The sequence below is a fragment of the Arthrobacter alpinus genome (assembly GCF_001445575.1).
GTDB lineage: Bacteria > Actinomycetota > Actinomycetes > Actinomycetales > Micrococcaceae > Specibacter > Specibacter alpinus_C.
This window is the reverse complement of the sequence record NZ_CP013200.1, coordinates 2,765,929-2,822,960: the sequence shown is the minus strand read 5'-3', so window position 1 is coordinate 2,822,960 and position 57,032 is coordinate 2,765,929. Positions and strand designations below refer to the sequence as shown.

The window sequence follows — 57,032 nt, the reverse complement described above, 5'->3', positions numbered from 1 at the left end:
GACCCAGTGCAGGTCCACATCAGCTGACTTCCTGCTGGATCCGGTTCTGGTTCACGCGCAGCACCCGCGACGGGCGCGGACCGCTGGCAGTGCGTTTCTTGTAGGGGCTTACTGCATCGAGGAGGAACTGTTGCTGCGCCGTCGTTTTGAGTTTCCGGCGGGAGTTACTGCCGGAGACCTGGTCGCGTTCCCCAATACGGCAGGCTATCTCATGCACATTGTGGAAAGTGCCTCACATCAATTGCCGCTGGCCGCCAATGTCCTGTGGGACGGTGGCGGTTGGGTGCTAGACGACATCGACCAGATGTAGCGGGGCCTCGCCCTGGGAGATCCGACGCAACTGTTCTACCGTCAGCTCGGTCGCGAGACGAATGAACTCAGCGGTATTGCCGGCCATGTGGGGAGTGATAAGGCAACCGGGCGCATCCCACAAGGGGTGATCGGCAGACAGCGGTTCCGGGTCGGTGACATCCAGGGCAGCCCGCAGCCGCCCCGAACTCAGCTCCGCCAGAAGAGCCTCCGTGTCCACCACGGGTCCCCGCCCAATATTGACCAGCAGGGCCCCGTCTTTCATGCGTGCCAGGAAGTTTGCATCCACCAAGTGGGCTGTTGAACGATCGTGTGGGAGTGTCACCACCACCACATCCGCGTGGGGAAGCAGATCCGGCAGCTCCGCCGTCCCATGGATCTGGAGACCGTTATCGAGGACTCGTGCGCGGCTGGCAACGGGAACCAAGGCGGCGGGGCGAAAGGGCTCCAGTCGCAAAAAGAGTTCCTTGCCCACCCCGCCATATCCCAGAATGAGAACCACAGAACCATGCACTGAGCTCGTCCACAGCGGCACCCAGTCATGACGGCGCTGCTGTATGGCCGCCGTCGGCAGCTCACGCAGTGCCGCGAGGATCAGCGCCACGCCATGCTCGGCCGTGGCATCTTCCACGGCACCGCGCGAATTACTCAGCGTCACGCCAGCTGGCATGTGTGCCAGGATCCAATCGGAGCCAATGGAGAGCAAGTGCACGTGGCGCAAACCCGGAATGCTCGCCACCCGCGCTCGGCGCTCAAATTCGCGCGGGCGTTCCGTGACCAGCACATCGGCAGCCGGTGCATCCGCCAAGCTGTCATTGATGTGCCAGACGATTGCTTCAATCCCCGGGCTTTGGATCGCTTGCGCAAACTGGGCAGTGGGGACGAGGACGCGAAGTGTCAAAGTTCTTCCGTTCTGTAGCAATCAGAGGCCTTCAGGATAGTTCAGGCTCGACGCCGATCCCGCCGTGGATTCCCGTGTCAGCATCGGGTGTGAGCATCCCCTCTGGTCCACCCACGGCGGGCTGCGCCACGTCAGCTTGGTGGGAGGGCTCGGTACTTCTTAGCTGCAGGGTGTTGCCTATGGGCGGGGTGAGCCCGCCGCAAACCAGGCGTCAATGACTGCCCTGACAATCTCGGCCGAGCGGTCGGCGGCATCATCCACATGCGTCACGAAGTCCGTTTCGGCAGCTGGGCCGCAGAGATCAGAGATCCCGCGGATGGCCAGGAACGGGGAGTTGTATGCGTAGGCAATCTGCGCGATGGCCGACGATTCCATGTCCGTGGACAGGGCGCCTTCAAACAAGCCCTTAATGACTACCGCGCGGCTCTGGTCAACAAACGAGTAGCTGGAGACGATGAGTCCGTGATGGACGGTCTTGACCAGTTTGGCTGTAGCTGTCCCGGCTGTGTCTGCGCTGCCCTGGGTGCTACCCATGCCAACACGGCTGACGGCTGCCAAGGCATCCGGGACCGGGTAGGACACCGGCATCCCGGGAACCTGTCCCAGCTGATACCCAAAGGCGCGGGCGTCCGCGTCGGCGTTAATGGTGTCGGTTCCGATGACAACATCACCGACCTTAACGTTCTCGCCCAGTCCACCGGCAGAGCCGGCGCTGATCACCAGAGGAGGGGACGCGCCGTCGTTCTTCTGCTGGGTCAACAGCAGCGCAGAGGTGGCCGCGCCAGATGCGTTAACCAGACCAATGCCGCCGTGCACCAGCAGGATGTTGCGGCCGTTGATGACGCTGGCGCGGTGGATGGAATTACCCACCTGTTCCGGATTGGCCACCGACTGGGCCAGCTGCAGGAACGGAGCCAGTTCCTCTTCCATGGCCACGATGACAATGACCTCGGCGGAATTGCTAGCGTTCACAGGCGAGGAGTTCACAGAGGAAGTGCTCACGCGGTGACCTGCGCCCACTCATCACGCTGTGCGAGGAAGGTCCGGGCTACGTCCTGCGCGCCGCTGAGGGAGTGATTCTCGCCCCAGCCGCACTGGATTTCGTTGGCAGCGGGGACTTCAGTAGCTTCCAAAACATCCTTGAGTGTGGCATCGATCAGCTCCATCACGGCCGGAAGATCCGGCTCGCCCGCAAGGATCAGGTAGTACCCCGTCTGGCAGCCCATGGGAGAGAAATCGATGACGGAATCCGAGTGGTTGCGTGAACATTCGGCAAAGAGGTGCTCGAGCGAGTGAACGGATTTCATATCCAGGTGGGCCACGTTGGGCTGGGTGAAGCGGACGTCGTACTTGGTCAGGACGTCACCGTGCGGCAGCGCCTTGCGGTCGGCAACCCGGACATACGGTGCAACGACGGTGCGGTGGTCAAGGTTGAACGACTCGACGTTCATGCGTGAAGTATTCATGGGGTACTTTCCTCCGTGGGTGTCGAAGCCGGGCTGCCTCGGGCCCGATTTAAGGCCACATTCATCTTAGCCGGTGGGCGTGCCCTTAGACGTGGACTCACGCCGCGCTGGGCTGTATGGGTACGGCAACGGCATCAAGGCACAGCGGGAAACGAACTCTGGCACCGGGATAGCCGCCCACGACGGGGTGATCGGCAAGGAAAAACTCGGGCAGTCCGGACTGCGGCATCTGAATGGACCCGGTCATGGTGCCTTCACTGGCTGGTTCATGATCGCGGCGCCGTTCTAGGGAGGCGCTTGCTAGCCATATCCCCATGCGGTTCGACGACGGCACAACCCTCCAGGCCTGGGTGCTGAACGAGTCCAGCGCCGCTCTCGTAAACCAGTCGCCGCGGGGAACGGGCACAGGGTGGAACACCGTGATCTCCGGAAGCGTTTGCGGGAGCGTCTCCGGATGGCCCTCGGTATGCCCCGTGGTGGCCGCAGAACCGTTGTTGTCCTGTGATGGACGACGGCGGTTCTTGCGTTAATCCCTTCTCCGCTGGCTGTGCTTTGTGCGTGGGCTGGGGACGGGGCGAGGTGCGATGGTTTGGACGTTCTCTAAAACACCGATCAACACCTTCTCTAAAGCACTTTCACACCACACTTATTAGAAGTTACTTTCTAGTAAGTATTGCGGTTGTATATCGGTGGGTTTAGGCTTGTTGTATGAGTATTCGGGAGGTGTTCCCCGGGGACCGGGATGGTGAAGCCGCACAGGATGCGGCGTCGCTGCTGGCTGGGATTACTCTTCCTTCTATTGAACCTTTTGGGTCTGACAATGCTGAGCTGGTGGGGTTGCCGGCACTGGCCTTGTACCCGCTCCCGGAACCGGGGTCGGAACTGGGGCTGGTTGTGGAGTCACCGTCGGTGCTGTCTGTTGCTGAGGGGGTTCGTGATGCTGGGGTTGCGGCGTTGGCGGAGTTGAAGCGTCTTGAGGATGCTGTGGCGGGGTGTAAGGCACGGTTGGTGGCCAGGGTTGTCGGGGCGGCTGCGGTTGAGGCATCTGTGCGGGCTTTAGATGGGTTTCAGCGTGGGGTTGCCTCGGCGGGGTTGGCTACAGAGGTCGCGTTCGCGTTGGGGATTCCTGAGCCGAGCGCGGCGTCGTTGCTGGAGCACAGTGTGGTGTTGCTGAGTGAACGTCCCGCGGTGTTGGATGCTCTGGAAGCGGGAGAGCTTTCCTGGCGGCATGCGGTGAGTATTAATGATGAGATCGCGACTTTAGGGTCTATGGGTAGTGCCACGGCCGCCGATGTGGCGGTGTTGGAAGCGCGGTTGTTGTTTCTCGCGCCGGGGACCACAGCGTTTTCGTTTCTGGGTAAGGCTCGTCGCGCGCGGGAGAAGATGTTTCCGGAGAGTATCCCGGTCCGGGTCAAGGAAGCGTTCGCGAAGCGGAAGTTGGTGTGTTCGCTGGGTGCTGATGGGATGGCGTGGTTGGGGTTGCACATGCCGGCGGTGAGTGCCTCCGGGATTTATACGCGGTGTACTCGATTGGCGCGGGCGATTAAAGCTGATGGGGTCCGTGCTCAAGCTGCCGCTGATGCTGCTGGGACGGGTCAGGATTGTCGTGAGCATAGGACACTGGCGCAGTTACGGGCCGATGTTGCCGCGATCCTGCTACTGGGCCAAAACCTTCCGGAATCTGCCACACAGTTACTCAACGACGCCGAAGCTACCCTGCCCACCAACAACCCGGCCAACCCAGAAACCAACCCCGGAACCAGTACGGGGTCTGGTACGGGGTCTGGCACGAGCGCCGGAACCGGCCGGAGTAGCGGCGCAGATCAGCAAACAGGCGCTAGTTCTCGTCCCACTGGTGGCAATGGTACTGGGATTGATACCACTACTGGTGCCGACAAGGATGCAGGTGCTGGGTCCGGGTCTGGTGTTGATGGTGGTGGTGTTGGTGGCAGTGCTCTTGACCTGGACGACGTTCCTGTCTGGGCCACAAGACCAACTCCTACCAGCAGTACCTCACCCAGTGGTGCTTCACCCGGTGGTGTTGCGGCTGGGGAGTCGTGTCTAGCGGGGCTGGTGGTGAGGGGACACCACTGCCCACCACCAGCCCTGCCGCCCCCGCAACCGATCCCACCGCAGGAATAGTTTCCGCGGATGCTGCCACCGCCCTCTATTTCACCAGCGATGCTGATCCTGCTGATCCTGTGGATTCAGATGGTCGAAACCTTATTGACCCGGCTGACCTTATTGACCAGGGTGATGCTGTTGATGTGGTCGGGTTGGTGGGGGATGGTTCTGGGTTGGTGGGTGATGTGGTGGATGGGTTGGTCGAGGATCCGCAGGCGGATTATGAGCGGCAGTTAGTGGAGTTGGCGGCTCATGGTGTGTTGGTTGATCCGCCGCTGCCGGATGCGTTGGTGTTGGTCAAGGTCCCGTTCTTGGGGTTGTTGGGGATCACGGATGAACCAGCAGAGTTGGTGGGGCCTCAGAGTGGTCCTGTTCCGGAGGACGTGGCGAGGAAGTTGTTGAAGAATTGTTCTTCGTTCTTGCGGGTCTTGACTGATCCGATCACGGGGGAGGCGTTGCCGTTGGAGCCGCAACGCTATATTTTGCGGGCGGCGGAACGAGCGGTCTTGCAGGGCCTTGCTGGGTGTTGTTATGTACCGAATTGTCCTCATCCGGTGTTGGATACGGAATTGGATCATTTACGGGCTTTTGAATTTGGTGGGGCCTCGGTGATGGCGAATCTCCGTCCGGCGTGTAAACGCCATCACCTGATGAAGCACTTCAAGGATGATAAGAACCGGCATGGCCGCCGGCGGTGTATCGATGAGCCTGAACGGCACGGGATCAATCTCCGTGGCTGGACACCGCAAGCTACCCCGGATGGGCGGATCGGTTGGATTACCCCTGGTGGCAGGTACCGGCCACCACTGAATACCGAACCCGAGCGGCCTGAGTACCCCAAATGGCTCAAAAACCTCATCAACAAAACCACCAAGACCACCAAAAAATCAGCAAGCTAAACCACCCAGACCAAACCACCCAAATCGATCGCCGGATTGTCACCCACGCCATTCGTTGTCACGCGTCTTAGGGGATTGGCCGCCGCTTCCCGCCTGTCGTATGCTGAGAAAAGAACGCCGCCGTAGCCATGAGCAGATGCATTCAGCCCATGCATGCAAGCAGCACCAATCCTCGGTGAACAACTTTTTAGGCTGGCTGGCGGCTGGGTAGGATCACGAACGGGACGGCCCGTTTGCTCGCTTGATTCGGGGACGACCTCGTAGAACAGGTTCAAACCCATGATTGCACCAGCCATACGCTCAATTTTCACCCCTATCGCGATCGCCCGCATTGTTGTCGGCTGGGTAGCTGTCGCAGCCCTGAGGTTCATGGGCCCCCTCCTAACTCCGCCGGTTCCCACGCCAGCGCTTGTCACCGCGCTGCTTGCAATCGTCGCGGTCATCCTTGTTTGTGCTTTCGGGGTGGTTCACGAAGCCGAGCATCTCGCCCGTCGCCTCGGCGACCCCTATGGTTCACTTGTCCTGACACTCTCGATTGTGCTGATCGAAGTGGTCCTGATCTCCGCGGTCATGCTGGGCCCAGGCGAGCACGCCACCATAGCGCGCGACTCCGTCATGGCCGTTTCCATGATCATCCTCAACGCTGTCATCGGCCTCTCGCTACTGATCGGAGGGTTCAGACACGGCAGCCTGCAACACAACCGAACGGGCACCTCCGCCTATCTCGGCATGATCATCGTGCTCACCTCGATGGCTTTTGCACTCCCGGCCTTGATTGGTCATGACGGATCGTATGGAACTGGCCAGCAAATCCCCGTTATCGTGCTCGCCCTCGGTCTGTATGCCTTCTTCCTTGTCCGTCAGATGGGCGTTCAGGCCAGCGACTTCACTGAAATCGATCCCCGCCTGTTTACCCCCAAGCTCGGCGCCACATCACGAACCAAAACCAAGATCGACGGCGCCCCCTCCATCAGTGCTGCCTCCCCATCGGGTGCGGTTTCCACACCAGCGATGCCCATCGCGGACATCCTTGCCAAGCACCGCACCGAGATTATTCTGCGCATGGTTTTGTTGGTTGTCACGGTGCTGCCCATCGTGCTGCTCTCCCACGATATGGCCACCCTTTTGGACGACGGGCTTGGCCGCGCAGGTGCCCCCGTTGCCCTTTCGGGGCTCTTGATCGCCATGATCGTTTTCCTCCCGGAATCCATCACCTCGGTGCGCGCAGCACTGGGTGGCGAAGCACAGCGAGTCAACAACCTTTGCCACGGCGCCCTCGTCTCCACTGTGGGTTTAACCATCCCGGCGGTGCTCATAATCGGGATGATGACGGGCCAAGATGTGGTCCTCGCGGAGTCGCCAGCCAACCTGCTGCTACTCGGTATCACACTCCTGCTCTCGGTCAACACCTTTGCCGCCAAGAAGGTAACGGCCATGCACGGAGCAACTCACCTGGCGGTATTCGCCATCTACGGACTCGTCATCTTCTCCTGACCGTGGCCCAGGGCGTGAACCAGAGCGTGGACGTGGACCTCGCCCTGCATCAGGCCCTGAGTTTCGACGGCGGCCACCCGGCAGAAACGCTGTCGAAGGAAACGGTGAGTAACACTGTATTGGAATTCTGACAGTAACGTTATTGACTGATTCTTATGTCTATCAATAACAGGGCCGCCGATATCTCTGAGCTGCTGAAGCAGCAAGCGGCCTTGATGCGCGTGGGGGACAAGCTGCCCTCCGTCAGGGCGCTATCCAAGACCCATGGCGCTAGTCCCGTGACCATCACTGAGGCGATCAGCACACTCTCAAGACTAGGGGTTGTGCGTGCAGAGCCAGGCCGTGGCACCTTTGTTGCCGGCCGGGGGCAGAGCGAGAATTCATCCCACCCGGACTACCTCTCGCCAGGTCAGGATAACCAGGAGCAGAAGTTCGTAGCTGGCCGAAGCCTGCCAGCCGAGCCCGATTACGCCTGGCAATCCTCCACTTTGGGCCGGTCCCGTGTTGACGCGGGCCGTGCGGGGCGGCTGGATTCACACAGTACAGCCGGCCATGTGCAGTTGTCGTGGGGTTATCTGGCACCGGAACTGCAGCCCTTCGATGAGTTGCGCACCTTGGGGGTCCGCTGCGCTAGAAGCCATCGGGCCTGGACGATGGCCCCGCCCATGGGGCTTCCGGACCTGCGCCGGGTTTTTGCCGGCCAGCTCAGTGCGGAACCGGAGGACATGCTGATCATGCCGGGTGGGCAGCAGTCGTTGGTATTTGCCATGCGCACCTTGGCCGATCCCGGGTCTACGCTCATCACCGAGAGCCCCAGTTATCCCGGAGCAGCCATTGCGGCACAGTCCGCCGGGTTGAATCTGGCAGCGGTGCAGGCCGATGCAAACGGAATCATTCCGGAGAAACTGGCCGAGGCTTTGGAACGCACGCATGCCAAGCTCATCTACCTTCAACCCTGTTACGCCAACCCCACAGGTGCCATCCTCAGCCCCGAACGTCGGGTGGAAGTCTTGGCTTTGGCGAAGCGTTACGGTGCTTTCATCATTGAGGACGATTGGGCACGGAACCTCTCCCTCGACGGAAACGCCCCTCCGCCGCTATTTACTCAGGATCCGGATGGACACGTGGTCTCCATTGCCACACTGACCAAGCCGGCCGCACCAGGGCTGCGCGTCGGTGCCATTGCCGCGAGAGGTCCTGCCGGGGAACGGCTGCGCACGGCGCGGATTGCCGACGACATGTGCGTTCCTCCTCTCACACAGGAAATTGCGCTGGGCCTACTGACGTCCTCCGCTTGGCCACGCCACGTCACGCGCTTGCGGGCCGGATTGCTGGAGCGCCGTGATGCCATGGTGGAGGCGGTACACACATCCATGACCGGCGCAAAGGTGCCCAACGTCCCCACCGGCGGCATTCACTTGTGGGTCAAACTTCCAGAAGGCGCCAATTCCACAACATTGACCACGGCGGCCCACCAAGCAGGAGTGCTCATCGGAGACGGCAAGCAGTACTACGTGGACGAGCCCCCGGCCTCATTCGTCCGTTTGTCCTTTAGCGCCGCTTCGATCCCGCAAATTCGTGCCGGTGTCCAACGGGTGGCAGCTCTGCTTTAAGCGGCGGTCAGAAGTAGCTAAGCCTCAGCCTCCGGTAGGCCAAGCAGCGCGTTCTCCACCAGCTCGGACAATGCGGGGTGGATCCAGTACTGGTTCTTCGCCACGTCATGAGCGGTTTGACCAAAATGCATGGCCTGAATCAGCGGCTGGATGACGGTGGCCGCCTCCGGCCCAATCGCGTGCGCTCCCAGCAGCAAGCCAGTGGCAGGGTCAGCGAGCACCTTCAGGAAATGGCCGCTGTCTTCCCGCGCCCAACCAGCGGCAATGTCGCCATAGTTTTGCACTTTCACCGCATACGGAATTCCGCTCTTGATGGCGTGCGCCTCGGTGATGCCGACAGAGGCAATCTGAGGATCGCTGAATACCGCGGCGGGCACAAACCGGTGATCCGAGCTGATGAGCGCCTCGGGGTGTGCCAAGTTGTGTTTGACCACCTTGGCCTCGTGGTTCGCTACGTGCTTGAGCTGGAACTTGGAGGAGATGTCGCCCAGCGCGTAAATGCCTTCGACGCCGGTGCGCTGATGCTCATCAACCTCCACCCGGCCATGACCGTCCAGTCCCACCCCGGTTTCTTCCACGGCCAAGTTAGCACCGTTGGGTTTGCGCCCCGTGGCCACCAGCAAGACCTCGGCCTGCAGCGCATGCATGCCGGTTGGCCCCTCCACTTGAAGTTCGACGCCGTGAGCCGTGTCCGCCACGCCCCTCACCTTGGTCTCGAGCAGGACTGTGTAGCGCGCCGCGGCCTCTTTGGTGAATTGGTGCGAGACATCATCATCTTGAGACTTGAGCAGCCGTTTTCCTCGCGCGATTTGGGTGACCTGCACGCCAAAGGAGGAAAACACATGGGCGAATTCCGCAGCGATATAGCCGCCGCCCAGAATGATGATGCTGGCAGGCAACTTTTCCAGCCGCATGATCGAATCTGAGGTGTGGAAAGCGGCTTGGCCCTGATTCTCGCCAACAGCGAGGCCGGGAATGTCCGGGATAACAGCATGAGAGCCCGCAGCCAGAACAAATCTGTCGGCAGTCACCTGGGCGGTGCCGCCGTCGTGCAGGTCAATATGCAGGCTCTTGTGCCCAGTAAAGCGGCCACGCCCGGCAAAGACGGTGATGTTGGGGCACTCGGGTCCTTCGCGGTACTGCCGACCGCCGGCTTCGATGGCGTCGATCCGTCCGAAGATTCTGTCTCGAATACCCGGCCAGTCCACGGAATTCAACTGGGCATCAATGCCCAACGACTTGCCGTGCCGCGCGGCGTCGGCCAACTCTGCTGGATGGACAAACATTTTGGTGGGGATGCAGCCAACGTTCAGGCACGTGCCGCCGAAGTGGCCGTCCTCCACGATAGCGATATTCCAATGGTCAAACTCCGGGCCAGGGATGGAGTTTCCCGAGCCGGTCCCGATGATGACGAGGTCAAAGTGGGGCATGTGGATGGCATCCGTTCTGTGAGGAATGAAGCACGAGGGAATTTAGTATGGCAGGTTCCGTATTGTTGCCGGCGCACAAAGGTCCGCCGCCGCAGTGATGCGTTGGCGGACCAAGAGCCAGCCTATCCTCAGATTGCAACCAGCCTAGATCCAGGCGGGGGCTGTGGGTGTTCGTGATAGTGCCGCGGCCTGCTGCCCAGCCGGGGATTTTCGATAGGTTGCCGGTGACGGCTACGGCCCGGGCGTTGGAAAGGTTGCCGTGGTGGACGGCAAGGAGTTCCGTGTGGGGGCGGGCCAGGTCGCGCAGCTTGAGGCTCCAACCCAGTCTGGCGGGCCCCACTCCGATCGCCACGCTAGGGACGTAGTTTTTGAACTCGTCTTTAACCACAAAGCCGCGGTAGACCAGCATGGCCAGCAGGTGGTGTGCTGTGGAAGGGGCAAATCCCAGTTCGGCCGCAGCATCCTTGAGCCGCAATTTCCCGCCCTCTCGCAGCAACTGCAGGAGCCGTAATGCGTTGTCGGCCGCTTCAATGGGACATTGGGATCTATTACGTAGATCAAAATTCTGCATAGCAGAATCACGTTGCAATTTGGCTGTGAAGTGGGCCACCATCGTGAGATGGATTACACAAATTCTTCAGCCGGTAGGCGCCCCAAGTCCGCCACTGCCGGCCAAGACGGCTCCACAGCCCCCAAGATCTCCCGGCCAGCCCTCATGGCCGTGCTGGTCTGTTGGTTGCTAGTGGTGTTTGACGGCTATGACTTGATTGTCTACGGTACCGTTCAGTCCTCACTGATTAACGACACCGGCTGGGGACTGACCAAGGCAACGGCGGGAACGGTCGGTTCGCTGGCCTTTGCCGGCATGATGATCGGCGCCATCTTCGCCGGCCGTCTAGCCGATAAACTGGGCCGCCGCACCACCATCCTTGGTTGTTCCATTGCCTTCTCGCTTTTTAGCGTCCTGTGCGCCTTCGCTCCCAACGCATATATCTTTGGAGCCTTGCGTCTGCTGGCCGGAATTGGTTTGGGTGGACTGGTTCCCTCAGCCAATGCGTTGGTAGCGGAGCTGGTTCCCGTCAAGTGGCGCTCAGCCATTGCCACGTTGATGATGTCTGGTGTTCCCATCGGCGGAACCATTGCCGCACTGGTTGGCATTCCGCTGATCCCGGTCTTTGGATGGCCTGTTATGTTCATGGTTGCCGGGCTGGCCCTAGTAGTTGTTGTTCCGCTGGGCTTCAAATTCCTACCCAAGACTCCCGCACCGACCTCTTCCACGGAGCGCGGTGGATTCGGCGCATTGCTCAAGGCTCCGTACCTGGGTGCCAGCATCTTCTTTGCATTGGCTACGCTTGCAACTCTCTTTGCCTGGTACGGTCTGGGCACGTGGCTTCCCAACCTGATGCAGATGGCTGGCTATAACCTCGGCTCGGCACTGACCTTTGCCGTGGCCCTGAACTTGGGCGCCGTGGCGGGCTCGGTCATAACCGCCTGGGCGGGCGGCAGGTTTGGTCCGGTTCCCACCGGAGTGGTGGCTGCCGCAGTGGCTGCCGCAGCCTTGGCGGTCATCGTCACAGGTCCGCCTGTGGGAATTGTGTACGCCATGCTCGTGTTGGCAGGTGTCGGCACCCACGGCACCCAGTGCCTGATCATCGCCGCCGTTGCTACTCGATACCCCAGCCATCTGCGCGGCACGGCACTTGGTTGGGCGCTCGGCGTCGGCCGCATTGGTGCCGTGGCTGCTCCCCAGGTTGGTGGCGTACTGCTGGCCGCAGGGATGGGCGTCAACTCGAACTTCATGGCCTTCGCCGGCGCCGCAGCCGTCGCCGCCATCCTTCTCTGGGTCATCTCGGTGCGCATCAAAAGTACCCCGGAATCCACCCCCACTTCCTCCATCTCCACCTCTACCGTAGGAATCACCAATATTTAATGCACCTTGGTGTACAAGGTGCACCAAGGTCCCGTCAAGCAACGGCACGGGAACCACCCCAACGCAGGATGTCCTGGTGGTTGGTGGCGGCATGGCTGGTCTGGCCGGTCTGGCAGGCGAACTTGCACTGCGGGAAAATGGTGCATCAGTAACCCTTGTCGAAAACGCTCACGAATTCGGTGAAGTGGGAGCGGGGCTGAAGATGGCCCAACGCCTCCCGCGTCACGAAACGCTGGGCGTTGCTGAACAGGCACTCTATATCGGCGTCCAGCCCAACCACTTGGTCTTCCGTGACGCTATCACCGGCGAGGAATGGACCCGCCAGATACTCGGCGCCGAATTTGAAGAGGGCTAGTCGCCCCATACGTGCTGATCCACCGCAGCGACCTGCGCCGGATCCTCCTAGACGCCTGCCGCGACTCTTGCGTGAACCTGCAAAATGGCGTTTTTGTCCAGAAGGCAGAGGCCGACGGCGTCAAGGTCCGGGCGTTTGCCGCCAATGGCGACGTGTACGGGGCGACGCTGTGCTCGCTGCAGACGGCTTGAAGCCAACGGTCCGGAAGACCGTCTCCGCGGACACTCCCGTGCCGTTGTCGTATGTGGCCTATCGGGCTATGTGCCCATCACGGACGCCACCCCGAAAGCCGACTCGGAAGACGTTGTTGTCTACCTTGGCCCGAACTGCCACTTGGTCCAGCATCTCCCACGAAAACTGACTTCTGACAGTCGATCACGTAGGCCACGGACCCTGCCGTGTGGCCTGGGATGTGATGAACGAAGTCGGTAACATTCCAGCCTGGGGACAAGGTCTCCCCGCACCTCACCAGCAGCGTGGGTTCCATTTCCCCGTAGATGACCTGGTTCGTGGTCTTGTCCTGCTCAGCCACGCATTGAGGTGCCGCTGCTGCCGCCAGTGTGAGGCCAGCTGTTCCAGGGCTTAGCACTTAAGCTAGTTTGGCCGGATACCCTCAAGGAGCAACTGGAGGGCTCGCTGGGCTGACACAGGCCAACCCGATGCCTTGACGGGAGCTGCCACGTGCGCCATGGCTGACATCAGGAGAATGTCCGTGGGCTCAAAATCGTCTCGGACAACATGCCGTTCCTTGGCCCGTGCCACCAGTGATTCAAGCTGATGCGTTATCCGGTGTTGGAGAGCGTCTAGAACCTCGTGAAGCTCTTGGTGGGAGGAACCTCGTGCCCAGCCGACTCCGCCGACATAGCCGCCGAGAATCAATTCACGCATGCCGTGATCGCTCAGAAATTGTTCTGTGGACTTGGTCAAAAAGTAGACCAGCCCCTCCCAAGGGTCCTCATAGCCATTGGCGTTAATCGACAATTGCTCGCCGTAGGCAAGGTGTTCTCGGTAAACGTCCAGAATTAAAAGGTCCTTGTCACGGTAGCGCCGGTACAGGGTTGCCACCCCCATCCCTGCTGCCTTGGCGATATCGGCCAGAGGCACGCTAAGACCCTTGCTGGAAAAGAGTTCGTGGGCTGCATCGATGAGCGCTCGATCACGCTCGCTAAGGACGACGGCGTCATGGTCGCCAGTGTTCTGGTCGTCGGGGGAGTGGTTTTTAAGCGAAGGAGTCAGTGGCATGCTGGTGGAGCTTTCGATGGCAGGAGAAAATCAATCGATATCAGATCAAGTCTAGCGTGAGACGATGATCACCGGAATAGCTGTTCCGTGTGTTGTATGCTGGAGGAATAGCTATTCCGACGGGATGGCTTCGATTTTCTCAACGAGGCAAAAGGTACATGAGCACTGCAACGCAACCACGACAGGTCACTCCGACGCCACCCTCCATGCCTGGCTCCAAATGGTTCGGCCTTCGCTGGTGGTCCATGCTGGCCATCGGCATGTCCCAGCTCATGGTGGTGTTGGATGCAACCATCATGAATGTGGCACTGCCCAGCGCCCAGATTGAACTCGCTTTCTCTGACACGCTCCGTCCGTGGGTCATCACGGCCTACGCACTCGCCTTCGGCGGATTACTCCTGCTGGGAGGCCGAATTGCTGACCTGATGGGTCGCAAGCAGATCTTCCTCATTGGCTTGGTGGGCTTCGCTGCCGCCTCGGCACTGGGTGGCGCTGCCCCGACCGTCGCGATCCTGCTGGCCGCGCGGGTACTGCAAGGTATCTTCGCAGCTTTGTTGGCCCCGGCAGCTCTTTCCTTGTTGACCACCACCTTCACCGATCCCGCAGAACGGGGCAAGGCTTTTGGTATTTTCGGCGCCCTAGCCGGTGCCGGTGGCGCTGTTGGCCTGCTGCTCGGTGGCGTGCTGACGGAAACACTCTCTTGGCGCTGGACCCTCTACGTCAACATTGGATTTGCTGCTATTGCTTTTGTTGTTGGCTTGATTGCCATCGCCCCCACTGTGCGTGAGCGCGGCGTCACACTGGATGTTCCCGGCGCCATTTTTGCCTCCTTGGGTTTCTTCGCCCTCGTCTTCGGGTTTACCAATGCGGAAGAGCACGGCTTTGCACACGCGCGCACCTGGGGCTTGCTCGCCGTCGGCCTGGTTCTTCTCTTTGCCTTTGTCATGATCCAACGCAAGGGAAAGTCCCCGCTGCTGCCGCTGCACATTGTGCTGGACCGGGATCGCGGCGCCTCCATGATCGCGATCTTCGTAGCTGGCGCCGTGGTCTTTGGCGTGAACTTGTATCTGGTGTACTACCTGCAGATCGTGCTCGGTTTCACCCCGTTGCAAACTGGCCTGGCCGTGCTGCCGTTGTGCTTGGGTATTATGATCGCTGCCGTGGTTTCTACCTCGGTACTCATGCCCAAGCTGGGCGCAAAGGTGCTGGTTCCGGCCGGCATGCTCGCCTCCGCCCTTGGTTCGGTTCTCCTGATGAATGCCAAGGCTGACAGCAGCTACGCTCTGCATGTAGCGGTGCCGATGTTCATCATTGCTCTTGGTCTCGGCGCCATCCTCTCCTCGGCGTTGAGCGTAGGTACCTTGGGTGTTGACAGCCATCATGCCGGTGCCGCCTCCGCTGCCGTGAACGCATCGCAGCAGCTTGGCGGAGCCATCGGCTTGGCTGTGCTGAACACCTTGGTTGCCGGAGCCACCATCACGGCCATCGACGGCGGCAAAGGTCAACTGGAATCCCTCGTCAGCGGTTACTCGGGTGCGTACTTCGCCTGCGCCGTGTTACTGGTGGTTGGTGCCATCGTGACGGCCCTGATGTACCGACGCCGTGCCGACGCTGCCGTTCCCACGGGTGTTGCAGTCGTGCACATGTAGTCCTCGCTCGGGCGCCCAGCCACTACTCGATTAAAGAAGTCCGCCGTGCCAACCACAATCTGTGGTGGATAAGGCGGACTTCTTGTTTAACTCGTACTGACGCTAATGACTCGAACTCAGGCCGCAGCTAGGCCATGTCAGTGGACCCGAACCCCACCAGGAGGCGGGGGAGTACCTGCCAGACTCCTTGCTGCAGGGTAGCGAGCGCATCGGCGCTGCCTGTATGAATGTCCAGCAAGCACTGCTGGAACATGCCATCAAAGAGTGCGTAGACAGTGCGCCGTGGCAAAGCTATTTCGGTGTTATGGAAGGCTGCATAGCAACTGACAACGGTCCAGATCATGGTCTCCAGGCTGATGTCTACCTCGGTAACATCTGCCTGGAAGTCGTCGGCAAACATGCTCTGATTACGCAGGTCGTACCAAAGCCTGTGCATGGGGGCGTCGTCACGAGCCGAGGCGGACAAGGCTGCAGCAAAAGCCAAACGCACTTGCTCAGCAGAGGTGGCGTTGGATGTTACTGCGTCATAATGCCCCACACAGGCGAGCTTGTATTCGCGCACACAGTAGGTGATGAGCTCTACCTTGTCGCGGAAGTAATAGTGGAAGACACCGTGAGAAAATCCGGACTTCTGGGCAATCTCCCGCAAGCTGGTGCGGGCGTAACCGAACTCTGACAAGGTGGCCAATGCAGCGGCGGCCAGCTCGGCGCGGCGCACCTCAAACTTTTCCGCCTGCCTACTCTCAAGCCGCCGACTGTCTTGGCTCATGGCACCAGCGCCAGAAGCCTCAGTTGCAACATCCGGTCCGGTAGCTTCCCCGACAACATTCCGATGGGTCATAATTGCCTCTTTTCTACGGCCACTATAGACCGAAAGGCTTGGATTAATCAGTGAATAGCGATTGAGGAGTGCCCCGCGCACCAACCCCATGGCAGCGATCGCCACTGTACTGGCTGAGGCGGGCACCGGTTGGGTATTAAGCCAAGATGAGTCCGCCCCGCACATTGTCAGTGCGCAGGGGCGGACTCTTGTGAGTTGGTGTTCAGTGACTTCTGCTCATCCCGAACCGTAGTCCCTAAGCTGAGCCGGCCAGGATCTCGGCGCCGGCCAAGCGGATCAGCGGAACCGCAGCGGGGCGCTCACAGGTACTGGCAATGGCAACCAACTGGCCGGTATGAGCTGATTTCAGCACCGATTCCATGACTTCCAGCGCGTGGTAGGCCAGAGCCCCGCCAGCGCGGGGTTCCGCTCCGGGAGCAGTGGAGGCCAGATCGTGCAGGCCAATGCCGCGTGAGCCATCCACATAGCCTGCAGAAACGGGCAGCGTTTCCCACTCGCTATCGCCAAGGCGGCGCAGCTGTACCTCGCCGTCGAACCTATTGGGGTCCGGAACAATCAGCGAGCCGGTTTCGCCGTGGATCTCAATATTGGCAGCCTGTGTTGCCACGGCATCGAAGCTCATGATCACGGTCGAGAGGGCACCGGATTCGTGAATGAGTACGCCACTGACATGGGTGTCAGTTGACACGGGGATGACCTCACCGGCGCGGGGACCGGAACCGATGGTGCGCTCATCCCGGGTGTGGCTGGCCGCGCCAATCACGGACTTCACCGGCCCCAACAACGTCACCAAGGATGAGACGTAATACGGGCCCATGTCGAGCAGCGGACCGCCACCGGGGACATAGTAAAAGTCCGGGTTGGGGTGCCAGCGCTCATGCCCGGGGCACATCATGGTGGCTGTTGCCGAAATGGGCCTGCCAATGAGACCATCGTCGATGGCGCGGCGTGCAGTCTGAGTGCCCGTTCCCAAAACGGTGTCCGGTGCGCAGCCAACCGTGACGCCGGCAGCGGCGGCGGCAGCCAAAACGGTGGCCGCCTCCTCGGCCGTGGCAGCCAGCGGCTTTTCGCCGTAGACGTGCTTGCCAGCCGCTATGGCCGCCAGCGCAACTTGCGCATGCGCGGCAGGGATGGTGAGGTTCAAGACCAACTGGACCTCGTCGTCGTCCATTAATTCCGCCACCGAGAGCGCGCGCACGCCGGGCAAATCTGCGGCCACGGCCTGCGCTCGCGCCACATCCAGATCCGCAACGGCAACCAGCCGCAGGGTGTCAAGAGACGGCAGTGTGCTCAAGTACTGGGCGATGATGTTTCCACAGCCCACAATGCCGATGGTGAGAATATTTAGCGGCTGGCCCACAACATGCCTCTTTCAATGATGGTTTTGACGTTGGGATCTTCAAGAATTTCTACACGGTGGCCAGGGGTGGAGACGAAGATTCGGCCCTTGCCCCACTGGCGTGTCCAAATTGCGGGGGAGGTGACCTCACGATTCCAGGCGTCCCACGGACGGACTTTCTGGGTGGTGGTGGCCAGGACATCGATGTAATCATCGGCCAGGACCCAGTACTGTTCGGTCACCAGATCGAAGTCGCCAATGCCCTCTGTGATGGGGTGGTTGGCGGCCGCCGGCGCCATGGTGACGGTGTAGGGAACGTAATTATCAGACTGTTCGCCCGTGGCCTCATCGGGATGATTTCCTGGGTGGCAGGCGAACTGGCCGCCAATCATGTGCAGGTAATCGGAGTTGTTGCGGTACGAATCGGCGATCCCGCCGTGCCAGCCGGCCAAGCCAGTGCCGTTTTCAACAGCGGCGCGCAGGCCCGCAAATTCCTCCTTTTCTATGGTGGTCATGGTGTTGCACTGCACGATCAAATCCACCCCGGCCATGTAGTCGGCATCGGCGTAGACGGCAGGGCTTTCTTCGACGCGGACGCTGTAGCCGTTCTCGCGCAGGTAAGGGATGAATAGTTCGGTGGCTTCAACGGGTTGGTGTCCGTCCCAGCCGCCACGCACAACGAGTGCGTTTTTTTTCTCTGTCATGAGTTTTCCTCTGTGGGGGTGAAGATACTGTTGTTCGTGGCGCTGTCTTCCACCGCGGCCAGGACGCGTTGCACGCCCAATGCCTCAGAGAACGACGGCGTGGGTTGGGTTTTGTTGCCCAGCGCCGTGACCAGGTCCACCACTTGATGCGTGAAGCCGTGCTCGTAGCCCAGGCCATGCCCGGTGGGCCACCAGTTGCCGACGTAGGGATGCTCGGGTTCGGTGACCATGATGCGGTGGAATCCGCGGGAGCCGGCTTCATCGCGCTGATCGTAGAACTGCAAGAAGTTCATATCCTCGAAGTCGAACGCCAAGGAACCCAGTGAGCCATTGACTTCCAGGCGCATGGCGTTTTTCCTGCCTAGAGCGGCACGGGTCGCCTCGAACACGCCGATGGGGCCGCCGTCGAACCTTGCGGAAAAGATGACAGCGTCATCAACGGTGACAGGCCCCATTTCGGTACTGGCGTCCACGGTGGTGTTCCCACCGAGTCCCACGAACTCGCCGCCAATGGGGCGTTGGGTGGTGAAAGTTTCCATGATGGCGGAGACGCCGGTGATGCGTTGGCCGGTGACGAATTGGGCCGCGTCAATGCTGTGTGCGCCGATGTCGCCGAGCGCACCCGAGCCGGATTTCGTCTTGTCCATGCGCCAGGTCAGGGGTGCGTTTTCATCCGAGAGCCAGTCCTGGAGGTATTGGGCGCGGACGTGGCGGATGGTCCCGACTTTCCCGTCGGCGATCATGCGTTTCATGAGCGCCAAGGCTGGAGTGCGGCGGTACGAATACCCGCACATGGCAAACACGCCGTTGCGGGCCGCCTCCGCCGCGACCTCGGTCATTTCCTGGGCCTCGGCCACACTGTTGGCGAGCGGCTTTTCGCACAGCACGTGCTTGCCGGCCTGCAGTGCTGCGATGGCGATTTCAGCGTGGGTGTCTCCGGGGGTGCAGATATCGATCAGGTCAATATCGTCACGTTCAATCAGTGCCCGCCAATCGGTTTCCGTGGAAGCCCAGCCCATCTGTGCGGCGGCATGTTCGACGGCGGATTGCTTACGTCCGGCGATTGCCGTTAGCTCCGGGATGAGGGGTAAGTCGAAGAAGCGGTGCGCGTTGCGCCACGCATGGGAGTGGGCTGCTCCCATGAAGGCGTAGCCCGCCATCCCCACACGCAAGGCAGGTTTCTGCGGTGTCATATGAATAGTGTCCTTTCGAGAGCTACTTGCTGAAACCGGCGGTCAGGCCGCTGAGCAGTTGGCGCCGGCCAATGATGTACAGCACCAGGATGGGCAGCGTGGTCAGGACAACGGAGGCCAGAACAGCGGGAATATTGACCGAATACTGGCCCTGGAACGTCCAGAGAGCCAAGGGGAGAACACGCAGCTCCGGGCTTTGCGTCAAGATCAGTGGCAGCAGGAAGCCGTTCCAGACGCCCAGACCGTTGTAGATGGAAACAGTGACAATGGCCGGCTTGGTCAGGGGTAGGGCCAGGCGCCACATGGTCTGCCATTCACTGCATCCATCCAGGCGCATGGATTCAAACAATTCATTAGGAACGTCCCTGATGAAGTTGGAAAGAATCAATACGGTGAGGGGGATGGCAAACGCGATCGATGGCAGCACCAGAGCCAACAGTGAATCGTAAAGATTCATCTTGATGATCAGCAGGTAGACCGGGATGATGGTGGCCTGCAGCGGGATGGCTAATCCCATCAGGAACAGTCCGTTGACCCCTTTGAGGAACCGGCTCTGGCCGCGCACAATGGCGAAGGCCGCCATGAAGGAGAACCCGACAGCTGGTACGGTGGCCCCCAATGTGACGATGACGCTGTTCAGGAAGTAGCGGCCAAAATCATTGGCAATCACCATCTTGTAGTTATCTAGCGTTGGTTCCGAGGGTATGGCCAGGGGGTTTTGGCTAAAGTAACCGGCCTGAGACTTGAAGGAGGTCACCACAATGTAATAGACGGGGATGATGATGATGGCGAGCCAGATCCAACCAGCTGCACCCCCAGGCAGGTTCAACTTTCTTAGGCGGTCGCCAACACCCTGAGCTGAGTTGATGTTCCGTTTGCTGGGTGTTGCCTGTGTGGGCAAAGTAGTTGCCATGGTTACATGCCTTCCAATTGGCTGCCGTTTTTGTCTTTGCCGCCAAGTCGTTGCAGCCACAAGGCGATACCGAGCCCCAAGACCACCAAGATCACGGCCGTGACGCTGGCCTGACCCATCTGGTTGGCTTTGAAGCCTGTCAGGTACATATCGAGGGCAAGGTTGCGGGTGGCATTGCCAGGCCCTCCGCCGGTCAGCACAAAGATCATGTCAAAGTAGGTCACCGCACCCACCACCATCAAGGTTGAGGAGGTGATGATGGTGTATTTCAGCTGCGGCACCGTGATGTAGAAGAACTGCTTGACGCGTCCCGCCCCATCAATGGACGCCGCCTCATAGAGCGATTTGGGGATCTGGCGCACACCACCCTGGTAGATCAGGGTATGGAAGGGGATGAACTGCCAGGAGACCACAAAGATCACGACGCCGAGAGCCAACTGGGGCTGACCCAGCCAGTCCTGCGCCAAGATCGGCATGTGCAACCCGGCAGCCAGGCCAAAGTTGGGATCCAGCAGAGTCTTATAGGCGATGGCGATCGCCGCAGAGGACAGCAACAGTGGCAGGAAGTACAGTACGGCCAATAAGGCCCGGTACTTCTGTGACCCTGCCGTGAAAGTACCCAGCAGCAAGCTGATGGGAGTCTGGATGACCCAAGTTAGGACCATGATGAGGAACGTCAGGCCCAATGCCTTGTACATGGAGGGGTCACTAAAGGAACGCAACCAGTTTTCCACGCCGTTGAAATTGATGGCACCAATGCCATCCCAGTCGGTAAAGCTCAGTACCAGCACACCAACCAACGGGACGATGGCGAAGACTAAAAACAGAACCAGGGCCGGCACCACTAGCCAATTCAAGGCGCCAGTAGCGGTGGAGTGTGACTTCTGGCTATCAGCCTGCGCACCAGCACCATCTACTTTGCCCCCGCCAGAGCGCCGGCCTTTCCGTTGCGTTCCTGAGCCTCGCTCAGTGATGGTCACGGATGCGCTCATTTGCCAATCGTCGCATTCATGTTGCTGGCGAATTTCTCCGGCGTAATTGACTTGGTGAACAGCTGGTCAATGTTGTTCAACAGCGCTTCGGCGGCTGTCGGGGTCAATGCCTGATCCCAGGATTGCTGGAAGTTGGGGGCATCCTTGGCAGAGTTGTAGACGTACGTCAGGAAGTCCTTATCTGCCGTAGCAGCCAGCTGGTCTTCAATGCCAACAACAATGGGCACGGCCCCGGATTCGATCCAGGCGCTGACTTCCGCCGGGCTCAGGAGTCCTTCGGCAAAGTACTTCTTGGCAGTGTCTACTTCCTCCGCGGTTGCCTTGGATGAGATGGACATGTACTGGCCGGGGTTGCCCACCCCGTTCTTAGCATCGCCCTTTCCGCCAGCCACCGTGGGGAAATCAACCCAACCCAAGTTTCCGCCGGGAACAAAGTCGCCGCCGTCGGCCTTCATGCCTCCATAGGTCCACGCACCATGGAGCATCATGGCAGCCTTGCCGGTGTAGAGCAGGGCCTGATCTGCGTTGGAATCTGCGGTGATGGAGTTGAAGCCCTTGATGAAACCGTTAGCAGAGACCAGCTCCTGGATCTTGGTCAGAGCCTCAAGAGCGGCCGGGTTGGACCAAGCATTTTCCTTCCCAGCGAAGACGTCATTGAAGACCTCCGGGCCACCTACCCTGTCAAACATTAACTCCAACCACATCATCGACGTCCAGCGGGACTGGCCGGCGAGCGAGATGGGAGCAATGCCAAGATCGTTGAACGTCTTGGTCAGAGCCATCAGATCGTCCCAGGTCTTGGGCGGCTGAGCGCCCGCCTTGTCAAAGAGTGTCTTGTTGAAGAAGAGGATGATGGGCGCAACGGTTTCATTGGGCAAGGCGTAGATTTTGCCATCAATCGTTGCCGCGCCGAAGGCTGACGGGAACAGTTTGTCCTTGACTTTGGGGTTCTCCTCGAGCCAGGACGTCAAGTCGAGCACCTGTTCGGCTTGTGCGTACGTCTTCAATCCGCCGCCGCCCCATCCGTAGATCATGGTGGGAGCTTCACCGGCGCCGATGGCGGTCTTGATCTTGGTTTTGAAGGCATCGTTCTGGAACAGCGTGAGCTTGACCTGGGTGTCCGCGTTGGCCTTGTTGAAGGTGTCGATGGAGTTCTTGCGGATGGTCTCACCGGGCGGTCCTGTCAGCGACCACATGCTTGCACTTCCAGCGGCCCCCTTATCGCCGCCGGGGCCGGAGGTTCCGCAGGCGCTCAGACCCCAAACGGCCAAGGGTGCAAGGCCGGCCAGGGTGAGGAAGGAGCGGCGGGAGGATGTTTTGTGTTCCATTTCTTATCTCCATTGATAGATAGTGAGCGCGTGGCTTCGGTAGATGTTGATTGCGTGTGGGACATTCATTCGAATCGAAATATTTCGCAACTAATTCTGTTCCTGAAAAGAACATAGCCGTGATGCCCATCACACGTCAAGCACTATTTGTCACCGTTTGACTCTCGCCACGGAAATGTTGGACACTTCGACTGTTGAAACATTTCGAAAGAAGCTGGTGATGTTGTGAAACACGTGAATTCAAAGGTGAAGCCAGTTCTAGCGACAGTCGCCGCGTTGGCGGGCGTCTCGGCCCCAACGGTTTCCAAGGTGATCAATGGGCGCGATGATGTTGCCGACGCCACGCGTATTCGGGTTCAAGCAGCGCTGACCGAGCTTGGCTATGAATCACCCATGCAGCGTCGGGCTAGGTCCACAGGCCCTGCCATGGTGGATCTTGTCATTGACGGGCTTAACACCCCGTACTCCATGGAGTTAGTGACTGGCATCTTGGACTGTGCTGCAATTGAAGACGTAGACGTTGTGGTGGGTAACGTGACGCCGGCGAAGCTGCACCGCGCAAATCATGAGGAGTGGGCCCAACGCATGGTGGAGTCCGGGCGGAAGGGCCTGATTATGGTCACCTCAGAAATGACCGCTGCGTTGCTGGATTCATTCCAGCAGCGCAACATTCCGGTGGTGGTGATCGATCCACTCAATCCCCCGCGCCAGGGATACAGCAGTGTGGGCGCCACAAACTGGGCGGGCGGAAAAGAGGCCACCGAACACTTAATTTCCCTAGGACACACCAGGATTGCCTACCTGGGTGGTCCCAACGCTGCTGAATGTAGCGTTGCCCGGCTCCATGGGTACCTTGCGGCATTGATGGGTCACGGGATTTCCTCCCGGCCGGAATACATTCTGGCCGGGGAGTTCAATCAGGCCTTCGGTGTTGTGGGCACCCGTCAACTCTTGGCTCTGGAGGAACCTCCGACGGCGATATTCGCAGGTTCCGATTCCGTCGCTCTTGGCGTTCTGGAGCAAGCGCGGCACCATGGCCTTCGGGTCCCCGAGGACTTGAGTTTGGTGGGCTTTGATGGAACTCCACTGACGGAACAGACCCTGCCGCGGTTGACCTCCGTGGCGCAGCCGCTTCAGGAGATGGGCCGAGCCGCCTTGCGGGCCGTGCTGCGTTTGGCCAAGGGTGAGGCTCTGGATTCAGCACACATGGAACTCGCTACAGAGTTGGTCATCAGGGATTCCACCGCACCGCCGCGCGTCACGAGTGACTAGCATGGGAGCCTGAGCCCTCAACTGCAGCGCGCCGATCTGGGTGGGGTGTCGCTGGGCCGCTCGCCTGTGGAACCACAAGCCATACAGCGTTGTCCTACAAGGAAGCCTTCTGGATGCGTTGGAGGAATTCGTGAACAGTAGCGACGATGAGCGAGAAGGTGGGCATGACGCACCGCCGAGCATGGTGCAACGGAGCCTGTTTGGCGTTGGGGCTCGTGATAAGAACGATGTGACGGAGGGCAAGCGGCCGCCCCTGACCAGCAATGAGTTGTTGGCCAAGGGTCCGGCCGAGCTCGCCATCCAACCCGGTCCGCGCGTCAACTGGTGGGTCCTCTGCATCTCCGCGGCCATCGTGTTGGCCTTTTCGGTGTGGGCCATGGTCATGCCGGTGACGGCCAAAGCCATCATGCACACCGTCGTGAACTGGATCGCCACAAACCTTGGTTGGTATTACGTTGTGACCATTACACTCGTCGTGGTGTTTGTGCTGTGGGTGGCCCTGTCCAAGGAAGGCAGCGTCCGGCTGGGCCCGGACCACTCGCGACCGAAATACAATCTCTTTACGTGAGTTGCCATGCTCTTCGCCGCCGGTGTGGGCATCGACATGCTCTTTTACTCGGTCACCGGACCCATCACACAATATGTTTCACCACCAACAGGCGCTCCGGAGTCAGCAGAAGCAGCGCGTGATGCGGTCGTTTGGACCATGTTCCACTACGGCATCGCCGGGTGGTCGGTCTACGCGCTCCTGGGTATGGCCATGGGCTACTTCTCGTACCGGTGGGGCATGCCACTATCCATCCGGGCGGCCTTGTACCCCCTCCTAGGAAAGCGGGTGCGTGGGGCCACCGGAAACGTCATCGACATCATCACACTTGTCGGCACCGTGTTTGGCGTGGCCACCTCCATGGGCATTGGCGTGGTCCTGCTCAATGTCGGCTTCGCCTGGCTCTTCGGACTACAGGAGGGTCTGGCCCTGCAAATCTCACTCGTGGTGGTCGCCGTGATCATGACTGTTGCTGCTTGCACCTCTGGGGTGGATAAGAGAATTCGGATCATTTCCGAACTCAACTTGTGGTCTGCCGGGGCCATGATGCTCTACATTCTGGTGACAGGCCACACCTCTTTTCTACTCAACGCATTCGTGGAGAACATTGGCCGATTCATCGCCACCTTCCCGGAACGCACACTTCAAACCCTCGCCTATGAACCAGACGGTTCGAACTGGATGGCCGGGTGGACACTGTTCTTTTGGGCGTTTTGGCTGGCGTGGGGCCCCTTCGTCGTGTTGTTTCTGGCACGCATCTCACGCGGTCGAACCTTGCGAGAGTTTGTCATCGCGGCCATCACTGCACCCGTCTTGTGCGATTTCTTCATTGTCTCCATCTTTGGAAACAGCGCCCTGCGTGAAGTGCTCGACGGGAACACTGAGTTTGCGAAACTTGCCATCGACAGTCCCGAACATGGCTGGTACGCACTCTTGGAAATGTTCCCCGGCGCCCCTTTCCTGATTGGCCTGGCGACCTTGTCAGGACTCTTGTTCTACCTGACGAGCGCCAACTCCGGCGCCATGGTGATGTCCAATTTCTCCTCCAGCATTCCCGATCCGAGCGTAGATGGTGCCAAGTGGCTGCGCATCTTTTGGGCGCTACTCACCGCGGTTCTGACGGTGTCCATGCTGGTCGCTGGGGGCGTGGCAACCATGGAGTATGCAACTTTGATCTTTGCCCTGCCGGTCACCATCATCGCCTACTTCGTCATGGCTTCCTTCTCTAAGGGGCTGCGCATGGAACGGGCCGAGCGGGAAGGTCACGTGATGCGCAGGCGTTCGACGGCGGCCACCGGCGGCCAGGTGCCGGAAAAGACGTGGCGTCAGCGACTGGCCCACCTGCGGTCTTATCCTTCAACAAAGTCTGTGGCCCAGTTCGTCGAGAAGGTCATCAACCCGGCGCTGACCGCCGTCGCCGAGGAGTTCAAGCAACTTCGCTACGACGTTGAACTGACCCATAGCCCTAACGCGGCTACCGGCATCACCGACCACACGCTGATCGTCAAGATGGCCAGTTACCGCAACTTCCAGTATCGCGTTGCCGCCGTCGAGGCACCCGTGCCGGTATTTGGCGGCCGCAGTGTGCAACGGGAAATAGACGTCTACTACCGGCTGGAGGTGTTCACTCAAACTGGTTCCGAGGGCTATGACCTGATGGGCCTGTCACCTGAACAGGTCATCAATGACGTCCTGGACAGATACGAGGCTCACCTGTCGTTCCTGCAATATTCCACGGACCGCGCCTATCCGACGGTGATCACGCCTCCAGCAGCCGGGACTGTGCCACACCACCGCCGCGAGCACGACGACGGCCCGGTCACCGAGAGCTAGTTCCCGACAAAAGCAGCAACCCCATTCCAACGCAGCACCACTTTCCGGCGTGTTTTGGCGAACGCTGCAGCAATCAACTCTCGAATCCAGGGGAATTTGAGGACGCCCCTAGTGGTCAGCCGACGCTAGAGCGGTTCCTTTGCCAGCGCCTTGACCTCGTCAGGAGTAACACGTCCGAGGCGGCCATCGAGGGTCACTCTCAGCCGGGCCGAGACGACCTGGACGCGGCGCTCTTGGGGGGCCATTTCCGTAATTCCCCGCGGCGTTGCCTGACGGCCTCCTTGGCTACTGACAGATGCCCAGATGATGTCGAACAGCTTCAGCTCCTCGGTGCGCGCCAGCGTGCTACGCCCCAGGACATTAAGGGTGGCAAGCCCCAGAGCCTTGGTGGGTGGGTGGTCGTCAAGCGCGCGGTCCAGTGCCCATTGTGCGCGCGTCCACCATTCGCTTCTTTCGTCTGAGCGGCGTTTTTGTTCAAGGGCATCCGCATCGGATTCGCGCTTTGTGCCAATGCCAGGGCATCGGCTTGTGTGCGCTGTCTGAGCGTGAATCCGCCGATGACGGCGGCCACAATGGCGCCAAGCAAAATGGCGAGGGGACCAAGCGCACCGAGGATTTCCCACCACTGGGCAGGAACGGGGTCCAAAGTGACGGCGACCGGTGCTGGTGATGGACTCATGGGGCCATTCTAGACTCACGGCTTCGGCACCGGACTGGGACAGCAAGCAACTAGAATCCCGGCCGAAACGACTTCCAACCCACTTGACGTACGTCACAATGCAACCTAAACTCATTAAAAGTGAATAGACATTCATTTTGTTTGAAGATCAGTTCAATGAGGCGGCAATGAGTTCAGCATTACCTAACCAGCAAAACGTCCACGTGTTTGACCCGGCTAAGGCAGCGAGTGAAGCGCGGGCCACATTGCGCAAGAGACAGCTTCTCAGCGCCGCCGCACGCCTCATGGCCCGCGACGGTGCCGACTCAGTCTCGATGCATGCACTGGCTACCGAAGCCTCCGTCAGCGTCGGCTTGATCTACCGCTACTTCGGCAACAAGGAAGACCTCCTGCTGGCCGTCATCGTGGAAGTCCTGGACGCCTTTGATCATCAGGTTCCGGCAGCCATCGAAGCCGCGGGAACCGATCCCGTAGAACGGATTGCCGCAGCGTTCGCCGCATACTGCAACGTCATCAACGAACACCGCGACGCGGCTGTGCTGTCCTACCGGGAATCGAAATCTCTGGGTGCCGAGGGCCGGAACAAGATCAAGGAACTGGAAATCAGCACCGTGCTGCCCTTGCAGCAGGCCGTCCTTGAAGCCATCGATGCGGGCCGGCTGGTGCGTGTCGATGCCGAGCTCTTCGCCTACAACTTGCTACTGCTCGCCCACGCGTGGGCGCTGAAACGCTGGTACTTTGAACGCTCCTTTGACTTCGACACGTATGTCCGCAAGCAAACCGCCGTCGCTCTTGCCGCGGTTGTGCAAGCCGAACACCGGGCCAGCTACAGCCACCTCCTGGACCTGAGCTAAACAGCCAGCCACAAAAAGAGTCACCCACTCAAACTTCACCTGACACATCGACGTGACACACGAAAGGCTTTGACATGACCAACTATGAAGACATCATCTACGAGGTCGAAGGCCCCACAGCCATCATCACCATGAACCGGCCGCACCGCTACAACGCCTTCCGTGGAAAGACAGTGGAGGAACTCATCAAGGCCTTCCGTGCCGCCTGGGCCGACCGCTCGGTGCAGGCCGTCATCCTCACCGGCGCCGGCGAGAAAGCCTTCTGCACCGGCGGCGACGTCAAGCAGCGTGCCGAAACCGGCGACTACGGCCCCACCGAATCCGGCATGTTTGAAATCGGCAACTTGCACAAGCTCATCCGCGACATCCCCAAGCCCGTCATTGCAGCCGTCAACGGCATTGCCGTCGGCGGCGGACACGTCCTCCATGTCCTGTGCGACCTCACCATTGCCGCAGACACCGCCAAGTTCGGTCAGGCTGGACCCCGCGTGGGTTCCTTCGACGCCGGTTTCGGCTCCGCCTACCTCGCCCGAGTGGTGGGGGAGAAGCGGGCCCGTGAGATTTGGTTTCTGTGCCGCCAGTACGACGCCGTCACCGCCGAACGCTGGGGCCTGGTCAACACGGTGGTTCCGGCCAGCGAGCTCATGAGCGAGGCGAAGGCCTGGGCCGCCGAGATTGCCGAGAAGAGCCCCACGGCACTGCGCTTCCTGAAGCAGTCCTTCAACGCAGACTCCGACCACATGGCCGGGCTGAGCAACCTCGCCATGTCCGCATTGGACCTGTTCACAGCCTCACCCGAAGGCCTGGAAGGCGCCGCAGCCTTCGCCGAAAAGCGCAAGCCTGCGTTCAACGAACACGTGATCAGCCACTAAATCAGCCTCTAAAGACTTCCGCCAGAAAGGCGCGCACCATGGATTTCACGCTTACGGCGTCGCAGAAGAAATACGTCAAGGAGGCCCGCACCGTGGCTGCCATGATCGCTCCCGGATACAAACAGCGGGAAATCGACCGGGCCATCGCCCCGGAACTACGCCTTGAAATTGGCGGGCGGGGGCTCATCGCCCCCGAGCTACCCGTGGAACTGGGTGGCCGTGGTGAACGCCGGCTGACGTCCGGCCTGATCACCGAGGAAATCGCCCGCGGTGACTTCAACGTGGCCTATCTGCAGGTGGTGGGCTCCCTGGTGGGCCAAATCCTGGCCCAAAGCGCCAAACCCGCCGTCGCTGCCCGCTGGGTTCCCAAGATCGCCAGCGGCGAGGAGATCGTGGCCATCGGCCTCTCCGAACCCGGTGCGGGCTCCGACGCCGGCAACCCCTCACTGACGGCGCGTCGCGAACGTGGCGGCTGGGTCCTCAACGGCACCAAGTCCATGTCCTTCGCCAAGCAGTGTGGCGCCACCGTTGTCTTCGCCAAGACTGATCCGGAACAACGCCGGGGCCGGGGCATCAGCGCCTTCCTCGTCGACATGGCCGGGGACGGACTGGAAGTTGAGGGAGTCAATGACATGGGAACCCGCGCCGTCACCCGTGGCTTCGTGCACTTTACGGACGCTTGGATTCCCGAGGATCACCTGATTGGTGACGAAGGTGCAGGATTCACCCAGGTGATGCAGGGCTTTGACTTCAGCCGGGCCCTCATCGGCCTGCAGTGCATTGGCGCGGCCGCCGTCACGGTGGAGGAAACTTGGGCGCATGTCTCATCCCGCCAAGCCTTCGACCAGCCACTGAGCAAATTCCAGGGCGTTGCCTTCCCCCTGGCCGAAAGTGAAACCCTCCTGACCGCGGCCCGTCTGCTGTGCCACCAGACGCTGTGGCTCAAGGACGAGGGCCTGCCGCACACCTCCCAGGCCGCCATGTGCAAATGGTGGGCCCCCAAAACGGCGTACGACGTCATTAACTCCTGCCTGCTGTTGCACGGCCAGTTCGGCTACATGCAGGACCTGCCCATCGAACAACGCATGCGGGACGTCCTGGGACTGCAAATTGGCGACGGCACCGCCCAAATCATGAAACTCATCATCTCCCGCCAGTCCGTCGGCCGGGAATTCGCGCCGTAACTTCAACGCCAAACACAGCGCTGCTAAAGCGCTCCATTTCGACTGTTCAAAACCCTCAAATGCAAGGAAGCACATCATGGGAAAGCTTGAAAATAAGATTGCCATCGTGACCGGCGCCGGAAGTGGCATCGGGCGCGGCATTGCCGAAAAACTCGCTGCTGAAGGCGCAACGGTGGTGGTCGGCGACATTAATGAAGCCGCCGCCAACGAGACGGCAGGGGCACTGGGAAACGATTCCATCGGGCTCGTCGCCGACGTCACCAGCCGCGAGTCAGTGGATGCCATGGTTGCTGCGGTGACTGAAAAATACGGCCGGATCGACATCCTCGTCAACAATGCCGGCTGGGACAAGGTTGAACCGTTCCTGCAAAGCAAGGTGTCCGACTGGGACCGCGTCATCGCCATCAACCTCTACGGAACACTGCACTGCAGCCAGGCCGTGCTGGCCGTCATGGCCGAACAGGGCCACGGCGCAGTCATTAACATTGGCTCCGACGCCGGACGCGTTGGCTCCTCCGGGGAAGCCGTCTACTCGGCGGCCAAGGGCGGCATCATCGCCTTCACCAAGACGGCAGCCCGCGAAATGGCACGTAACAAGGTCACCGTGAACTGTGTGAGCCCCGGCCCCGCCGACACCCCGCTCTTTGCCGGCATCAGCGCCGAGAACCCCAAACTGCGGGAAGCACTGGAACGGGCCATCCCGCTGCGCCGGTTGGCCCAGCCAGCCGACCTGGCCAACGCCGTCGCCTTTTTCGCCTCCGATGAAGCAGCCTTCATCACCGGCCAGACGCTGTCCGTCAGCGGCGGCCTCACCATGAGCTGATCCCACTAAGGGTTCAGCGTTTCTCTCAATGACGAGTGTGAAGGGTTAGCACCATGACTTTTGAAACCATCCTGACGCCGGAGCAGACGGAACGCTTCATGGCGTCCGGTGACTGGCGCAACAAGACGCTGACGGACTTTCTGGACGAAGCCGCCGCCGCGACGCCGGAGAAAACAGCCAGTGTGGACGCCCGCCGCAGCGTCAGCTACGCGGAGCTGAAGCAACAGGTGGACAGGTGTGCCCTGGGCCTGCTGGAACTGGGTGTATCACCCGGGGACGTCGTCTCGATCCAGCTCCCCAACTGGATCGAATGGCTTGTGGTCCACTATGCGGCCGTGCGGATCGGGGCCATCACCAACCCGCTGATCCCCGTGTACCGGGATCGAGAAATCGGCTTCATGATGGAGCGGTCCCAGGCCAAGGTCCTTGTCATCCCGTCCAGTTTCCGTGGCTTTGACTTTCCCGCCATGATCGAGCGACTCCGGCCAAAACTGCCCAGCCTGGAACACGTTCTGGTTGTGGACGCCGGAGAGGAACTCGCCGAAGGATTTCACAGCTGGGAGGAGTTCATGGCCACGGCCTGGGAGGAACGCCGTGACCCTGCGGAGCTGCCCGCACTGCGGCCGGATCCCAACGCCCTTTCGCTGCTGATTTTCACCTCGGGAACCACCGGGCAGCCCAAGGGTGTCATGCACACCCACAACACTCTCGTTGCCGGCAGCGTGCCGTGGCCCGACAAACTGGGCATGGACCAGCAGTCCGTCATCCACATGGCCTCCACGTTCGCGCACCTCACGGGATACCTGTACGGAGTGTCCCTGCCACTCCAGCTTGGCGCCACCGGCATCTTCCAGGACGTGTGGAACGCAGAAGCATTTGTGGAACTCGTGGAAAAACACGGCATCGCGCACACCTCCGGAGCCACACCGTTCCTGCATGACCTACTGGAGGCGCCGAATCTGGCTTCCCGGGATGTTTCCTCACTTAAAAGGTTCTGCTGTATGGGTGCGCCCATACCGCGCGTCATGGTCCGCCAAGCGCGGGAAGAACTGCCGGAGATGAGCGTCTTTGGCGGGTGGGGCCAGACCGAATGCGGACTCGTCACCATGGGCAGTCCCAGCGATCCGGTCGAGAAAATTATCACCAGCGACGGGCGGGCACTGGGTGGCATGAGCATCCGCATCGTCGACCTGGACGGGGCCGTGCTGCCGGAAGATGCCGAGGGCCGCCTGCAGATCCAAGGTCCGTTCCTGTTCCAGGGCTACCTCGGACAACTTGACGCGACCCGGGAGCTGTTTGAGGGTGACTGGTTCGACACAGGGGACCTGGGCAGCATCGACGCCGAGGGCTACTTGAAAATTGCCGGCCGCACCAAGGACGTCATCATCCGCGGCGGCGAAAACATCCCCGTGGCCTATGTCGAAAATGTACTGTACGAGCATCCCGACATCGATGCCGTCGCCGTGGTCGCCATTCCACACCCACGCCTGCAGGAGATCGCCTGTGCTGCCGTGACTCTCCGGGCAGGCTCACCGGAATTCAGCTTTGCCGCTATGCAGGCCTTCCTGCAGGAGAAGGGCGTGGCGAAGCCATATTGGCCCGAGCGGCTGGAAGTAGTCTCGGACTTTCCACGCACGCCGTCGGGCAAGATTCAAAAATTCCAGCTGCGCGAGCGCTTCACCGCCTCCGAACTCGCCACCCAATCCACGAAGGACACACCATGACAACCGCCGCTAACCAAGCCGATTCAGCCCAGCGTTCGGACGTGCTCAACCTTGACGCCCTGCTCAGCGCCGAAGAGCTGGAGCTGCGCAACACCGTGCGCACGTTCGTGAACGAGCGCATCCGGCCCAACATTGCTGCCTGGTACGAGGACGCCGTGTTCCCCGTGGAAATCGTGAAGGAAATGGGTGCCCTGGGCCTGCTCGGCATGCACCTGAAAGGGTACGGCTGCCCCGGCCGCTCCGCGGTGGAGTACGGCATCGCCGCCATGGAACTGGAGGCCGGAGATTCCGGTCTGCGCACCTTTGTCAGCGTGCAGGGCTCCCTGGCCATGAGCGCCATCCACAAATGGGGTTCCGAGGAACAGAAAAACCAGTACCTTCCCGGCATGGCGAAGGGTGAGATCATCGGCTGCTTCGGCCTGACCGAACCCACCGCCGGCTCCGACCCGTCCTCCATGGCCACCTTCGCCCGCCGCGACGGCGACGGCTGGGTGCTCACCGGCGCCAAGCGCTGGATTGGGCTGGCCTCAATTGCCCAGATCGCTGTTATTTGGGCCATGACTGACGACGGCGTCCGCGGCTTCCTGGTGCCCACGGACACCCCCGGTTTCACAGCCACCCCCATCCAAGGGAAACTGTCGATGCGCGCCTCCATCCAGTGCGACCTCACCTTCGAGGACGTCAGGCTGCCGGCCGATGCCCTGCTGCCAGGCGCGGAAGGGCTGCGCGGCCCGTTCTCCTGTCTCAACGAGGCACGCTACGGCATCATTTGGGGAACCATGGGAGCCGCCCGGGACAGCTACGAAGCCGCATTGGCCTACTCATTGGAACGGCTCCAGTTCGACAAGCCGCTGGCCGCCTACCAAATCACTCAGCAGAAGCTGGTCAACATGCTCCTGGAAATCCAAAAGGGCACCTTGCTGGCCATCCACACCGGTCGGATGAAGGATGCCGGCACGCTGGAACCGGTGCAAATTTCCGTGGGCAAACTGAACAATTGCCGTGAGGCCATTCAAATCTGCCGTGACGCCCGTGCCATCCTGGGCGGCAACGGCATCACCTTGGACTACTCGCCGCTGCGCCATGCCAACAACCTCGAATCGGTGCGCACCTATGAGGGCACCGATGAGGTCCACACCCTGATCCTGGGCAGCCATATCACCGGCATCCCCGCCTTCCGCTAGGAGCGCCATGAACTACGAAACGATCCTCACCGACATCCGCGACGGGCTCGGCATCATCACCATCAACCGGCCCGAATCCCGCAACGCCCTCAGCCGCACGGTGCTGGCAGAGATTGCCGCCGCGCTGGAGGCGTTCCGCGGCAACCCCGACGTGGGCGTGGTGGTCTTCACCGGCGCTGGGGAGAAAGCCTTTGTGGCCGGTGCCGACATTAACCAGCTGGCGGGCTACACCATGCTCGACGGACTTTCTGCCGCCATGGCCACGCTCTACGACGCCATCGAGTCCTACGAAAAGCCCACCATTGCGGCCGTCAATGGCTTCGCCCTTGGTGGCGGCAACGAACTGGCTATGTCCTGCGACATCCGCATCGCCTCCGCCAACGCCCGCTTCGGACTGCCTGAAACGAACCTGGGCGTACTGCCCGGGGCCGGCGGCACGCAGCGGCTGTCCCGGCTGGTAGGCAAGGGACGCGCCGTCGAACTTATCCTGACGGGGCGCATCTTCGAGGCGGAAGAGGCGCTGCGGATCGGGCTGGTCACCGAGGTGACCGAACCGGGGGAGCTGATGGCCGCCGTCGAACGCACCGCCGGGCTCATCCTGGCCAAGGGTCCGCTGGCCATCCGCCTGGGCAAACTCGTCATCAACAACGGCAGCGAGACGGATCTACGCACCGGCCTGCTGCTGGAGCGCCTGGCGCAGTCGCTGCTGTACACCAGCAACGACAAGGCCGAAGGTGCCGCAGCGTTTTTGGAAAAGCGCCCCGCCAAATTCGAGGGGAACTAACGTGGTGGTCAACAACATCCTGGTGGTCGGCGCCGGGGCCATGGGCTCGCAGATCGGCATGGTTGCGGCGCTGGCCGGATATCAGGTCACGGTACAGGACATCTCCTCCGCCATGCTGGAACAAGCGGAGGCCCAGTTACGCTCCCGCATGGACGCCAGCGTTGCCAAGGGGCGGATGAGCCGGGAGGATGCCGACGCGGCGCTGGGCAGGCTGGCTTTCTCCGAGGACCTGGCCGAGGCCGCCGCCACTACCGACCTCGCCATCGAGGCGGCAACGGAGAAGCTGGAGATCAAGCGCGGCATCTTCACGGCCCTCGATGCGGCTGCTCCGCCCCACGCCATCCTGGCAACGAATTCCTCCACGTTCGGCTCGTCCAAGGTTGCCGATGCCACCGGCCGGCCGGGTCAGGTGTGCAATATGCACTTCTTCAACCCGGCACTTGTCATGAAGTGCGTTGAAGTGGTCCGCCACGAGAGTACCTCCCAAGACACCATTGACACAGTTCTGGCGGTGGCCAAACGCATGGGGAAGGCGCCCGTGCTCATTGAAAAAGAGATCCCGGGCTTTGTGGCGAACCGGCTCATGGGTGCCATCCGCGACGAGGCGCTGCGGCTGTACGCCGACGGGATCGCCAGTTTTCAGGATATCGACACAGCGGCTAAAACGGCGCTGGGCCACCCCATGGGGCCCTTTGAACTCATGGACCTGGTGGGCCTGGATGTCAGCCACCAGATCCGCCAGGCCACCTTTGCTGAGACGGGTGATCCGGCTGACCTGCCGCATCCTGCACTGACAGCACTGGTGGAACGCGGGGATTACGGCCGCAAGAGCGGGAAGGGCTGGTACAGCTATGACGGGGTGCAAAAATGAGCACGCATGACGAACTGACGGCCGCCCTGGCCCGCGGACTGACCGAGGCCAGGGACACCGACTACTACCTGCTCTTCGACAAGCTCGGCCCGGCCGAAAAGGCTGTCAAGGACAGAGTGCGTGGCTTCGTGAACACCAGACTGCTTCCTGTCATCAACGACTACTGGGAGCGTGCGGAGTTCCCGCATGAACTCGTGCCGCCGCTGGCGGAGCTGGGCATCATCGGCTCCACCATTGACGGGTACGGTTGTCCTGGCCTGAGCCGGCTCGGCGCGGGCATGGCCACGGTGGAGATGTCGCGCGGGGACGGCTCCATGAACACGTTCATTGGTGTCCAGTCCAACCTGACCATGGGCACCATCAACATGCTCGGCAGTGAGGAGCAAAAGCAGCGCTGGCTACCTCGCATGGCCACGCTTGAGCTCATCGGGGCTTTCGCCCTGACCGAACCCGGGCATGGTTCGGATTCGGTGGGGCTGGAGACCTCGGCCCGCCGCGAGGGTGACTACTGGGTCCTCAACGGGCGCAAGCGCTGGATCGGTAACGCCAGCTTTGCCGACGTCGTGGTGGTGTGGGCCCGGGATGAGGCCGATGGCAAAGTCAAGGCCTTTGTCGTGGAGAAGCACGACGGCGCGTACCCGGCCGGTTACCGGGCGGACCTCATCACCGGCAAGATCGGCAAGCGTGCGGTGCTGCAGCCGGACGTTGTGCTGGAGAATGTCCGGGTGCCGGCGGAAAACCGCATCGCCAACGCACAGTCATTCAGGGATGCCTCGGCCGTGCTGGCCTCCACCCGCGGTGGCGCGTCGTGGGAGAGTTTGGGCCACGCCACGGCTGCCTATGAGGCTGCCGTGACGTATGCGCTGGTCAGGGAGCAGTTTGGCAGCCCGATTGCCAGCTACCAGCTGGTCCAGAACAAGCTCGCCAACATGCTGGCCGAGCTGACGGCCATCCAGCTGATGTGCTTCCGCATGGCCGAACTGCAGGAGTCGGGCCAGTGGACGGGCACCATGGCCTCCATTGCGAAGATGCACAGCGCCCAAAAAGCCCGCTGGATTTGCTCCGAGGCCCGGGACATTCTGGGCGGCAATGGCCTGCTGCTTGACTTCCATGTGGCCAGACACCTGACAGACATGGAAGTGGTGCACACCTACGAAGGCACTGACTCCATCCAGTCGCTGCTGATCGGCCGGGACATCACCGGCATGTCGGCCTTCAAATGAGCGCGCCACAGGAACAGGGGCCCAGCATGAACGGTAGTTTCGGCGGACGCGGAGTACTGGTCATTGGCGGCGGAGGAATTGGCTCCCAGGTGTGCCGCGACCTTGCCGCCGCGGGCGCCAGCGTCTACTTCACCTACTTCAGCAATGCCGCCACGGCCGCTGAGCTGGCGGCTGCTTTGCCCGCGGGGTCCTGCGCCGGCTATGCGGCACTGGACGCCACGGATGATGCCGCGGTTGAACACGTGGTGGCCACGGCAACCCGGGAGTTGGGCGGTGTGGACACCCTGGTCGTGACGGCCGGGCACCGGCATCCGCTGGCGTTGTTTCAGGAGACGACGGCGGCCACCGCAGCCGGGATCCTGAACACCGAACTCGGCGGCCCCATGAACGCGGTCCGCGCGGCGCTGCCGGCCATGGTGGCCGCAGGATTTGGCCGCATTGTTCTGGTGGGATCGGACAGCGGGAAGACCGGGTCTGTGGGGGACGCTGCCTCGGCAGCAGCCCGTGGCGGGCTGATCGCCTTTGCCAAGTCAATAGCTCGGGAGAATGCCGCGGCGGACATCACCGTCAACGTTGTCTGCCCGGGACCGACTGATACCGATCTGTTGGCCGGGATGACCGCGGCGGAGGGCCTCACAGGAAAGGTGATGAACGCCGTCGTGCGTGCCGTGCCCAAGCGCAGGCTGGGCTCGGTGGCCGAGATTTCCGGTGCGGTTATCTACCTTGCCGGAGCGGATGCCGGCTTTGTCACCGGACAGGCCGTCAGCGTCAGCGGCGGCCTCACGATGCAGTAGGAGGGGTGACTTGAGCATTGATGTGAGCCTTGTGGGCACATCGCTTGGGACCGTCCAGCGCACGTGGAACGGCGATTCCGCCATGCTGTACGCCCTCGGTGTCGGCGCGGGGGCCGGCCTCGGGGACCGGGAGCTGGCCTACACCACCGAGAACAGCGCCGGTGTCCCGCAGCAGGTACTGCCTAGCTTTGCAACAGTGTTGGGATTCCCTGCGGTGGCGCTTCTGGATCAGGGCGGCACGTCCAGCCCCGGCGTGTCTGGTGGAATAGCCACCCGCGGCGGGCCGTCCATCTTTGGTGAGTATCCGGTGTCCACCGTGCTGCACGCTCGACACGAGCTGACACTGCACAGACCCCTGCCCGTAGCCGGTGCTGGCGATGTGTCGGCCGTGGTCACCGCGGTGCACGACACCGGCGCACATGCACTCGTCACCATCACCACCGAGCTGCGGGCAGCGGAACCCGCGGCCGGCTGGCCCGGGAGCCCCGAGCTGAGCGGCCCTAAGGCCGCCGGTCCCATACCTGGCAGCACCACGCCAGGTAGCCCAGAGCAAGGTGCGCTTCTGGCCACCAACCGGGCCACGTTCCTAGTCCGCGGGGCGGGCGGTTTTGGCGGGCCCCGGCCGGAACCGACCCGGTGGCATGCGCCAGATCGGGAGCCGGATGACGCCGTAGACCATCCCACCAGCACCACTCAGGGCCTGCTATACCGCCTCAGCGGGGATCGGAACGCGCTGCATTCGGACCCGCGCGCCGCACGGAAAGCCGGTTTTGACCGGCCTATCCTGCATGGTTTGTGTACCTACGGCTTTGCTGCTCGGGCGTTGATTCAATCCGTCTGTCACGGCGACGCAACCGAGTTTGGCACCATGACCGCACGGTTCACCAGCCCGGTGTTCCCCGGCGACAACCTTTCCTTTCGGATCTGGGACGACGGGGACACGGTGCATTTCCAGGGGCTCGTGTCCAGCCGTATGGTCCTGGACCAGGGTTCCTTCACACGCAGGCCAAACGTCAACAAAGGAGTCACAAATGACTGAAGCATTTCTGATCGGCGGAGCACGAACCCCCGTGGGCCGCTACGGCGGGGCCCTGTCCAGCGTCCGCCCGGACGACCTCGCCGCCCTGGCAGTCCGGGAGGCCGTGCTGCGCGCCGGGATCGACCCGGACACTGTCGATGAAGTGATTCTGGGCAACGCCAACGGGGCGGGTGAGGAAAACCGCAACGTGGCCAGGATGGCGTGGCTGCTGGCCGGCTTCGGCGACCACGTGCCGGGGCTGACAGTGAACCGGCTGTGCGCCTCCGGCCTGAGCGCGGTGATCCTGGCCGCGCAAATGGTCAAGTCCGGTGCGGCCGACATTGTGGTGGCCGGAGGAGTGGAGTCGATGAGCCGCGCACCGTGGGTCCAAGCTAAACCCACCCAGGCGTTCGCCAAACCCGGCGAAAGCTTCGACACCTCCATTGGCTGGCGTTTCGTCAACCCCGAATTCGACTCCGGTGCCCTGTCCCGGGGCGGCAAGATGACCCTGTCCATGCCGGAAACCGCCGAAGAGGTGGCAGAGGTCTACGGCATTTCCCGTGAGGACTCCGACGCTTTTGCCGTCCAGTCCCACGAGCGGGCCCTGGCCGCCATTGCTGCCGGGCGGCTCCGGCCCGAGATTGTGCCCGTCACCGTCAAGGGCAGGAAGGGCAGCACCGTGGTGGACACGGATGAGGGTCCCCGGCCCGGGACCACCTTGGAGGTGCTGGCCGGACTGCGGCCGGTGGTCAAACCCGGCGGGGTGGTCACTGCTGGGAACGCCAGCACACTCAACGACGGTGCCTCGGCCATTGTTGTGGCCTCCGCGGACGCTGTGAAGAAGTACGGGCTCACACCTCGGGGTCGGATTGTGGACGGCGCCTCGGTGGGTGTGGCCCCCGAGACCATGGGGATCGGACCGGTGCCTGCCACCCGGAAGGTGCTGGCGCGGGCAGGGTGGAACTTGGCCGATATCGGAGCCGTGGAGCTCAATGAAGCTTTTGCCAGCCAATCGCTTGCCGTGATGCGTGAACTCGGGCTGGACAACGGCATTACCAACAACGACGGCGGCGCCATCGCCCTGGGCCATCCGCTCGGTTCCAGCGGCTCACGCCTGGTGGTGACGCTGCTGGGCCGGATGGAACGCGAGAATGTGGACCGGGGATTGGCCACCCTGTGTGTGGGTGTCGGGCAGGGGACCTCACTGCTGATTGAGCGCCCTTGATCGCGTAATGGCAGCCCCCGCCCAACGCTCCCGCAGCAAATGGGGTCAAACCCGATACGCTCCCGCAGCAAATGGGGTTAAACCCGATACGCTCCCGCAGCAAATGGGACTTTTTCCGCAACGCTCTTGCACATATTTCACTGCGGGTGTCGATCCGGCACACCGCCAATCGTCATCACTGTGCACGCGCCGGGGAACGCACCTTGGCGGGCCATCTGCCGCAGTTCATGGACGGCGGGTCAATCACGAAGGAGAATTAGTCATGCGATACTCACTGCTTTTGCACTACCCGGAGATGGACGCGGCGTCACTCAGCGAGGAAGCCATGGCGGAGGGGCAGCGCGCCTTCGCCAGCTACGCGGCCACACTGCACCAGGCCGGTGTGCTTCTCGGCGCCGAGATCCTCCAACCGTCGTCCAACACCACCACGCTCACCTTGGCCGACGGCGTGCTGCACGTCCAGGACGGTCCGTTTGCTGACACCAAGGAGCAGCTGGGCGGCACCTTTGTGATCGAGGTCCCGGACCTCGATGCGGCCATCGAATGGGGCCGGCAGGCCCCCTCCATAGCGTGGGGATCCGTTGAAGTGCGTCCCGGTGCCTTGTTCACGGTCGACGGCGCCTGGCGGCCGAATACGTGAGCGCACAGGAAGCGCGGGCGGCCGCAGAGCGGACGGCCCGGGCCTCCTATGGCCGTTTGCTTGCGTTGCTGGCAGCCTCGACGGGCGACCTCGCGCAGGCCGAGGATGCGCTGTCCGCCGCGTTTGAACAGGCGTTGATCTCCTGGCCGTCCGACGGCGTGCCCGCAAATCCGGAGGCGTGGCTGCTCACGGTTGCCCGCAACCGGCAGCGGGATTCCTGGAAGTCGGCCTACAACCGGGCGTTTGCGCCGTTGGACACAACGGGTGAGCTGGGGCGTGATGCCATGGCCGCTGATGTGGTGGAAGTGGATGTGGATGCAATTGCTGACAAACGGCTGGAACTGCTTTTTGTCTGCACCCACCCGGCCATCGACCCCGCCGTGCGCACGCCGCTCATGCTGCAAACGGTCCTAGGTTTTGATGCAGCCCGCATCGGAGCCGTGTTCAATGTCCCAGCGACGGCCATGGCCCAGCGCCTGGTCCGGGCCAAGAAACGCATTAAAGAGGCCCGCATCCCCTTCGTGGTTCCATCCCGTCAGGACATGCCCGGCCGGCTGTCCGCGGTACTTGAGGCCATCTACGGCTGCTACGCGATTGCCTGGGTGGGCGAATTCTTGCAGAACGGTGGCGTAGGAGACGCCAGTGATGCACGCGGCGTAGCTGCGGCAGACGACTTGCGGGGTGAGGCCCACTACCTCGCGATGACGCTTGCCCAGCTGCTGGAAAACGAAGCGGAAGCATGGGGACTGGCCGCGCTGATCGCCTTCTCCTTAGCAAGGGTGCCGGGACGTCTTGAGCCAGCTGAACCGGGGCGGGACCGGAGATTTCGCCCGCTCGAGGAGCAGGACACCGCGCTGTGGGATGCCGCCCTTATCGCAGAGGGTGATGCGTGTTTGCGGCGGGCCGTAGCCGTCGCTGTGCCGGGGCGCTTCCAGCTCGAGGCGGCCATCCAGGCCGTCCATTGCGCCCGGGCCCGTTCAGGGCTGACGGACTGGACTGCGTTGCGCACCCTCTATGCGGCACTTGTGGCCGTGGCACCCAGTCTGGGTGCGCAGGTGGCCCTGGCCTCCGTGATCGGACGGGTAGAGAATCCGGAGGCGGGGCTCACGGCGATGGGCGCCATAGCTGCCGGTGAACCCGCCGGGGTGCGTGCCGCCGTCGAACGTTTCCAGCCGTTCCATGCCGCCCGGGCCGAGCTGCTGGCTCGAGCAGGTCGCACGGCCGAAGCCTCAGCGGAGTTTACGGCCGCCGCTTTCATGACGCATGAGCCCGCGGTACGGCACTACCTAGTAAACCGCGCGGAAGTCGGCTGAGCCGGAGAATCCGGCAGCTATTTTTGCCGGCCAAAGATCTGTGGCGAGAGTGGTCTCTGCGACCGCGAGCGCCTCTTGCGTGGACGTGCCGCCCGTGGCCGCTTTTTCGATGCTGCGGTCCGGCGCCGCTTCACTGTCCCATTGGCCATGAGTCACATTCCGCCAGCTGCGGCGGACCTCCCAGACCAGCGGAACCTGCCCGGGCGCGAACCCGCGAAGGAGAAGCACGACGCCGGTCCCCACCACTAGCGCAGCCGTCCCGTGCCCCGGGTGGTGGGCCGTGGTGTCAGCGTTTGCGGCCCCTGCTGCACCAGACGATGACGGCCAGGACCGCGAGCACACCCAGAACTGCCGGACCAAAACGCTTGGCCAGCACCGGCAGCACTGCCGAACCTAGATCTAGTTCCGGGGCTGCCGGTGCCGGAATAGCCTGCACGGGAGGCGCGTCATGGCGTGCCGCTGGCGCTGGCGGGGTACCGATATCTGGTGGAGCAGTCGCAGTGGCAGGCGCCGCAGAAGCCGCAGTGGCAGCTACGGGTGCAGGTACTTCTTCTGGCTCGGGCGAGCCTTCCGCCTTGCGGATCACGCACTGCACAAACTGTTCCAGCAGCTTGTCCGAGATGTCCTGGATGACGCCTCTGCCAAATTGCGCCGGCTTGCCCGTGACGTTCATATCGGTTGAAACATCCACAGTGGTGCCGTCGCCGCTGGCAGCCAACGCTGCCGTGACGGTGGCACCTGCCGTGCCGTTGCCGCGTTTGTCCTTCCCTTGTGCCTCGATGACAACCGTGTGAGTGGCCTCATCGCGCGAGAGGAAACGCCCCGTACCCGTGTAGAGCATGGCGATGGGCCCCAACTTGATCTTGACCGTGCCGGTGAAGGTGTCCCCGTCCACCCCGTCAGGGTGGCCCCTGGAAAGCACGGCGCAATTTCCTCAAGTTGGTTGAAGGCATGCCACGTATCTGCCAGGGATGAGGGGACGCTGAAATGGTGTTTGAGTTCCATGGCGCTCCTAGCCCCTTTCCTCTGAAAGTCCGACGGCGGCCAGCACCGCACGCTTGGCCAGCACCGTTACGAGGTGGCGCCGGTAGGCGGCATCCCCGTTCAGGTCACTGGCCGGTTCCGTTCCATCCGCGGCGTTGGCACAGGCTGCCGCAATGGCGCCCACCTCCACGGCACAGCCTGCGAGCGCAGACTCGGTTGCTGAGGCTCGCAGGGGAGTGCTGGCCATGTTGGTCAGTCCCAACCGGGCCTGGGCAATCATGCCACCTTCCACCTGAACAAGGGCGGCCACAGCAACAATGGACCATTGCTGGGCCACCCGGGTGAACTTCTCATAGTGTGAGCCCCACCCGGTGTACTTGGGCACCGTAATGCTGGTGAGAATCTCGCCTTCTTGCACAGCCGTGGTGAAGTAGCCCTGGAAGAAATCGGCCGCGGCCACCGAACGCTGACCGGATGGGCCGCTTAGGTTGAACATAGCGTCCAGAGCAAGGATCGGGGCAGGCATGTCACCGGCCGGATCCGCATGGACCAGGGCACCGCCAATGGTCCCACGGTGCCTGACCTGAGGATCAGCGACTGTGGCGGCGGCCTGAGCCAACAACGGCACAAAGGAGGCAATCAGAGGATCTGTTGCCACCGTGTGGTGCGGGGTCATGGCCCCTATGCTGAGGGTCCCGCCGTCGTCCGTGATGCCGGACAGTGAAGGAATCCGCCCCAAGTCCACCACCATGGAAGGATCGGCCAGGCGCAGCTTCATGACGGGGATCAGGCTTTGGCCACCGGCGAGCACCTTGACGTCCTCACCGGCAGACTCTGCTGCGGCCAGGAGCGAAAGCGCCTCCGCAACCGTGGTGGGCGCGGCGTAATCAAATTCGCTGGGAATCATTGCACACCTCCGGTGGTCTTGGCTTCCTGCAGGGCATGCCACACACGGGCTGGCGTGCACGGCATCTTGATGTCTTTCACGCCGAGGTGCCGGATGGCGTCCAGCACCCCGTTGACGATGGCCGGGGTGGAGGCGATGGTTCCTGCCTCGCCCACACCCTTGGCGCCGAGTTGGTTGCTGGTGGCCGGCGTTTCTGTCCTGGCCGTGATGTAGTGCGGCAAATCAGGGGCGCTCGGGACCAGGTAGTCAACGAACGAACCTGAGACCAAGGTGCCGGCATCGTCATAGACGGCTTCCTCGTACAGTGCCTGTGCGATTCCCTGAGCCAGGCCTCCGTGGACCTGGCCCTCAACGATCATGGGGTTCACCACCACTCCAATGTCATCCACGCACACATACTTGAGCACGTTGACCTCTCCTGTTTCGATGTCAACCTCCATGGCCGCCAGGTGAGTGCCGTGCGGGTAGGAGAAGTTGCTGGGATCGAAGGTGGCCTCTGAGTCCAGATTGGGCTCCATGCCATCGGGCAGGTTGTGGGCGGAGAACGCGGCGAAGGCAATCTCACCGAAGGACGTGGATGTCTCCGTGCCCCTGACGGTGAAGGAACCGTTAGCGAACTCGAGATCCTGCTCGCTGGCCTCCATCATGTGGGCTGCAATGGTCTTGGCCTTCTCAATGACCTTGTCCGCGGCGGCCAGCACGGCCATGCCACCTACCGTCAATGAGCGGGAGCCGTAAGTGTCCATGCCACGTTGGGACACCTGCGTGTCGCCGTGCAGCACCTCAACGCTCTCAAACGGCACGCCCAGCCTGTCAGCCACAAGCTGGCTCCATGCTGTTTCGTGGCCCTGCCCGTGGGCCGAAGATCCGGTGACGACTTCCACGTTGCCGGTGGGCAGCACCCGCACCTGGGCGTGTTCCCAGCCGCCGGCCGCATAGTTCAGTGCACCGAGCACCCGGGACGGAGCCAGTCCACACATCTCGGTGAAGGTGGAGATGCCAATGCCCAACTGGACGGTCGCGCCGGCGTCGCGCCGCCGCTTCTGCTCGGCGCGCAGTTCCTGGTATCCGAACAAACCCAAGGCCTTCTCGGTGGCCGCTTCATAGTTGCCGGTGTCGTATTCGAGCCCTGCCACCGTGGTGAACGGGAACTCGGTGTGCTTGATCCAGTTCTTCTCCCGCAACTCCAACGGGTCCATGCCCAACTCAACGGCCAGCTCATCCATCATCCGCTCAATGGCGAACGTGGCCTCGGGCCGCCCGGCTCCACGGTACGCATCCGTCCATGCCTTGTTGGTGAAAATGTTGTGGCACTCAAAGTGGTAGGCAGGGAACTTGTAAATCGAGTTGAACATGAACGCGCCCAGCACCGGGATGCCGGAGGTGATCAAGCCCAAATAGGCGCCCATATCCGCCAACAGGTCCACATGCAGACCCGTGACAATGCCGTCCTTGCTGGCACCGATCTTCAGCCGCTGCACCTGCGCCCGCCCATGGTGGCCCACCTGCAGGGACTCGCTGCGCGTCTCGGTGAACTTGCAGGGCTTGCCCATGCGCCGGGCCGCCAAAAGCGTGATCACCTCTTCCGGGGTGACCTGCAACTTTCCACCAAATCCGCCGCCCACATCCGGGGCAATGACCCGCACCTTGCTTTCGGGAATGCCCAGCGTCAACGCCAACATGAGCCGGAGAATGTGCGGGATCTGCGTGGCACTCCACATGGTGATCTGCTCACCCGTGGGATCCACCACCGTTGAGCGCGGTTCCATGAACGCCGGAATGAGCCGCTGCTGGTACAGGGTCCGTTCTACCACCACATCGGAGGCAGCTAACGCCTCATCAATGGCGGTGCCCGTACCGGCCTCGCCCGAATCAAACACCCACGTGGCCGATTTGTTCGATTCCAGTGAAGTGTGCGCCAGCACCGCATCCGTTGCGGCTTCCTCTAGGTCCATAACCACCGGCAGCTCATCGTAATCAACATCCACAAGTTCGACGGCGTCCCGGGCGGCGGCCATACTGCGGGCGATCACCACCGCCACAATCTCTCCGGCGAAGGCTACCTCCTCCACGGCGATGGACGGATGGCTGGGCGCCTTCTGATCCGGGGTGACGGGCCAGGCGTTGGGCAGGGAACCCTGCTCAGCCGCTACATCGGCTCCGGTCAGCACGGCCATGACCCCCGGCGAAGCCTGTGCTGCCGAGACATCAATGGAGGTGATCTTTGCGTGCGCAAAGGGGCTGCGCACCATGGCCAGATGCAACATACCCGGCAGCACCATATTGTCTGTGAAACGCGAGCGCCCCGTGATGAGGTGCGCGTCCTCCTTACGGAGGCGGGCGGTGCCAACTTCGGAGTGCCCCTGTCCGGAACTTCCCGGTCCGGCACCGCTGGTTTCTGTTGTAGCGGTCATGACACACCTGCCGTTTCGGAATTGTCCTCGAGCAAGGATGGGGAGACCGAGACACCGGAATCGTCATACTGGACACCGTCCGCCACAGACTTCACGGCAGCCACAATGTTTGGTAGCCCGTGCACCGGCAGAGGTTGCCCTCCAGCCCCTCACGGATCTCGGTCTCAGTAGGGTGGGGATTCTCTTTGAGAAGCGACGCCGACTGCATGATCATGCCCGGCGTGCAGAAACCGCACTGCAGTGCGTGGCACTGGTGGAATGCCTCCTGCAACGGGGCAAGTTTGCCGTTCTGCGCCATGCCTTCGATGGTGGTGACCTGGTGCCCATCAGCCTGCACGGCAAACATGGTGCAGGATTTCACGCTGACACCATCCAGATGCACAGTACAGGCACCGCAGTTGGTGGTGTCACAGCCAATCAGGGTGCCTGTTTTGCCCAGCCGCTCACGCAGGTGCTGGACCAGCAAAAGTCTTGGTTCGACGTCGTCCGTGTAACTGACGCCGTCAACCTCCACGGTGATTGATATGGAACTCGCCATTGAGAACTCCTCTAGTTTCCTTGGAGTTCAGACGCCATTGCCTGTCTCCTGCCCATGATGTGCAACACGTTACATCACGGGCAGGAGGATAGTTAGAGGCCCGGGTGGCTAATCCGCATTAGAGGGGCGAACCATCACTTTCATCCTCATGTGCGGCGTCAGCGAGGGGTACATGGTGTATTCGCACGTGCTGATCACTCGCAGTGTCGCTGAGCGTATCGCGCAGCAGATCGCTCAGGCGCCGGCCCTGCCCGCCCCACCGCAGTGCAATAATCTCCGCCGCAATGGACACGGCCGTCTCCTCCGGGGTGCGCGAGCCCAAATCCAGCCCGATGGGGCTGGAGAGATGGGATAGTTCCGGCTGGGTAAGGCCCGCCTCGCGGAGCCGCTCCATGCGGTCATCGTGGGTTTTACGCGAGCCCATGGCCCCCACATAGGCCACCTCGTGGCGCAGCGCCACCTCCAAGAGCGGCACATCGAATTTTGGATCGTGGGTCAGCACACAAATCACGGTACGCGGATCCACCAAGCCGGCGTCAATTTGCGCCTGTAAATACCGGTGCGGCCACTCCACCACTACCTCGTCCGCCACAGGGAAACGGGCCCTCGTGGCAAACACAGCACGGGCATCACAGACCGTGACCCGGTATCCCAGGAAGCTGCCCTGCCGTGCCACAGCCGCGGCGAAGTCAATGGCGCCAAACACCAGCATGCGTGGCTGTGGGGCAAAGCTGGCCACAAAGACACGCATGCCGTCCCCGCGCCGTTCCCCATCGGGTCCGTACATGAGCGTGGTGTTGCGTCCGGCCGCCAGCAGGCCCATCACGTCATCGCTGACGGCCTGGTCGGCGCGGTCGCTGCCCAAGGATCCGGCAAATCCGTCGGGGTGAACCACCAAGTGGCGCCCCAGCCACGCCGGGTTCGGGTGCTCAATGACCGTCACCACGGCCACGGGCCTATCTGCGTCGAGATCGGCAGCCACCTGGGCCAACTCCGGAAACGTGGCCTGAGAGACGGCTTCGACAAACACGTCAATGATGCCGCCACACGTCAGCCCTACCTCAAAGGCAGCATCGTCGCTGATGCCGTAACGCTGCAAGACGGGGCGACCACTAAGTGCCACCTCGGAAGCGAGCTCGTACAGCGCACCTTCCACGCACCCGCCGGACACGGACCCCACAGCCAGCCCCTCGGCGTCGACCATCATGGAGGCACCGGCCGGTCTCGGCGCCGAGCGAAACGTGCGCACCACCGTCCCCAGCCCCACGGTGCGCCCGGCCGCCACGGCCTCCACTAAATCCTTCAACACCTCACGCATTGCTCATCACAGCCAACAACTCCTCGAAGCTCTTTAGTGAATGGCCCCCGACAAAGTCATCAACGTGCGGCAGGACGGCCCTGATTCCCTGCTGCACGGGTTCATAACCGGGCTTGTCCCGGTGAGGATTGGCCCAGATGACGCGCCGCGCCACCTGATGCAGCCGCTCCACCTGCCTGCCCAGCAGTGCCGGGTCACCGCGTTCCCATCCGTCACTGACAATAACGACGACGGCGGATCTGGCCACCGCGCGCTGCCCCCACCGTTCGTTGAAGGCGCGCAGCACCTCGCCCAGCCGGGTGCCACCTGACCAATCCGGGACCGTGCTCCCGGCCAAGGCCAGAGCATCATCGGCGTCGGGCGCACGGAGCGCGGCGGTAACCCGAGTCAGGCGGGTGCCCAGAGTAAACACCTCCACCTGATGTGGGGCAGCTTGGAGCACATGGTGGGCCAGCCGCAGCAAGCTGTCCGCATAGGGAGACATGGACCCGGAGACATCAATGAGCCAAGCGATCCGGCGTGGCTTCCGTGGTGTGCGCCGGTATTTCAGCGGCCCCGGCTCACCGCCGTGGCGCAGCTGTTCGCGGAAGGTGCGGACACTGTCAATCCTCCCGGTGCGCCCTGGCAGTTTCCGGCGGGAAAGGCGTGAGGGCAGCGTGACGGGTAGCTCATCGAAGAGGTGGTGCAGCAGTGCCCGTTCGGCGGCATCAAGCGTGGCCACATCTCGGTGGCGCAGCAGTTCGCGCCGGCTGGCCACGGCACGCAGAGACTCTTCGCTGCGTTCGGAACCGTCCGGGGCTTCGTGGTCCTCGTTGAGCGCGGCGGCTTGGACTGTAGCTGCTGCGCCCTTCTCTGCCTGGGCGACGGCCTGGACGGGAGTGAACCAGCGTTCAAAAGTCCGCTGGTAAGTGTCCAGATCCTCGGGGGCCGCGCAGAGGGTTGCCCGCCCAGCCCAAAACACATCGCTGCGATTCTCGATCGACAGCTGTGACACGGCATCGACAAAACTGCGTGAGCGTTCTGTGCTGACCTTGACGCCGGCGGCTCGCACGGCGGCGGCGAAAGCCAGCAGGATCTCCTCAGCACTCTTGGCTGCCGCGGGCATGGTTCTACCCCAGCATCCTGGCCAGCGCGGCCGTGACGCGTTCGGTGTCCTCGCGGTATTTGCACAGTGCCCCGATGCTGGCGGCGGCCGATTCCAGGTCCAGCTCCGCGCTGCCCAGCAGGTGCAGGGCACGGGCCCAATCAAGGGTTTCGGCCACTCCGGGCGGCTTCATGATGTTATCCGTGGCCCGAATCTGCTGGACGGCCCGCACCACTTGTTCGGCAAGCAGCTCCGGGACGTGGGGCAGCCGGGTGCGAACTATCTCCACCTCGCGGGCCAGGCCCGGGTGGTCGATCCAGTGGTAGAGACAGCGGCGTTTGAGCGCATCGTGGAGGTCCCGGGTTCGGTTTGAGGTCAGCACCACGATGGGCGAGGTAGCTGCCTTGACAGTGCCAAACTCCGGGATGGAGACCTGGTAAGTGGAGAGCACCTCGAGCAGGAACGCCTCAAATTCATCGTCCGCCCGGTCAATCTCGTCAATGAGCAGCACCGCCGGGCTCTGCTGCAGGGCCTTCAGGATGGGCCGGGCCAGCAGAAAGCGCCCGTCATAGAGCGACTTCTCCAGTTCCGCCGTGGCTAGGCTACTTCCACCAGCCTCAACGCTGCGCAGGTGCAGGATCTGGGCCGTGAAGTCCCAGTCGTAGAGCGCCTGGCTGGCGTCAATGCCTTCGTAGCATTGCAGCCGGATCAGGGGCAGGCCGAACGCCTGCGCGAGGGCCTCTGCCATGGCGGTTTTGCCGGTGCCCGGTTCGCCCTCAAGCAGTAGCGGCCGTTCCATGGTCATAGCCAAATACGCAATGGTAGCCAGCCCCTCATCGGCCAGGTACCCGGTTTCGGCAAGTTTGGCAGAGAGCGCGGCCGCGGAAGCAATCGACGTCGTCGTCATGGCCTAAGCATATCGGCCGAGGGACCCGCCGCGAGCTCGTGAGCGGTGGGAGGCCGAAATGCGATAGGACCCCGATTCAACGCCTCACCGACGCTGCATCACTTAAAGGCGGCTTTTGGTCAACGCTGCATCACTAGAGGGTGGTTTCTCGTCGACGCTCCCGCAGAGGGAACGGCTAGGGTTAGGCTGATGCCGAGGCCCATGACACTGATTCTGCCTCTAGTTCTTTAGAGAACTTCGGCACCCAAGGCGAGGTCGAAGCCGGCGCCGTTTCGGGCCAAGCCAACTAGGAGGATGCCGGCCCATTCAAGGGCGTGGGCCATCTCGAGCCCTCCCGCGTCGAGGGGTCGCATCCCCAAGCTCGCCAGAAACGCAGCGACACGTGTTTTTGCCTCGGCGCTGTCACCGGCGAAGAACGCGTCTAGGGGCTCGTCTTCAGCAATGACGCCACCGAAGATCGTATTGAATGCCTTCACGACGCGTAACCCCTCGGGTGCGGCGGCGGCGATCTGCTGTGAGACCGAGTTGCCCTCGGTAGTCACGAGCCCGCTTGCTTCGGCGTTGAACGGGTTGGTGATGTCGACGAGGATCTTGCCTGACAACGCATCGCCGTAGCGCGTGACTGCTTCAACCGCGCCGGCGTACAAGACGGCCAGGATGACGATGTCACCCGCCGGCCGTGCGCCGTACGTGCCGACGGTGGCTCCGTTCCCGATCTGCTCGGCAAGTGCCTGAGCCTTCACGGTGTCGCGGCTCATGATCTCGACGGTGTGGCCGTGCTTAGACGCCCGGGCGCCGATGGCGGTGGCCATGTTGCCTGAGCCGATGATGCTGATGGTGGTCATGATGTTCTCCTTATTAGTGTCCGGGTAAGCGCCAAGGTGAGGCACCCCTCCGGTCTTTGATACTGTTCCAAACGGAGGGGTGCCTCACTTTATTCCGCATCAGCGCCTCAAGGTGGGAGAAAGTTTCCGGACCTCCAGAGCAACGCCATAGCGGAGGCTACCCTCAGTATCAGTTGTAGACTGATGAAGTGAGCCACAGTGACGTTGAACAGATGCGGATGCCCCGGCGCCGCGACACCCAGGAGCGCCGCGACAAGATGATCGCCGCGGCGCAGCGCGAATTCGCCGCACGCGGTGCGGATGCCTCCCTAGAGAAGATCGCGCGCGACGCCGGCGTCGCCATCGGCACACTGTATCGCCACTTCCCGACACGCTTGGACCTGCTCATGGCCGCCTTCAAACCACGGCTCCAAGAGTTCCTCGATAGGGCCAACAGGGCACTTGCGATGGACGATCCGTGGGACGGGTTCGTCTACTACTTGGAGAACCTGTTCAGCATGCAGGCCGGGGACCGGGGTTTCAACGACTTCCTCTCCCGACGATTCCCCCACAATCCCGAAACCGAGTGCATCCACGACCAGATGTGCCAACACATCGAGGACGTGCTCGCGCGAGCCCAACAAGCCGGGAAGGCTCGCCCCGATATCACGCAGGCCGACATCGTCAATCTCATTTGGTCGCTCGGCCGAATCGTCGATGCCACCAGCACCACGGCGCCCAAAGCCTGGCGGCGTTACCTCCACCTGATGCTCGACGCCTACCGGGCTGAGCGGGCACATTCGCTCCCCGAGCCGCCGATGACGACCGAGCAGCTCTATGACGCCATGGTCCATCTCAACGAGACGCAGTAGGGCTGCCGGCCTGAGGCGCGTCTAGTTCCAAGCCCGGGCTGGGTCGGTAAGGCCTGAAGCCCGCTGAGGACGCCTCAGATGGTGGCAGTCAGGGTGCCGTCACCATTGGATGCGGTGGAAATCCTGGAGGAGTTTGGCGCCGCGGGCAGGATTGAGCACTGCAACCCAAGAAATACGGCCCAGCAAATGCGCACGGAAATCGCTGCGAGCTTCCCGGTTTTGCGACTGGGGTCCATGCATGCGGCAATTGTGGATGATGGCCTTGAGCCGATCAAAGTCCGGGCGGGGAACATTGGTGCGTTCATTGACCACCACCGAGGTCACCATTTGCCGGACCCCAGACCGGCGCACTCGAGTCTTTTGTTGGTTTACGCTGTGCTCTTGGTCTTCGATGATCAAGGTGGCCGCACGCAAGAACGCATCAGCATGCTGTGCCAAGTCCTGGCCACCGCTAAATGCGAGGTCGTCGGCGTATCTGGTGTAGCCGCCGTCGAACTTCTCCGCCAGGCCCGCAAGGCGCGAATCGAGCCGGCGCAGCGAGAGATTCGCCAGTGTCGGCGAGGTGGGCGCGCCCTGCGGAAGATGCGGCACGGAGAGTGATTGGCGCAGCGCGAACCGCTGGGTCGCGTCCCCACCGGAAGGCATTTGGGCGAGCACCCGGGGCGGAACCACATGGGTGGCGATGCCAACCAGACGGTGGGAAACGGCTTCGGTGTAGCCGGCCTGCCGCAGCGTGCCGTACACCCGTCCGGCAGTTACCTTGGCAAAGAAGGTCACTAAATCCAGGTTCAACACCACGTCCCGACCCATATGGTGCGCAGCTCCTGTGACGGCACTGCGGCCCGGTACAAATCCGTGCGCGGCGTCATGGAGCTCAAGTGGGTAGAGCAGCTCCCGCAGCACGGTTCGTTGGAGGGCACGCAGCCTAGGTGCCGGTATCTCCAGCAGCCGAGGCAGCCTGCCCGGACGCGTACGCCACTCATAGCGGTAATGCTGGAGTTTGCGGGCAGCCGTTCGATTCCAGTGTTTGGGATCTGCGAACCATTCCAGTTCTCCGCCGCTCAGCTTCAGCCTTTCGGCCAGCTCGCCCAGCGTGCCGATCTGGGGGACGCCCGCGTGCCTATTTTCCCGGGCCACCGACGGGGCCAAGACATAGTTGGCGATCAGGATGGGCTTGCGTTGCTGGAGGGCTTTGGCTGTTGCCTCTATAAAGGGGTCACAGCTGCCGATCATGGCGCCCAGTTCGCGTGGAGCATCCAGCGGCGGGCGTGGGTACCCGCGCACAACTTGGGCAGCCAGCGGTCCCAGCCAACGCCGTCGTGCTCCCAGAGCATGGGCACCGGCAGCTACGAGTTCCGCCTTGGTCCACTGAGGGGAAGCCAAGAAGGCCTGCGCCAGGGTTTGCGCGATCGCAGAGCTTGACGGGCGTGGAGTGCGTTTAAGGGTGGCCGCGGCTCGGGTCACCGCAGGATTCACGCTGGCCCCACGGGCAGGGGAGGCTCGGACGCTGGGCCGGTGGTCATGGCTGCGATGGCTTCTTTGATGACTCGGCTGTCTGTGCGGGTGCGCTGCTGCGCGGAGCGCAGTGACGCACCCGCGGTGCATGGATCAGGCAATACTGCATACCCCGGGGTAGCCCCGGAGAGGGACGCGCGCCAAAGGACGCTTCCCGCCTCATCAAAGAAACCATCGCATGTCTCCCATGCTAAACGACGGTTCCCACAATGCGCTCGAAGGTCGGCACCCGGGCGGGTGCCGACCTTCGACTGCTATGCGGTGCCTCAGCGCTGGTGCCTTGGGCGCCAGTGGGGCAGCCGCGGGCTAGTGGGCGGCTAGTTCGCCCAGAACGGGTAGTCGGTGTATCCGGCCGCGCCTTCGGTGTAGAACGTGGCGAAGTCTGGTTCGTTGAGGGGCAGGTTCTCGGCCCAGCGGCGGACCAGATCCGGGTTGGCAATGGCAGGGCGGCCCACAACTACGGCGTCTGCCCACTCGGTCAGGGACTGTGCATCGGCGAGCGTGGTGACAGACTCAAATCCGGTGTTCAACAGCACGGGTCCACCAAAACGGGTACGCAGTGTCTGTACTAGGTTTCCCGAAGGATCCTTGTGCAAAATGCTCAGTCCAGCCATGCCCAGCGTGGAGATGCCATCTACCAACGCCGAATAGGTGGCTAATGTTTCGGCTGCATCCGTTTCCAGTGCCCCCTGGATGTTGTGCTCGGGTGAAATGCGCAGCCACGTCTTATCGGCGCCAACTGCCTGGGCCACGGCCTGCACGGTTTCGATGACAAAACGTGCACGTTTCGCGGGGCTGCCGCCGTATTCGTCAGTGCGCTGGTTTGATGCAGGGGACAGGAATTCGTGAAGCAGGTACCCGTTGGCTCCGTGGAGTTCCACGCCGTCGAATCCGGCAGCAATGGCATTAATGGAACCCTGGACGAATTCGCCGATAATGCCAGCCAGTTCGCCTTCCTCTAATGCGTGGGGGACCGGGTAAGGGGCCTTGCCCTCATAGGTGCGGGTCACGCCGTCGATTGCGATGGCGCTCGGGGCCACTACTTGGCGTCCGCCGTTGGTGCCTTGGTGGGTAACGCGGCCCGAGTGCATGACCTGGGCGATGATGCGCCCGCCGTCTGCGTGCACGGCGTCGGTGACTCGCTTCCAGCCAGCAATCTGCTCATCGGTGACTAGACCCGGCTGACGCACAAATGCCTGGCCGGCAAAGCTGGGGTAAACACCCTCGCTGGTCAACAGCCCCATCGACGCGCGCTGGCGGTAGTACTCAACCACCAGGTCCCCGGGCACGCCATCCACACCGGATCGGGAGCGCGTGAGCGGGGCCATAACCACGCGGTTGGGAAGTTCTAAGCTGCCTAGTGTTACGGGGGAAAACAAGTTCAAGGACATCTCCAGAGTTCGGTTGATGGACAACATCTGGCACAACCTAGAGAGTTGGGGCGGTATTCCCAGCGGCCGGGTCACGTCTTGGATGTCACATCTTCGATGACACACATGGGCCCTGCAGCCCCTGAGCCGTGGACTTGGTGAGCCATGGTCAGTCTGGCACCGGTTACTCCAAGAAGTGGAGGTCCGCTGGGGTATCGATGTCGGCACCGTCGGTGTACGGGCTGAAATCGACGAGGTCAACGAGCTCGGGATGGGCGGCGAGGTAGGTACGGGCACCGGAATCACCCGCGGCAAGAGCAGCTGCCGCCCGGGCATGGTTGGCGGAGAACGCCACTGGATTCCCGCGCCGCAACTTGCCCGGGCCCACGGTGGCTGCAACGTAGGCGCCTGCACGGGTGATGCCCGCCGGGCCCACGTTCGCGGTGCCGTCCACTCCGGCAGTCTCCACTCCGGCGTTCTCCACTCTGGCAGTCTCCACGCCGTAAGGGGAGCGGTACCCGGCCGCAGTGATTCGCCCGGGCTTGTGCAGAGCGAGCAGAATCTCAATGAGCCCAAAGCTCATGCCTGGCTGGTCCACCAGCGCCACGAGCACGCAGCCAGCACCGTCGCCTTCACCAACGCCGTAATCAACACCGTCAGTGGCCGCAGCAATCCCAGCGGCGAAAGAGGTACCCATGCCTTCTTCCCACCGGGGGTTCTCAACAATCCGGCAGCCTGGGGGCAGGGGAGTGGCCCTGACCTGCGCGGCGCCAGCACCAACCACCACGATCACCTCGGAGCAGCCACCGCGCAGCAGTTCCGTTGCGGCATGGGCAACAAGAGTGGTTCCGCGAAAAGTTAGCAGCGCTTTGGGCCCAAGCCCCAACCGCGTCCCGGCGCCTGCTGCCAGAAGCACCGCCACTGTCCGTGTCATGGCTCAACCCTAGCGGCGTCAGTCCGAGTGCGGGCGCTGCCTGAGTTGTTTCGTTGCAGAACGCTGCTGCTTAGCCGCCTGATGCCTGCGTTTGGATCCCCGGCTGGGCTTGGTGTTCTTGCGGGGAGCGGTGTCAGGGACCAGTGCCGCAGCCACGAGCGCACCCAATTTCCCCAGCGCAATCTCACGGTTGCGCAACTGCGAGCGTTGTTCATGCGCCGCCACGGTGATGACACCATTCACCAGCCGCTTACCGAACCGCTCCAGTAAGAGCTCGCGTTGTTCTTGCGTGAGGACAGACGATTCGGCTACGTTCCACAGCAGTTCCGCTCGGCTGTCGGAGGTATTCACATGCTGACCGCCGGGCCCTGAGGAGCGTGAAAACCGCCAGATGAGTTCACTGGCAGGAATGGTGAGTACCGGGGAAACCGTCAAATCCATGCCCCAAGTCTCGCACGGGAGGCGAAAGGTGCGTGCCGCCGTCGTAGTTCAGGAAAAGGGAACGTCCCCCACGCCCGTATACGTGGCATAGTCGGGAGGCCCCGTGAACCGATAACTATGCAGCGCCAGGCCACCAGGAGTGCTGCGGCTCTCGAGCAACTCGAGCCCGGCGGGTGCACAACCGTCGGGGAAGAGGCGGCGGCCGCTGCCCACAACTACGGGTGCCACCACGAGTCGGAGTTCGTCGATCAGCCCAGCCTCGAACAGCGACTGGGCGAGCGTGGAGCTGCCGTGAATTTGAATTTCACCGCCAGGAGTGGACTTGAGCTGCCTCAGCGATTCGGCGAGGTTGCCGGACAGGACGGTGGTGGGATTCCATGAACCCTGTGTCAGCGTGTTGGAAGCGAGGTATTTGGGCAGGCTGTTCATGCGTGCCGTGAAGGGATCATTCGGATCGGTGATGAGCGGCCAGTCACGTGCGAAAGCAGTGTAGGTGCGGCGGCCCAGCAGCAAGGCGTCGGCAAGCTCGAGCCACGCGGACGCCTGATCGATAAAGTCCTGATCCATGTGCGGGACAAACCAACCACCGCGGGTAAACCCACCGCTGGTGTCCTCATCCGGTGAACCCGGACCCTGCGATACGCCGTCAAGGCTCACGAATTGCGTCAATGTCAGTTTCATGTTCGTCCTTCCAGAGGGGCTGGCTGCTTGGACGCGCTGATCCACGATCACCGGGTTCCGTCCGGACCGACCACCACGAAGCTGGCTGGTCCGGTGGTATCGGGGTCTGCCTCGGCCAGAAATTCCACCCCGGTTTCCTTGAGCTGCTGCTGGAGCTCACACACGTCCGTGAACGGGGGAGCAGCCTGAGCGTCTTGGTTCCAGCCCGGGTTGAAGGTTAGCGAGTTCTTCTCAAACATGCCTTGGAACAGCCCAATAACCGCGTCCCCGTCTTTCATGACGTGCCTATTCTGGGACAGATCGCCCACATGATGGGTGAATCCGGGCATTTCATAAAACGCCACTGAGGCTTTGATGTCTTTGGCTGCGAGACTGACCGAAAACGTGCCGAGCTGCATGGGGATGCTCCGCTGCTGGAAGGAATTTCTTTCGATGATAGCTGGGCTCCATGCCCACCGCCATGAAAAGCTCTTTCCGGTATTGGGCCATGTTTACCGGGCCCCTGTTTCCATCCAGTCTGCGGGTGCATGATGGGAGTAAGCGAACACAATTTTCCTCCGTCTGCCGTTCGCCGCGTGGCCTCCGTGCCGCCTAACTCAAGGAGTTGACCGTCGTGAATATGTGGGGACTGGCCATTGTCATTGGATTCATTGTTGTTGTCACCGTCATCATGGGACTCAT

The 57,032-nt window shown here is 62.0% G+C and carries 55 protein-coding genes and 1 pseudogene (1 of these 56 running past the window's edge); 25 read left to right on the top strand and 31 right to left on the bottom strand.

Annotated elements, in window-relative coordinates; all coding sequences use genetic code 11:
* Positions 1–310, top strand: partial view of an alanine racemase gene (locus AS189_RS12545; protein ID WP_202814091.1) — the 3' portion only. The gene continues 1,127 nt to the left of window position 1, outside the view; 310 of the gene's 1,437 nt are visible here — the last part of the coding sequence; its start codon lies off the left edge, out of view; its stop codon occupies positions 308–310.
* Here the strand turns inward: AS189_RS12545 and AS189_RS12540 are convergent.
* The 4 genes from AS189_RS12540 to AS189_RS21260 all read right to left on the bottom strand — a co-directional run bounded on the left by AS189_RS12540 (position 287) and on the right by AS189_RS21260 (position 3,082).
* Positions 287–1,210, bottom strand: a complete 924-nt coding sequence (locus tag AS189_RS12540; protein ID WP_062289460.1) for a 2-hydroxyacid dehydrogenase — start codon at positions 1,208–1,210, stop codon at positions 287–289. The genes AS189_RS12545 and AS189_RS12540 overlap by 24 nt on opposite strands.
* A 177-nt stretch (positions 1,211–1,387) precedes the next feature.
* The gene (mtnN, locus tag AS189_RS12535; protein WP_237759838.1) at positions 1,388–2,212 is read right to left on the bottom strand and encodes a 5'-methylthioadenosine/S-adenosylhomocysteine nucleosidase; all 825 of its coding nucleotides are present in this window, start codon (positions 2,210–2,212) and stop codon (positions 1,388–1,390) included.
* Positions 2,209–2,676: an S-ribosylhomocysteine lyase gene (locus AS189_RS12530; RefSeq protein ID WP_062289455.1), complete on the bottom strand. Its 468-nt coding sequence runs from the start codon at positions 2,674–2,676 to the stop codon at positions 2,209–2,211. Before AS189_RS12530 ends, mtnN begins: the two co-directional genes overlap by 4 nt.
* 97 nt (positions 2,677–2,773) lie before the next feature.
* On the bottom strand, positions 2,774–3,082 hold the full coding sequence (locus AS189_RS21260) for a hypothetical protein (protein WP_424581571.1): 309 nt from the start codon (positions 3,080–3,082) through the stop codon (positions 2,774–2,776).
* A 302-nt stretch (positions 3,083–3,384) separates the two neighbouring features.
* Here AS189_RS21260 and AS189_RS12520 point away from each other — a divergent pair, with 302 nt between their 5' ends.
* The gene (locus AS189_RS12520) at positions 3,385–4,818 is read left to right on the top strand and encodes a DUF222 domain-containing protein (protein WP_062289449.1); all 1,434 of its coding nucleotides are present in this window, start codon (positions 3,385–3,387) and stop codon (positions 4,816–4,818) included.
* Positions 4,734–5,699, top strand: coding sequence for an HNH endonuclease signature motif containing protein (locus tag AS189_RS12515; RefSeq protein WP_062289446.1), 966 nt, complete (start codon positions 4,734–4,736; stop codon positions 5,697–5,699). The genes AS189_RS12520 and AS189_RS12515 overlap by 85 nt, the downstream gene beginning before the upstream one ends.
* Here the strand turns inward: AS189_RS12515 and AS189_RS20345 are convergent.
* Positions 5,696–6,070, bottom strand: a complete 375-nt coding sequence (locus AS189_RS20345; protein WP_162491516.1) for a hypothetical protein — start codon at positions 6,068–6,070, stop codon at positions 5,696–5,698. The genes AS189_RS12515 and AS189_RS20345 overlap by 4 nt on opposite strands.
* On the opposite strand from AS189_RS20345, the gene AS189_RS12510 reads away from it, so the two are divergent.
* Both AS189_RS12510 and AS189_RS12505 read left to right on the top strand, forming a co-directional pair.
* Positions 5,979–7,193 carry a calcium:proton antiporter gene (locus AS189_RS12510; protein WP_062289442.1) on the top strand — a complete coding sequence of 405 codons (1,215 nt, stop codon included), beginning with the start codon at positions 5,979–5,981 and terminating at the stop codon, positions 7,191–7,193. The two genes, AS189_RS20345 and AS189_RS12510, sit on opposite strands and share 92 nt — an antisense overlap.
* A 155-nt stretch (positions 7,194–7,348) precedes the next feature.
* Positions 7,349–8,806, top strand: coding sequence for a PLP-dependent aminotransferase family protein (locus AS189_RS12505; protein ID WP_062289439.1), 1,458 nt, complete (start codon positions 7,349–7,351; stop codon positions 8,804–8,806).
* Between the two features lie 17 nt (positions 8,807–8,823).
* Here the strand turns inward: AS189_RS12505 and AS189_RS12500 are convergent, their stop codons facing one another.
* Both AS189_RS12500 and AS189_RS19450 read right to left on the bottom strand, forming a co-directional pair.
* The gene (locus AS189_RS12500) at positions 8,824–10,236 is read right to left on the bottom strand and encodes a mycothione reductase (protein WP_062289436.1); all 1,413 of its coding nucleotides are present in this window, start codon (positions 10,234–10,236) and stop codon (positions 8,824–8,826) included.
* Positions 10,223–10,807 (bottom strand): helix-turn-helix domain-containing protein, encoded by a 585-nt coding sequence (locus AS189_RS19450; RefSeq protein ID WP_082634536.1) that lies wholly within the window; start codon positions 10,805–10,807, stop codon positions 10,223–10,225. The genes AS189_RS12500 and AS189_RS19450 overlap by 14 nt, the downstream gene beginning before the upstream one ends.
* 48 nt (positions 10,808–10,855) lie before the next feature.
* Here AS189_RS19450 and AS189_RS12490 point away from each other — a divergent pair, with 48 nt between their 5' ends.
* Complete coding sequence (locus AS189_RS12490; protein WP_062293607.1) at positions 10,856–12,166, top strand: MFS transporter; 1,311 nt, start codon at positions 10,856–10,858, stop codon at positions 12,164–12,166.
* 91 nt (positions 12,167–12,257) lie between these two features.
* Entirely contained in the window at positions 12,258–12,521 is a 264-nt protein-coding gene (locus tag AS189_RS21125) for a hypothetical protein (RefSeq protein WP_129587266.1), read from the top strand.
* Between the two features lie 594 nt (positions 12,522–13,115).
* On the opposite strand, the gene AS189_RS12475 is transcribed toward AS189_RS21125, so the two are convergent.
* Positions 13,116–13,763 carry a TetR/AcrR family transcriptional regulator gene (locus tag AS189_RS12475; protein WP_062289426.1) on the bottom strand — a complete coding sequence of 216 codons (648 nt, stop codon included), beginning with the start codon at positions 13,761–13,763 and terminating at the stop codon, positions 13,116–13,118.
* Positions 13,764–13,921: 158 nt separating this feature from the next.
* Here AS189_RS12475 and AS189_RS12470 point away from each other — a divergent pair, with 158 nt between their 5' ends.
* Entirely contained in the window at positions 13,922–15,412 is a 1,491-nt protein-coding gene (locus AS189_RS12470) for an MFS transporter (protein ID WP_082634273.1), read from the top strand.
* Positions 15,413–15,539: 127 nt separating this feature from the next.
* On the opposite strand, the gene AS189_RS12465 is transcribed toward AS189_RS12470, so the two are convergent.
* The 7 genes from AS189_RS12465 to AS189_RS12435 form a co-directional block, all read right to left on the bottom strand.
* Complete coding sequence (locus AS189_RS12465) at positions 15,540–16,253, bottom strand: TetR/AcrR family transcriptional regulator (RefSeq protein WP_237759836.1); 714 nt, start codon at positions 16,251–16,253, stop codon at positions 15,540–15,542.
* A gap of 235 nt (positions 16,254–16,488) precedes the next feature.
* Positions 16,489–17,613, bottom strand: a complete 1,125-nt coding sequence (locus tag AS189_RS12460; protein ID WP_062289421.1) for a Gfo/Idh/MocA family protein — start codon at positions 17,611–17,613, stop codon at positions 16,489–16,491.
* Positions 17,598–18,296: a ThuA domain-containing protein gene (locus AS189_RS12455; protein ID WP_062289418.1), complete on the bottom strand. Its 699-nt coding sequence runs from the start codon at positions 18,294–18,296 to the stop codon at positions 17,598–17,600. The genes AS189_RS12460 and AS189_RS12455 overlap by 16 nt, the downstream gene beginning before the upstream one ends.
* Positions 18,293–19,489 (bottom strand): Gfo/Idh/MocA family protein, encoded by a 1,197-nt coding sequence (locus AS189_RS12450; protein WP_062289415.1) that lies wholly within the window; start codon positions 19,487–19,489, stop codon positions 18,293–18,295. Before AS189_RS12450 ends, AS189_RS12455 begins: the two co-directional genes overlap by 4 nt.
* 22 nt (positions 19,490–19,511) lie before the next feature.
* Positions 19,512–20,402 (bottom strand): carbohydrate ABC transporter permease, encoded by an 891-nt coding sequence (locus AS189_RS12445; protein ID WP_062289411.1) that lies wholly within the window; start codon positions 20,400–20,402, stop codon positions 19,512–19,514.
* Positions 20,403–20,404: 2 nt separating this feature from the next.
* Positions 20,405–21,394, bottom strand: a complete 990-nt coding sequence (locus tag AS189_RS12440) for a carbohydrate ABC transporter permease (protein WP_082634272.1) — start codon at positions 21,392–21,394, stop codon at positions 20,405–20,407.
* Positions 21,391–22,722, bottom strand: coding sequence for an extracellular solute-binding protein (locus tag AS189_RS12435; RefSeq protein WP_062289408.1), 1,332 nt, complete (start codon positions 22,720–22,722; stop codon positions 21,391–21,393). Before AS189_RS12435 ends, AS189_RS12440 begins: the two co-directional genes overlap by 4 nt.
* Positions 22,723–22,968: 246 nt before the next feature.
* Between AS189_RS12435 and AS189_RS12430 the strand changes: the two genes are divergently transcribed.
* Positions 22,969–23,994, top strand: a complete 1,026-nt coding sequence (locus tag AS189_RS12430; protein WP_082634535.1) for a LacI family DNA-binding transcriptional regulator — start codon at positions 22,969–22,971, stop codon at positions 23,992–23,994.
* Positions 23,995–24,175: 181 nt separating this feature from the next.
* Positions 24,176–26,374: pseudogene (betT, locus tag AS189_RS12425) on the top strand (choline BCCT transporter BetT).
* Positions 26,375–26,693: 319 nt separating this feature from the next.
* On the opposite strand, the gene AS189_RS19965 reads toward betT, so the two are convergent.
* Positions 26,694–27,053, bottom strand: a complete 360-nt coding sequence (locus AS189_RS19965; protein ID WP_129587265.1) for a hypothetical protein — start codon at positions 27,051–27,053, stop codon at positions 26,694–26,696.
* A 167-nt stretch (positions 27,054–27,220) separates the two neighbouring features.
* Between AS189_RS19965 and AS189_RS12420 the strand changes: the two genes are divergently transcribed.
* The 14 genes from AS189_RS12420 (at position 27,221) to AS189_RS12355 (ending at position 41,562) form a co-directional block, all read left to right on the top strand.
* Positions 27,221–27,907: a TetR/AcrR family transcriptional regulator gene (locus tag AS189_RS12420; RefSeq protein ID WP_082634271.1), complete on the top strand. Its 687-nt coding sequence runs from the start codon at positions 27,221–27,223 to the stop codon at positions 27,905–27,907.
* Positions 27,908–27,981: 74 nt separating this feature from the next.
* Entirely contained in the window at positions 27,982–28,779 is a 798-nt protein-coding gene (locus tag AS189_RS12415) for an enoyl-CoA hydratase-related protein (RefSeq protein ID WP_062289405.1), read from the top strand.
* A gap of 38 nt (positions 28,780–28,817) precedes the next feature.
* Entirely contained in the window at positions 28,818–29,963 is a 1,146-nt protein-coding gene (locus tag AS189_RS12410) for an acyl-CoA dehydrogenase family protein (RefSeq protein WP_062289401.1), read from the top strand.
* A 76-nt stretch (positions 29,964–30,039) separates the two neighbouring features.
* On the top strand, positions 30,040–30,786 hold the full coding sequence (locus AS189_RS12405; protein ID WP_062289398.1) for an SDR family NAD(P)-dependent oxidoreductase: 747 nt from the start codon (positions 30,040–30,042) through the stop codon (positions 30,784–30,786).
* A 53-nt stretch (positions 30,787–30,839) separates the two neighbouring features.
* On the top strand, positions 30,840–32,510 hold the full coding sequence (locus AS189_RS12400; RefSeq protein WP_062289393.1) for an AMP-binding protein: 1,671 nt from the start codon (positions 30,840–30,842) through the stop codon (positions 32,508–32,510).
* The gene (locus AS189_RS12395; RefSeq protein WP_062289390.1) at positions 32,507–33,694 is read left to right on the top strand and encodes an acyl-CoA dehydrogenase family protein; all 1,188 of its coding nucleotides are present in this window, start codon (positions 32,507–32,509) and stop codon (positions 33,692–33,694) included. The genes AS189_RS12400 and AS189_RS12395 overlap by 4 nt, the downstream gene beginning before the upstream one ends.
* A gap of 7 nt (positions 33,695–33,701) precedes the next feature.
* A complete protein-coding gene (locus AS189_RS12390) occupies positions 33,702–34,478 on the top strand; it encodes an enoyl-CoA hydratase/isomerase family protein (RefSeq protein ID WP_062289386.1) in 777 nt (258 codons plus the stop codon).
* Position 34,479: 1 nt separating this feature from the next.
* Positions 34,480–35,349: a 3-hydroxyacyl-CoA dehydrogenase family protein gene (locus AS189_RS12385; RefSeq protein WP_082634270.1), complete on the top strand. Its 870-nt coding sequence runs from the start codon at positions 34,480–34,482 to the stop codon at positions 35,347–35,349.
* A complete protein-coding gene (locus tag AS189_RS12380; RefSeq protein WP_062289384.1) occupies positions 35,346–36,572 on the top strand; it encodes an acyl-CoA dehydrogenase family protein in 1,227 nt (408 codons plus the stop codon). The genes AS189_RS12385 and AS189_RS12380 overlap by 4 nt, the downstream gene beginning before the upstream one ends.
* A 26-nt stretch (positions 36,573–36,598) precedes the next feature.
* Positions 36,599–37,366 (top strand): SDR family NAD(P)-dependent oxidoreductase, encoded by a 768-nt coding sequence (locus AS189_RS12375; protein WP_062289381.1) that lies wholly within the window; start codon positions 36,599–36,601, stop codon positions 37,364–37,366.
* 10 nt (positions 37,367–37,376) lie between these two features.
* On the top strand, positions 37,377–38,405 hold the full coding sequence (locus tag AS189_RS12370; protein WP_062289377.1) for a MaoC family dehydratase: 1,029 nt from the start codon (positions 37,377–37,379) through the stop codon (positions 38,403–38,405).
* Positions 38,398–39,609: a thiolase family protein gene (locus tag AS189_RS12365; protein ID WP_062289375.1), complete on the top strand. Its 1,212-nt coding sequence runs from the start codon at positions 38,398–38,400 to the stop codon at positions 39,607–39,609. Before AS189_RS12370 ends, AS189_RS12365 begins: the two co-directional genes overlap by 8 nt.
* Before the next feature lie 262 nt (positions 39,610–39,871).
* Positions 39,872–40,249: a YciI family protein gene (locus AS189_RS12360; protein ID WP_062289371.1), complete on the top strand. Its 378-nt coding sequence runs from the start codon at positions 39,872–39,874 to the stop codon at positions 40,247–40,249.
* Positions 40,246–41,562 carry an RNA polymerase sigma factor gene (locus tag AS189_RS12355; RefSeq protein ID WP_062289368.1) on the top strand — a complete coding sequence of 439 codons (1,317 nt, stop codon included), beginning with the start codon at positions 40,246–40,248 and terminating at the stop codon, positions 41,560–41,562. Before AS189_RS12360 ends, AS189_RS12355 begins: the two co-directional genes overlap by 4 nt.
* Here AS189_RS12355 and AS189_RS12350 read toward each other — a convergent pair.
* The 9 genes from AS189_RS12350 to AS189_RS12310 form a co-directional block, all read right to left on the bottom strand.
* Positions 41,536–41,790: a hypothetical protein gene (locus AS189_RS12350; protein ID WP_129587264.1), complete on the bottom strand. Its 255-nt coding sequence runs from the start codon at positions 41,788–41,790 to the stop codon at positions 41,536–41,538. The two genes, AS189_RS12355 and AS189_RS12350, sit on opposite strands and share 27 nt — an antisense overlap.
* Before the next feature lie 58 nt (positions 41,791–41,848).
* Positions 41,849–42,484: an SRPBCC family protein gene (locus tag AS189_RS12345; protein WP_062289362.1), complete on the bottom strand. Its 636-nt coding sequence runs from the start codon at positions 42,482–42,484 to the stop codon at positions 41,849–41,851.
* A gap of 90 nt (positions 42,485–42,574) precedes the next feature.
* Positions 42,575–43,453 (bottom strand): FAD binding domain-containing protein, encoded by an 879-nt coding sequence (locus AS189_RS12340; RefSeq protein WP_062289359.1) that lies wholly within the window; start codon positions 43,451–43,453, stop codon positions 42,575–42,577.
* Positions 43,450–45,867, bottom strand: coding sequence for a xanthine dehydrogenase family protein molybdopterin-binding subunit (locus tag AS189_RS12335; RefSeq protein WP_062289357.1), 2,418 nt, complete (start codon positions 45,865–45,867; stop codon positions 43,450–43,452). Before AS189_RS12335 ends, AS189_RS12340 begins: the two co-directional genes overlap by 4 nt.
* Before the next feature lie 91 nt (positions 45,868–45,958).
* A complete protein-coding gene (locus AS189_RS12330) occupies positions 45,959–46,405 on the bottom strand; it encodes a (2Fe-2S)-binding protein (RefSeq protein ID WP_062289354.1) in 447 nt (148 codons plus the stop codon).
* Positions 46,406–46,523: 118 nt separating this feature from the next.
* Complete coding sequence (locus AS189_RS12325) at positions 46,524–47,723, bottom strand: XdhC family protein (RefSeq protein WP_082634268.1); 1,200 nt, start codon at positions 47,721–47,723, stop codon at positions 46,524–46,526.
* Positions 47,716–48,828: a vWA domain-containing protein gene (locus AS189_RS12320; RefSeq protein ID WP_062289351.1), complete on the bottom strand. Its 1,113-nt coding sequence runs from the start codon at positions 48,826–48,828 to the stop codon at positions 47,716–47,718. The genes AS189_RS12325 and AS189_RS12320 overlap by 8 nt, the downstream gene beginning before the upstream one ends.
* Before the next feature lie 4 nt (positions 48,829–48,832).
* Positions 48,833–49,714 (bottom strand): AAA family ATPase, encoded by an 882-nt coding sequence (locus AS189_RS12315; RefSeq protein ID WP_062289348.1) that lies wholly within the window; start codon positions 49,712–49,714, stop codon positions 48,833–48,835.
* A gap of 227 nt (positions 49,715–49,941) precedes the next feature.
* Positions 49,942–50,559: an NADPH-dependent F420 reductase gene (locus tag AS189_RS12310; RefSeq protein ID WP_062289345.1), complete on the bottom strand. Its 618-nt coding sequence runs from the start codon at positions 50,557–50,559 to the stop codon at positions 49,942–49,944.
* 188 nt (positions 50,560–50,747) lie between these two features.
* Here AS189_RS12310 and AS189_RS12305 point away from each other — a divergent pair, with 188 nt between their 5' ends.
* Entirely contained in the window at positions 50,748–51,410 is a 663-nt protein-coding gene (locus tag AS189_RS12305; RefSeq protein WP_062289342.1) for a TetR/AcrR family transcriptional regulator, read from the top strand.
* Positions 51,411–51,509: 99 nt separating this feature from the next.
* On the opposite strand, the gene AS189_RS12300 is transcribed toward AS189_RS12305, so the two are convergent.
* The 6 genes from AS189_RS12300 to AS189_RS12275 form a co-directional block, all read right to left on the bottom strand.
* A complete protein-coding gene (locus AS189_RS12300; RefSeq protein WP_160320830.1) occupies positions 51,510–52,793 on the bottom strand; it encodes a reverse transcriptase family protein in 1,284 nt (427 codons plus the stop codon).
* Between the two features lie 449 nt (positions 52,794–53,242).
* Complete coding sequence (locus AS189_RS12295; protein WP_237759835.1) at positions 53,243–54,343, bottom strand: alkene reductase; 1,101 nt, start codon at positions 54,341–54,343, stop codon at positions 53,243–53,245.
* A 136-nt stretch (positions 54,344–54,479) separates the two neighbouring features.
* Positions 54,480–55,229, bottom strand: coding sequence for a nucleotidyltransferase family protein (locus AS189_RS12290; protein WP_062289336.1), 750 nt, complete (start codon positions 55,227–55,229; stop codon positions 54,480–54,482).
* Positions 55,230–55,247: 18 nt separating this feature from the next.
* Positions 55,248–55,670 (bottom strand): alternative ribosome rescue aminoacyl-tRNA hydrolase ArfB, encoded by a 423-nt coding sequence (gene arfB, locus AS189_RS12285; protein WP_062289334.1) that lies wholly within the window; start codon positions 55,668–55,670, stop codon positions 55,248–55,250.
* Between the two features lie 48 nt (positions 55,671–55,718).
* Entirely contained in the window at positions 55,719–56,351 is a 633-nt protein-coding gene (locus AS189_RS12280; protein ID WP_062293581.1) for a dihydrofolate reductase family protein, read from the bottom strand.
* A gap of 47 nt (positions 56,352–56,398) precedes the next feature.
* Entirely contained in the window at positions 56,399–56,749 is a 351-nt protein-coding gene (locus tag AS189_RS12275; RefSeq protein WP_129587263.1) for a VOC family protein, read from the bottom strand.
* Positions 56,750–57,032: the final 283 nt, after the last annotated feature.

Bases quoted from the DNA above. Each gene is read 5' to 3' on its own strand.
- arfB (WP_062289334.1), bottom strand. From the start codon at position 55,670: ATGGATTTGACGGTTTCCCCGGTACTCACCATTCCTGCCAGTGAACTC.
- AS189_RS12320 (WP_062289351.1), bottom strand. From the start codon at position 48,828: ATGCCCGCGGCAGCCAAGAGTGCTGAGGAGATCCTGCTGGCTTTCGCC.
- AS189_RS12500 (WP_062289436.1), bottom strand. From the start codon at position 10,236: ATGCCCCACTTTGACCTCGTCATCATCGGGACCGGCTCGGGAAACTCC.
- AS189_RS12390 (WP_062289386.1), top strand. From the start codon at position 33,702: ATGAACTACGAAACGATCCTCACCGACATCCGCGACGGGCTCGGCATC.
- AS189_RS12380 (WP_062289384.1), top strand. From the start codon at position 35,346: ATGAGCACGCATGACGAACTGACGGCCGCCCTGGCCCGCGGACTGACC.
- AS189_RS12415 (WP_062289405.1), top strand. From the start codon at position 27,982: ATGACCAACTATGAAGACATCATCTACGAGGTCGAAGGCCCCACAGCC.
- AS189_RS12410 (WP_062289401.1), top strand. From the start codon at position 28,818: ATGGATTTCACGCTTACGGCGTCGCAGAAGAAATACGTCAAGGAGGCC.
- AS189_RS12420 (WP_082634271.1), top strand. From the start codon at position 27,221: ATGAGTTCAGCATTACCTAACCAGCAAAACGTCCACGTGTTTGACCCG.
- AS189_RS12335 (WP_062289357.1), bottom strand. From the start codon at position 45,867: ATGACCGCTACAACAGAAACCAGCGGTGCCGGACCGGGAAGTTCCGGA.
- AS189_RS12455 (WP_062289418.1), bottom strand. From the start codon at position 18,296: ATGACAGAGAAAAAAAACGCACTCGTTGTGCGTGGCGGCTGGGACGGA.
- AS189_RS12510 (WP_062289442.1), top strand. From the start codon at position 5,979: ATGATTGCACCAGCCATACGCTCAATTTTCACCCCTATCGCGATCGCC.
- AS189_RS12405 (WP_062289398.1), top strand. From the start codon at position 30,040: ATGGGAAAGCTTGAAAATAAGATTGCCATCGTGACCGGCGCCGGAAGT.
- AS189_RS12310 (WP_062289345.1), bottom strand. From the start codon at position 50,559: ATGACCACCATCAGCATCATCGGCTCAGGCAACATGGCCACCGCCATC.
- AS189_RS12470 (WP_082634273.1), top strand. From the start codon at position 13,922: ATGAGCACTGCAACGCAACCACGACAGGTCACTCCGACGCCACCCTCC.
- AS189_RS12295 (WP_237759835.1), bottom strand. From the start codon at position 54,343: ATGTTGTCCATCAACCGAACTCTGGAGATGTCCTTGAACTTGTTTTCC.
- AS189_RS12465 (WP_237759836.1), bottom strand. From the start codon at position 16,253: ATGACCCATCGGAATGTTGTCGGGGAAGCTACCGGACCGGATGTTGCA.
- AS189_RS12530 (WP_062289455.1), bottom strand. From the start codon at position 2,676: ATGAATACTTCACGCATGAACGTCGAGTCGTTCAACCTTGACCACCGC.
- AS189_RS12280 (WP_062293581.1), bottom strand. From the start codon at position 56,351: ATGAAACTGACATTGACGCAATTCGTGAGCCTTGACGGCGTATCGCAG.
- AS189_RS12475 (WP_062289426.1), bottom strand. From the start codon at position 13,763: ATGCCACTGACTCCTTCGCTTAAAAACCACTCCCCCGACGACCAGAAC.
- AS189_RS12445 (WP_062289411.1), bottom strand. From the start codon at position 20,402: ATGGCAACTACTTTGCCCACACAGGCAACACCCAGCAAACGGAACATC.
- AS189_RS12330 (WP_062289354.1), bottom strand. From the start codon at position 46,405: ATGGCGAGTTCCATATCAATCACCGTGGAGGTTGACGGCGTCAGTTAC.
- AS189_RS12325 (WP_082634268.1), bottom strand. From the start codon at position 47,723: ATGCGTGAGGTGTTGAAGGATTTAGTGGAGGCCGTGGCGGCCGGGCGC.
- AS189_RS12315 (WP_062289348.1), bottom strand. From the start codon at position 49,714: ATGACGACGACGTCGATTGCTTCCGCGGCCGCGCTCTCTGCCAAACTT.
- AS189_RS19965 (WP_129587265.1), bottom strand. From the start codon at position 27,053: ATGAGTCCATCACCAGCACCGGTCGCCGTCACTTTGGACCCCGTTCCT.
- AS189_RS12440 (WP_082634272.1), bottom strand. From the start codon at position 21,394: ATGAGCGCATCCGTGACCATCACTGAGCGAGGCTCAGGAACGCAACGG.
- AS189_RS12275 (WP_129587263.1), bottom strand. From the start codon at position 56,749: ATGCAGCTCGGCACGTTTTCGGTCAGTCTCGCAGCCAAAGACATCAAA.
- AS189_RS12375 (WP_062289381.1), top strand. From the start codon at position 36,599: ATGAACGGTAGTTTCGGCGGACGCGGAGTACTGGTCATTGGCGGCGGA.
- AS189_RS12490 (WP_062293607.1), top strand. From the start codon at position 10,856: ATGGATTACACAAATTCTTCAGCCGGTAGGCGCCCCAAGTCCGCCACT.
- AS189_RS12290 (WP_062289336.1), bottom strand. From the start codon at position 55,229: ATGACACGGACAGTGGCGGTGCTTCTGGCAGCAGGCGCCGGGACGCGG.
- AS189_RS12450 (WP_062289415.1), bottom strand. From the start codon at position 19,489: ATGACACCGCAGAAACCTGCCTTGCGTGTGGGGATGGCGGGCTACGCC.
- AS189_RS12395 (WP_062289390.1), top strand. From the start codon at position 32,507: ATGACAACCGCCGCTAACCAAGCCGATTCAGCCCAGCGTTCGGACGTG.
- AS189_RS12400 (WP_062289393.1), top strand. From the start codon at position 30,840: ATGACTTTTGAAACCATCCTGACGCCGGAGCAGACGGAACGCTTCATG.
- AS189_RS12365 (WP_062289375.1), top strand. From the start codon at position 38,398: ATGACTGAAGCATTTCTGATCGGCGGAGCACGAACCCCCGTGGGCCGC.
- AS189_RS12505 (WP_062289439.1), top strand. From the start codon at position 7,349: ATGTCTATCAATAACAGGGCCGCCGATATCTCTGAGCTGCTGAAGCAG.
- AS189_RS12360 (WP_062289371.1), top strand. From the start codon at position 39,872: ATGCGATACTCACTGCTTTTGCACTACCCGGAGATGGACGCGGCGTCA.
- AS189_RS20345 (WP_162491516.1), bottom strand. From the start codon at position 6,070: ATGAACCTCAGGGCTGCGACAGCTACCCAGCCGACAACAATGCGGGCG.
- AS189_RS19450 (WP_082634536.1), bottom strand. From the start codon at position 10,807: ATGCAGAATTTTGATCTACGTAATAGATCCCAATGTCCCATTGAAGCG.
- AS189_RS12435 (WP_062289408.1), bottom strand. From the start codon at position 22,722: ATGGAACACAAAACATCCTCCCGCCGCTCCTTCCTCACCCTGGCCGGC.
- AS189_RS21125 (WP_129587266.1), top strand. From the start codon at position 12,258: ATGGCTGGTCTGGCCGGTCTGGCAGGCGAACTTGCACTGCGGGAAAAT.
- AS189_RS12520 (WP_062289449.1), top strand. From the start codon at position 3,385: ATGAGTATTCGGGAGGTGTTCCCCGGGGACCGGGATGGTGAAGCCGCA.
- AS189_RS12340 (WP_062289359.1), bottom strand. From the start codon at position 43,453: ATGATTCCCAGCGAATTTGATTACGCCGCGCCCACCACGGTTGCGGAG.